The sequence below is a fragment of the [Flexibacter] sp. ATCC 35208 genome (assembly GCF_001975825.1).
Taxonomy (GTDB): Bacteria; Bacteroidota; Bacteroidia; order Chitinophagales; family Chitinophagaceae; genus Chitinophaga.
In genome coordinates this window covers 1-46132 of the sequence record NZ_MTKN01000067.1, presented here as the reverse complement: position 1 = coordinate 46132, position 46132 = coordinate 1, and the positions used below count along the sequence as shown (strand labels likewise).

The following is a 46132-nucleotide window of genomic DNA, read 5'->3' as shown; positions in this document are numbered from 1 at the left end:
CATGCTGTCTCATTTTTTAAATTTTTTCAACAGTACCTATGAAAAAACAGCCTTTATCATCACTACCAATAATAACCCCGCAGAATGGGCTACTATGCTCAATGATGAGGTACTGGCAACCGCCTTACTGGACAGATTATTATTCCAGTGTGAAGTAATAAATCTAACAGGAAAAAGCTTCAGACTGGAAAATAGGAAAACAATTTTTGAGCTTACAAACAAATAAATAATACATTTACCTCACTCTGCAGTATTGCTGCCGTTTTTTAGGTATCATTGCTGCCGAAAATAATGTACCATTGTTGCCGAAAACTCTGCATTGTTATCTGCCGATTACAAGGTTGTGGTTTCGCACTTTCGGCCTGATAATAAATCAGTCCGGTCCTGGGATTACCAACTGTATAGGTAAACTTGTAGAGGCCATTGCGTGATTCGAGTACCATTCCATTAACTACAGGTGCATCAAGGAAGCTATTAGATCCTTTTCTAAAGGTTCCTTTATAGTTGTTTCCAAGGATACCAATTTCTACTACATTAACCTGAAAATTCATTTCTGCAACATAAGAATCAATTTGTTTTCTAGCTTGTACATAATTACTATATTCACTCCAATGTCGTTTAGTTAAGCAAATTTCATCGAAAAGTAGTTAAAAATGGCTACAAGATCAGTAAATTTGTTTTACTGAAAAAGCGAACAAGGATTATAGGACAAAAGTAGTTAAACATATAGTAAAACTGATTGATGATGCTCAATACAAGAACCGTAACAAAGACGGGGAAAAAGGATTTACCCGGAACCTTAAACTCCCATTCAAAGAACTCATAGTACTTATAAGCCGAGGTATGATGCGATCAATTCAGCGTGAGCTTAACGATTTTTTTGGAAAGATTCTGGATCTGGATTATAGTATGATGATATACTTCTTAAAACATGTGAAAGTATTAGAACTGGTAGAAAGTTTCCTAGGAACCATAAAGTCAAGAAGCCTGCAATGGAATACAAATAACAAAAGCCGTCTCTGAATAATAAGAGACGGCTTTTACCGTAATTAAGGAAATGAAATTAAAATTGAATATTCGCCTCTTTTAAAGGGTTGTCCTGTTTATCTGAATAGAAATTCACAGATAACAAATTTTGACCGATTACTAAATATCTGACAAATACAAGGTCATTTGGCCTTTTTTCATCATAATAGAACACATGTGAAAGAGCTGCGGGATGTGTTTCTATATAATACACCCCTTTAAATTTATACCCACAAATCTCTTTCGGAATTTTAGCTAATTCTTCAAGGTGACTCTTGGTTTCATTAATGAATCTGGAAGGTGGATCGCTTTTGTTAAATGTTGCAATCAAGTCTCCATTCTCATTCTCATAGCATTTAAAGTCTCCTGCGGGCGTTTCTCGGATTGGACGCCAAAATGCTTTTCCCGAGGTATCTCTTAAGAATAATGAAATGTACTTTGCCGTTACATTCAATTTCTCTTTGTTTTGGCAAGAGCCAATAAATGGCAACGTAATTACAAATATTGTCCAGATTTTTTTCATCGGAAGTACATGATTAATTTATGGCTCCACGAGCAATAGCTGTTGCATTCCAACTTACATTTGGATTTAATGGATCATTATTGGGCCAGAAATTAGCCGTGTAATCCAAATTCCATCCATAATTTGTAATTGCATTTGAAGTACTCTCAACTTTAACACCATTGGCTATTTCTGCTCCGACTTCTACGCCAGCAGCATTTATTCCACCTTTAACAATTACGTTGCCGTCAGAAGTGTATATCATAGTTCTTTTTTCAACTAAATCTCCAGATGCATTTCCAAAGAATTTATAAGAACCAGTTAGCACATTTAGAATGGGTGCTTTTTGCACCTCAAGAGCTCCAATATTCTTACCTACAAGTAGTTGTGTAACTGGTTCTGCCTGAGTAGCGTTAGGCTGTGACGTTACATGGGCATTATATCTAAAAGGAAGTGTTAAATACAGTTCGACCGGGCGGGATTTAAAAGCAAGTCTGACTTTTATATCATATCTAAGATTCTCTGTTAATCCGCCAACTGTACCAGACATTGTGCCCAATCCAGCTTCAAAATAATCTTCACCCCAGTTCGGCGAGTTTTCTGGTAGGCTTGCATTACCAGTAGTTGTGGCAGCTAATGTATTAGCTGCTGATGTCCCTGTTAATTTGCAGAATTGTTTTTTAGCACGGTGAAAAAGCTATCCCTACGATTATCGTTTTCGAATACACTATTCAAAAAATCATACTGTTCTTTTGTGAGATGGTAAGAAATAGTCTCTTTCTCATTAGAAGTTTCTTTAATCAAAGGATCCAGGTTATTTTCATTTTTGGCACAGGAAAATAACAGCAATGAACATAGGCTAACAGCAGCTAGCTTACAGAATATTTGTTTCATGAGTTAAACAATTGGTTTTTGTTCGGGTTAAAAATGTTCGCAAACTTAAATAATTTTACACGATAACTTAAAATTTATTTTTAATGATAGAGGTCACAGCAAGAAAGTAAATAAATAAAATTAATTAGAATTACCCATTTACGGGTCGTTACGCAAATATGCGGCGTAGTGCTATCATAGCTTTATAAAAAAACTATGTTTAGGGGCATCACAATTGAAAGTTTTCAAAGACATTTTCCAGATGAAGAATCGTGTTTACAATACCTTGCAGAGTTGAAGTGGCAGCAAGGGTTTCGTTGTAAGAAGTGTGGTGGAGAAATGTGGTGGAAAGGTAAAAGGTGGCTTGATAGACGTTGTCAGGCTTGCAATTATAATGAGTCTCCCACTGCAGGGACATTGTTTCATAAAGTAAAATTCAGTTTGCTGACAGCTTTTCAGATTTGTTTCCGTTTGAGTGTAAGTAAAAAGGGGATGTCAAGTTGCGAAATAAGCAGGGAATATGGCATCCGTCAAACAAGTGCCTGGTATTTTAAGCACAAAGTGCAGGAGGGCATGCAAAGTAGTGAACAGTTTCCATTACAAGGTCGTGTAGAGGTAGATGAATTTGTGATTGGTGGCAAGGAAGAAGGGAATCAAGGTCGGGCTAAAGGAGATCGAAAAATTATCCTGATAGCAGTTGAAAAAGTATGCCGAAATAGAAAGACTGGCAGAGCGTATGCCCAATGCATAGAGGATTACAGCTCTACATCGTTTCAGCCATTTATGGAAAAACACATCGATAAAAAATCACGGGTAGTGACAGATGGCTGGGCAGCTTATGCTCCTCTAAAGAATATATTTCCACGATTGGAGCAGGTAGAATCCGGTAATGGCAAAAATTTTCCTCATTTACATACTCATATCATGAATTTTAAAGGTTGGTTAAGAGGCATTCATCATCGTGTTTCTGAGAATCATATGCAGGCATACTTAAATGAATTTCATTTCCGATTTAACAGAAGAAATCATTTGGGCAGTATAATGCACAAACTTTTATCCAGGATGGTTGCTGCTGCTCCTTTATTTTTAACTTTACGAGAGCTAAATGGGTAATTCTATAAATAAAATTAATTTTATGAAATATTTTGGTGTTGACGTCTATGATGCAACGTTTATTTCTCCATTTGTTTTAGATGAAAATCAATCTCTCGAATCTCAGGATTTTCTGTTAGATAGTGAGATAGGAGGTTTGGATTTTCTTTTTAGACAATATGAGTTTTTCCTCACTATTGCTTGGTATGGAGACAAAGATGATCTGTTTAATGAGAATAATGTGTTTGTAATTAGGATCTATGAGCCAGTTAATTTTGAAGGGCGTAAAACTTTTTTTAAAAAGATAGCCAGAACTGATTTTGGAGAACTTAAAAAACTACTACATGAAGCTGTTGAATTTATGGAGAAAATGAAGACAATGAGTGATAAAGATATCCAGGAATTTCCAGATTTGAATTATTGGAGTATACGGTGAATGTTTTAAGAGTGTAGTATCATACCAATAAGAAGAGGTTGCGTCTCAAGATATGATGCAACCTCTTCTTATTGATTCTGATTAACCCAATTGAGGTGTTTTTAAGATATAGTGGCAGAAATCAAAGCACCAAAGTTCAGTTTTGCACAAAAGTTCAATCAAATAACTTCAGTTTAACTTTGTACTATAGTTGAATCGTAGCCGTTCATTCGCTTATCGTCAACACTATATTAGTGATTGCGTTTTTTATTTTGTCTGTTGAAATTTTATTGCCCATTCATTCATTTGTTCAAGCAGGGGTTTCATTGTTAAGCCGCCTGTTGTCAAACTATATTCAACTGTTATTGGAACAGTATTAAATGTTTGTCGGTTTACAATTCCTGCGGCTTCTAAATCTTTCAATTCTTTGATGAGCATTTTGGCTGAAATACCTTCTATTTCCCGTTCCAATTCCTTAAACCGTTTTTTACCAAAATACAGTATGGAAAGAATGTGCAATTTCCATTTTCCACCCAAAACCTGCAAGATGAATTGTAATGATTCAAAATTGTTTACACATTTTTCCATGTTTATTTTCGTTTTATTTATCTGATTTCTAATAATAGTAACTTTTTGGTTATTAGTATACTTTGTTGTAACTACTTGCAAAAGTATACCATTGGGTTTACATTTACAATTCAAAACGAAAAATTATGTTGAAAGGAAGAACAATTTTAATTACTGGCGGTGGGTCGGGAATTGGTGAAACACTTACAAACAAGTTGTCAAACGACAACAAAATTATCATTTGCGGAAGGAATGAAGATAAACTGAAAAAGGTTGCCGCTGCAAATACGAATGTGTCATATTATGTTGCTGATGTTTCTGTCGCCAACGAAATTGACGAACTTTTTAAAAGAATAAAAACAGACGGAATTGTTTTAGATGTTTTGTTCAATAACGCAGGTGTCGTTGAGCAATGGGACATTACAAAATCGGCCTTGTCATCTGCTCAGATTTTTGAAAAGATAAATACAAACTTGTCCGGTGCTATCGCTATTACACAACAATTTGTAGGTCAGGCAAACAAGTCAGTAAACAACGTAATTGTAAATATTACTTCTACTATTGCAATTTTTCCTTTTCCTGTTTTAGGTTTGTATTCTACGTCTAAATCAGGGTTAAGTATATTTACAAAAATGATAAGACAACAACTGAAAGGTACAAATTTCAATGTTGTTGAAATTCTTCCGTCTCAGGTTGAAACTGAAATGCCTAAAAAATTAGGATTTACGTCAAGAGGTATGAATGTGCAGGATTTTGCAAACAAAACGATTAACGCAATCAACAAAGGTAAAACAGAATACTCAGCTGACCCGAATGTTCCTATGCTTAAATTATTCAATAGACTTTTACCGAAAAGTAGCGTGTTGAATATGGCTGATAAAATCAGTAAAAAAATATTAAAAAGTGAGTAGTTTTTGTAGGCTGTCAATGACTTGAAAGAGAAAAAGCAGAGGGTGGTCCCAAAAGCAGCAAAAAACTCAGGAATCGAAAGATTTATTACCTACATTGTGAACAACATAAAATATTGAAATTAAATTTATCCCTCGTATCAATTGGGAGGTTAGTAATAAGTTGATGAGATGAAATCAGAATTGTTAAATAGCATTTTATCTAATTACTCAAAGGTTAGGATAGATGATTTTGAGTTAGATATCTCTGCAATAAAACAGGGAATAATATTTTTGTATGCTTCGTGGAGTCAGAGTCGCGTCCAATTGAATAGCCTATTAGCTTCATTAAGCGATTGTCACAATATTGAGTTGTTTGTTTTTGATATAGATCATCGAGAATCTATTCTCTTTCTTGAGAAGAATGGATTGCAGTCTGATGGTTGAGGAGAAACCTTTTGGGTGAAAGGGGGAACCATCATTGATTCTTTGAAAAAATATGATATGAATAATATTGGAGAATTGGTAAAGAAAAATATTTGTTTACCAGGATAATAAGCTTAGGCGCCTATTTAAAAGGCTGAGGATATTATTGATTTTTAATACTTTCCCAAAAAGAATAAACTTTTACTTTGCCCCGTAGGAAAATAATGTATGACGAAGTAGTCAGATTTTTAGTTGGGCGGCTCTCCACACTGTACTTCCCATTGCAGTAAATTACCGTTATTTCAATCATTATTAACCTTTCGAAAAAAGCCTATGTTTAACCCATTAGTCATTCCATACTTGGTGACGACCGATTGCATATGCAGCCGTGGCCGAGTATACCGAAGACCCGAAGATGCAATCGCCTCGTATTGTTAGTAATCCATTTATTAACGATGTATCGCATCTTCCATGAACACTCACTTTAATTTATACATACAACTTCCTGCCTTCTGGAAACTTAGAATGGCAGACAAAAACATCAAACCTCATCATGTTATATTGTACCTCAACCTCTTGTTGAAATGGCATGAACAGCATGACAACCCCGTTCTCCACATCAAGTCATATGAAATGATGGATGAAACTAATCTTGGTTCCCGGAGAACGTATTTCCGTTATATGAGAGAACTCCTTGAATGGGGTTACATCAATGGATACCGCAAAGGAACCAACGGAGCGATAGTAGAGATGAAATTCCTACACCTGCCTGCTGACGAACAGATTGTATCCTAACCCCGTACAAAGAGTTAGTAGCAGGAGATGAGGATGTAGAAGTGTATGATAACGTCTAAAGTCCAAGGTTGCTTCCAGGTGGTACTGGAAGCAACCTTTTATTAAATTGGGCATAGTATATTATAAGCTGAGAGGGAGGATAATTAAATAAAATTTACTATTTTGTTATGTAATGTTCGATTATGAAAAACTTGTCTCAACGTCTCTTATCTATCGATGCCTTCCGTGCCATCACCATGCTGGCTATGATCTTCGTCAACGATGTCAGTGGGGTATCTAACATCCCTGCCTGGATAGAACATACCAAAGCTGCAGATGATGGAATGGGGTTTGCTGATACGGTATTCCCTGCCTTTTTATTTATTGTCGGGTTGTCGATCCCATTTGCCATTGGCAAGCGGATCGCGAAGCAGGAGTCATTTATCAAAACAGAAACACATATTTTAACCCGTTCACTGGCCCTGATCGTGATGGGCTTTTTTCATGTGAACCTGGAAAGTTATAATAGCGAAGCGGCCATCCTGCCGTATGCAATATGGGAGATATTGATCACTGTAGGATTCTTTCTGATCTGGCTGGATTATAAGAAGAAACAATACCTGTTGCAGGGATTAGGAATTGCATTACTCATAGCCATGGCTGCCTTGTACAAAGGGGAAGGCGGTCAATGGATGCGGCCATCCTGGTGGGGAATATTAGGTATTATAGGCTGGGCTTACCTGGTGAGTGCGACTGTCTTTTTATTGGTGAAGGGGAAATTTCCTGCATTAATAGTATTGCTGGCCGTTTTTTTAGGGATCAATTTTGCAAAGCATAGTGGGGTATTATTAGTGGATATACCTGTAATAGGAGACGCGTCTTCCATTACATTGATCATGGCCGGCGTAGTCATTTCCAGTATCCCTAAAAAATCAATTCCCCTGTTAATTGGAATAGGTGTAGCGGCTATAGTGATTGGTTTGATCGTACGACCTTATACAGAAGGGATTTCAAAGATCAGGTCTACACCTTCATGGGTATTGATATGTGCGGGTATCAGCACGGTTGTATTTGCAATTATGATCTGGTTAGTAGATCTGAAAGGTAAGATGCACTGGTTTTCGTTTATCAAACCTGCTGGGACCAGTACATTGACCTGTTATCTCATTCCATACCTGTTATATTCACTGATGTTATTAGTGCATTTTCATTTTCCAGCATACTTAAATAATGGGGTAGGTGGGATCTTAAGAAGTATTGCAATAGCCTTTATGGTGATCTGGATTGTGGGCAGAATGGAAAAGATCCATCTCCGGCTCAAGATATAAACTGTTCCCCTGAGCGATACTTAAAATATAACCATCGGTAAAGTGAATCCATAATTCTTATTTTTCTGGGGCCGGTGACAATTGGTGCACTCATTTGTAAACGTCGCGTTCCTGCCATAGGCCTTTAAACCGGCACCTTTCCATCTGGCCCATCCCCAGCCTAATGTAAAAAAGAAACCCCTGATCCGGACAAATCAGGGGTTGGTATAGACATTAATGATGAAGTGGATTCGGGAAAACTGCAATTGAAGTCATCATGCAATATTTTATTCCGCCTTTAAACTATGCACCGGGTTGGCCAGCGCCGCCTTTATCACCCTGAAACTAATCGTCAGCAAAGTAATACCAATTGCCACCAGCGCGGCAATCACAAACACCATCCAGCCAATATTTGTACGGTATGAGAAGTCCTGCAACCAGCGGTTCATCAGCACATAAGAAAGCGGTGTTGCAATCAGTATCGCCACAATCACCAGCCTTAAAAACTCTTTTGACAACAGCGTCACAATACCTGAAATACTAGCTCCCAATACCTTGCGGATACCAATTTCCTTGGCCCGTTGTTCCGCCGCATAAGTCACTAAACCAAATACACCCATGGCGGCAATTATGATCGCCAGTACTGCAAAGATGGTGAATACCTGGCCGGTACGCTCTTCCGCTTTATACATGTGATCAAAGTCATCATCCATAAAGGTATATCTGAAAGGTTGCCCTGACATATCCTGCTGGTTCTGGTATTTATCTTTGATCTGTGCCAGCACCCCGGTAAGGTCATTGCTCTTAATACGAACTGCCATATATTGACGATACTCACCCAATCTGAAAATCAATGGTGGAATCTTGCTCTTCATCGTCCCTGCATTGAAATCCTTTACTATGCCGATCACATGGAACTGACCTTCATTATACAAATACCTGTCTTTGAGATCTTCATATCCTAATACCTTTGCGGCCGTTTCATTCAGCAACACCGCATTGGTATCACTCGGCATCTGTGGAGAGAAATTTCTTCCACCTACAACCTGCATATCCATGGTCGGAATATAATCGGCATCCACCATCCACTCCACCAGCGCCATTAACTTGCCATCTCCCGCCATCGGCGTTTTTGAATAAGAATTGGTATTTCTGTACTCAGACGTAGGTAGCGAGCTGGTAATGGTGGCATTCACGACCCCCGGAATCTGTTTGACCTCCTGCTGAAAACTCTTTGCATGGTTCCACAGTGCGCCGATATTCTGTAATACCAATACCTGCTCCCTGTTATAACCGGTATTACTGTTGCGGATAAACTGCAATTGTTTGAAAATAACCAGTGTACCTACCAGCATTAATATCGTAGCGGTAAACTGAAATACCACCAGGCCATTGCGCAGCCAGCTACCTTTCATCCCTTTGGAGTACTTGCCTTTCAACACTTGCACAGGCTCAAAAGAAGAGAGGAAGAAAGCAGGATAGCTCCCCGCCAGTAACCCCACTACCAAACAGGTGACAATAAGCCCCGGCATTATCCAGGTGAGATGGGTCCAGTGTAGGCTGATGGATTTATCAGAAAGGTTATTGAGATAAGGTAATAAAGCAGCGGCGATGATCACAGCTATCAACAAAGCAAAAAATGCTGTTAAGACAGACTCGCTGATAAACTGGAAAACCAGGTGACGTTTCTCAGAACCTAATACCTTGCGGACCCCAACTTCACGGGCCCTGCCTGCAGAACGGGCCGTACTCAGGTTCATAAAGTTCACACAGGCGATGAGTAAGATCAATACACCCGTAATGATAAAGATGTACACGTAGGTGATGTTCCCGCCAGGTTCCGCTTCGTCATTATTCGTAGAGCGGAGGTGAATATCTTTCAACGCAATGGCATTGTAGCGGAAGTAACCACCATGTTTTTCCAGCTGGGCGAAATTCTCTCCCAGGTAACTCATAAGACCTGGTTCCATATATCGCCTGGTACCTTCATTGATGATCTGTTGTATCCGGGAGGCAGACACACCCGGTTTTGCCAGTATATAGGTCGTATAACTATTGCTGAGCCATCTGTCCATCATATCATCTGTGCGGTGACCCATAGAACGGATCATATCAAAATGAAGATGAGACTGGGAAGGGGTATTCCGGATCACCCCGGTGATAGTATAAAAGGTCGTATTATCCATTTTCAGGGTCTTTCCCAGTACATCGGTACTTTGGAAGTACTTCCGTGCCATCCGCTCGGAGATAACGAGCGTATTGGGCTGTGAGAGTGCTGTAGCCGGATCGCCCACGATGAATGGTAATGAAAAGATCTTAAAAACGCCAGGATCTGCAAAGCTGGTATTTTCCTCAATGAGGGTTTCTTCTCCCTCTGCTTTTTTAACCAGTGCCTTACCCTGGTTGTCAAACCGCACAAATTCCTCTATCTGTGGGAAATCCCTTTTCAGGGAAGGCCCAAATGCTGCAGGCGTATTCCTTTCATGAAAGATAGTGCCATTGATCAGGAAGTCCGCATCCAGGCGATAGATCCTGTCTGCATTTGCATTGAATTTATCATAACTCAGTTCATCCGTCACGAAGAGAGTGATGAGCAGGCAGGTAGCAAGTCCGATAGCCAGGCCAAAAATGGTGATGGCAGAAAAGCCTTTATGCTTCCATAGGTTCCGGAGGGCGATCTTTAAATAATTCTTCAGCATGCAGATCTTTATTTGTTCAGGTGGCGTACTAAGAAAATGCCAAAATTAATGTACGCTGTAAATCAATACATTGTGATGAGTGTTCGGGCGTAAGTGTCCGCTTTTGGTACGAATGATGTACGGTTTTGATTATCTTCCACCCGAAATTTAAATTATGATACTGGATACACTGGCACAATACTCAAGGTATGCGTTTTTAGGGCCAAAGTTCGCCCGTGCGTTTGAATATTTACTCTCTACTGATTTCAGTAGGGTGGAGAAAGGGAAGTACGAGATAGATGGGAAAGACATTTTTGCTATAGTAAATGAATATGACACGGTGGATGCAGCGGGAGAACAGATGGAATCGCATAGGAAGTATATCGATATTCAATACATGGTAAAAGGGGAGGAGCTGGTAGGCCATGATTTCATGCTGCGTCATCAGCCCTCAAAGGCGTATGATCCGGAGGCGGATTATATGTTGTTTGCAGAAAAACCGATGTTCTTTTCTGTATTGAAAGAGGGAATGTTTGCTATATTTTTTCCCACCGACCTGCATATGCCGAATATAAAGATTGACCAGCCGGTAGCGGTGAGGAAAGTAGTGATTAAGATTAGTGTGGATGCCCATTCTTCGTAAAGATCGTATGTTAACTGAGTAGAGTAGGTCTTAGCCCCCATCCTTTTGTACACATCAAAACCACCTGCACGATCCCCGTGATGATGGGAGGCAATCACCATTCATACAGGCAGATGATGTCTGCGCTGAATGCTGTCGCTGAGCGGCCTTATCTGGGTCGTATCCCAGGGGGTATCAATGATGACGGCACCTTTGGCCGTTAGCAGGTACATACCGGTAGCGGGGTACTGTGCACCGTCATTTTCATGCCAGGTAACGTAGGTATACACGTGTCTGCTGAGGTGTTGGATCTGAAGCCTTTTTTGTGCGAACACGCAACACGGAAAAATGCAGTAGAGTAGTAGGTGGAATGATCTTTTCATGTACTGTAAATGTAGTTTTATTTGCGTGTTAACTTCTCATTAACTCGTTCGTGAGAATAGATAGTCTACTTTTAACACCTGTAGTATCAATAATTCATTTGTCATGGATAAACAAGCTATCTCAGAACTTGCTGCCGGTGCTGTTAATGCCCTTAGTGCTAATCTGAAAGTAGGTGGCGCAATAGAAACTCCTTTGTCAAGATGGATTAGTAGCAGACTTTCTGCAACAATTATAGCCGCGCTTCGAAAATCTCCGACTGACCAGACCATACAGGAAGGTGCAGAACAGGAACTGGTAGCCTTGTTAACAGCGCAGCCTGCATTAATTCAACAACTCTCCGGCCTGATGCGGATGGCGCACAATGGAATTGTGATGCCGCAGGATGGCAAAAACTAATTTTCTTATCTAACAGCACAAGATGTCGATACCTTCTTTAATAACCACTGCCCCTACTGAAGATTTATTCGAAGGAAGGAGGACTGACCTGGATGCGATCAATACTTTCGCGGGTATTTCGAACCGGGTGGTCTGTATTAGTGGTTTGGCGGGTATTGGGAAAACGGCTTTACTGAAGCAGTTTTTTAATGCGGCGATCCGGCGGCTCAATTTGATGGGGCAGCCGTATTATCAGCATGCACTGTGGCTGGAAAATGATTTCAAAGTACTCATGGATACCTGGCAGCTGACCAGTGTACATGATGTGTTGCTGAAACTGGTGAATATGGGGGGCGATAAGTTGTTGTGTATGGACAATGCACCTGCTGATCCCGCACTACTGGCTTACCTGACGGAGCATAAATGGACGGTGATCGTTACCTCGCGGGAGCGGATAAAGGAAACCATTCCGTATGAGCTGCAGGAAGTGAATATTGATGATGCTATCCGGATATTTGCTTTGTATAATGGGCTGGATCCGGATTCATTAAATATTTATGAGACGGAGATGATCAGTGATATTGTATGCCGGTTATTGCAACACACGCTGGCGTTGGAGATTACGGGTAAGTGTTCGGGAGAGAAGGGGTGGAGCTTGCATGAAATTAACCAGGTATTAAAAGAGAATGGTTTGAACATACCCAGACTGGCGGATATTAGTCGCCAGTTGACAGATACCAAAGTGAAGGCCATGTTTGCGCAACTGGCTGTAGTTTTCCCCGTGGGAGCAGAAATGGCTTTTTGAACTGGATAAAGTTGTTTGAGTAACCGGCTATAAATTCTCACATCAAATAATACAGGACTGATACGCTTTTGGAGTAATACCTTCCAACTGTTTGAACACCCTTACGAAATAATTTACATCACTGAATCCACATTGTTTACTGACAGTATTTAAATTTTGCGAGGGCTGCGACAGTAGCTGTTTTGCCAGTTTCACTCTTTCCCTGGTTATATATTCCAACGGAGTAATACCGAATTGTTCCCGGAACCATTTAAAAAAGAGATTTCTGCTCAGGTAAGCTTTACGACACAGGGCATCTACGGCGATTTTTTCTGTAAGGTGTTCCTGTATATAATGGAGCACATATTGCATCCTGTTCTGATTATTCGAGCTGTGAAGCGATGAATTCGATTGTTCCAGGTGCTGACTTTGAATCAACCGGATCAGCAATTCTTTCAGGTGCAGGTCTGCGTAAATATTTTTGGCCTTGTCACCACTACTGCATACGCTAATGAGCTTATTGATCAGCGCTGTGATTTGATCATCGTTTTCGAAGTGGTATTTATTAAAGGTGAGTTGCCAGTTGGTTTTATCGTCTCCTATATTGTAATAAGAGTGAAGGTATTCAATGGTGTCCCTGAGGTACGCGTCGTCTACGGCGAGTGCAATGCATTGTGTAGGATTGTCAAGACTCGCTTCGGGAAAGTCGATGATCATAGTTTCGTTGGGAGGTACGATCACAGTTTCGCCTGGAAGGTAGTGAAACGAGGGACGGTCCATCAGGTGCATCACTTTGTGACCGCGCACCATAGAGGTGATAACGAGGTCGTGGAAGGTGAGGGGCACGTGTTGAGCCTGCTCATAGCTTTCGAAGATGTTCAGCTCACAATTTTTGAGATTAAAGATCCTTCTGTTTTCTACCAAAGTATGGAGCTCGCGCGACGAGGAAAGTGCAACGTGGTTTAAATGATTTTTAACCTGCATGATAAAATCATTTTTGTTAGTACTATAAGTAAGATAAGCTATTTTTTCTGGAAGAATATGTTAAAGCTTTTGCCGGATTGGTTTACTCCGATAGGTAGCCTTTTTAATATCCTTTTTAATAAAGTACAATCGTGCTATAAATAAGTACAAAAATCTCCCCCTGTCAATCCCATATGCCTGATATTAGCAATATTAATTCACGAAATAAATTCCACCGTATGAGCAACACAGTCGCCGTGGCTCCCACACCAAACGTGGCGGAACGCCCTGCTTTTAAATCGAAATACGATCATTTTATCAATGGAGAATGGGTAGCACCCTCGAGCGGAGAATACTTTGATAATATCTCTCCGATAGATGGCAAACCCTTTACACAGGCGGCCCGTGGCAATGCCCAGGATATTGACAAAGCTATCGACGCCGCACATAAAGCATTTGAAACCTGGGGCAGAACAGCCGCAGCGTATCGCAGTAATTTATTACTTAAGATCGCCCAGATCGTTGAAGACAATCTCGACTACCTAGCTACCGTAGAAACCATTGACAATGGTAAACCTATTCGCGAAACCAAGGCAGCTGACCTGCCACTGGTGGTAGACCACTTCAGGTACTTTGCAGGTGTGATCAGGAGTGAAGAAGGCTCGCTCAGTGAACATGATGAGACTACGGTAAGTATCAACCTGCACGAACCAATCGGTGTAGTCGGACAAATTATCCCCTGGAATTTCCCGCTGCTGATGGCTGCCTGGAAAATAGCCCCCGCATTAGCTGCAGGTTGTTGTGTAGTGGTAAAACCAGCGGAACAGACACCTACCGGTATCATGGTCCTGATGGAATTAGTCGGACATGTACTGCCAAAAGGAGTGTTGAATGTGGTAACCGGTTTTGGGGTAGAAGCAGGTAAACCACTGGCATCCTCTCCAAAGATTAACAAGGTGGCCTTTACAGGAGAAACGACCACGGGACGTCTGATCATGCAGTATGCATCAGAAAACCTGATTCCGGTAACGATGGAACTGGGGGGCAAGAGTCCGAATATCTTCTTTGAAAGCGTGATGGATGCAGATGATGATTTCCTGGACAAAGCGGTGGAAGGTGCGGTCATGTTTGCACTGAACCAGGGCGAAGTCTGTACCTGCCCCAGCCGTATCCTGGTGCATGAACATATTTACGATGCCTTTATTAAGAAAGTAGTAGAACGTACCAAGGCGATTAAGATGGGAAACCCGCTGGATCCGACCGTGATGATGGGGGCCCAGGCCAGTGAAGACCAGTATCAGAAGATCCTGAGCTATCTGGATATCGGCAAACAGGAAGGAGCGGAAGTGCTGGCAGGTGGAGACGCATATAAACAGAACGGTGGTCTGGAAAACGGCTATTACATTCAGCCTACTTTGCTGAAAGGAAATAATAAGATGCGCGTATTCCAGGAAGAGATTTTTGGCCCGGTAAGCTGCATCACTACTTTCAAAACAACGGAGGAAGCGATTGCGATCGCCAATGATTCATTATACGGATTAGGTGCCGGTGTATGGACCCGCGACGCGCATGAGCTGTACCAGGTGCCAAGAGCAATACAGGCAGGCCGTGTTTGGGTGAACTGTTACCATGCTTACCCGGCGCATGCACCATTCGGTGGATACAAGAAGTCTGGTTTTGGTCGTGAAACACATAAGATGATGCTGAATCACTATCGTCAGACCAAAAATATGCTCATTTCTTATAGCAAGCAAAAACTAGGATTTTTTTAAATAGGGATCATGTGGACAAGAGGGCTGCTGCCCGGATGGGAGCAGCCCTTAATCTATTATCTGATTTTATAATGATAGCAAGAATTCTGGCCACACCGGTCGCAATAGAACTGATTGAGAAGCTTAGGCAACAGCATGGGCCGCTGATGTTTCATCAGAGTGGTGGGTGTTGTGACGGGTCTCAGCCTATGTGCTTTCCGGAGGGAGAGTTTAAGGTGGGACAGTCAGATGTATTATTGGGGAACGTTGCCGGCTGTAATTTTTATATGGGTGGTGATCAGTTTGAATATTGGAAACATACGCAGCTCACACTGGATGTAATTGCTGGCAGGGGAAGTAGTTTTTCGCTGGAGATACCTTTGGGCGTAAGGTTTCATATACGGTCAAGGGTGTTTACAGAGGATGAAATAAAGGCATTGGCTAATTGATCTCATTTTGCATTGTTCGTTTTATACAACAATACGCCGGTGGCCGCCAGCAGGGTGAACCCGGCATTGAATGCGATGTGAGCCGGGTAAGACATTTTGCCTAATATCCCTCCACAGGAGCAGGGGATATTTGTATAAAAGAAATACAGCGTACTCAGGTACAACGTGAACAATAACATGGTAAAGAAAGAGAGAAATAACCCAGATTTGCGCGTAGCAGCAAAACTCAGTAAGGCTACAATTAAAAACTCAATTCCTAAAACTCCCGGACCTAATAATTGTTTGTCATATTTTACTAAGAGGGGAGACTTACTCATATCGGCTAGAAAGAGGCCGTAGTCCATTGCTTTTACAACAGCAGCGTACATAAATAGTAAACCTAGTAAACTTACGATGGTGATGACAGCGTATTCTTTTTTCATTGATCAGACAGTTTGAATCGTAAAATGGGTCTATTATAAGCAGCGATGAGGGGGCGCTGTATTTTAGTAATAGTAATTATTTCTTTTTCATTGATCAGACAGTTTAAATCGTAAGATGGTTCTCTCATAAGCAGCGATGAGGGTATCACCGCATTTAGCCATCTGCAACACAGGTTTATTCTGGAATCCCGGCAGGCGGAAGCTGCCTGTATACTTACCGTCAGCAATATTGTAAACATCTACCGCAGGCCCCCTGTAATCACTTTTGATGGCATCCTGAGAGAGCACATAAGAGAGAACATACAAATGTGCTGCATCGGCAGTAGCCGTAGAATTGATAATGATCGCTTTTGGGGAGCGGGAATAAATATTGCCGGTTGGCACCGCGATATTGATAGGTGGTGATTGATCGATGGTTTGGAAAGATTGTGAAACACCTTTTGAAACATCATACTTTATAATATCACTATTATAAAATGAAACATAAAACTGGTACCGGGCATCATTCACAAAGAAGCCATCGGCAGATAAACCACCATCTTCAAAGTGCGTGAATTCCCGGATGGTGCTATCCTTAAAATGTAGCTGAGTACCTTTTCGTGTCAGGAAAGCAGCTATGCCTGTACTGTCGATCTGTTTGTTTGCCGGTTGATAGAGGGTAATATGTTCCTGTGTTTCATCAAACAAATAAAACATCTTCCCATCCTCCGAAATTTCTATTCTCGTAACAATAGATAATGGCTTTACACCATCGTTAAAAAAAGTATCCAGCTGCTGACTTACTGTATTATATCTGAAGACGGCTTTCTGGCTATATACATACCCGTAGATGTCATTGCCGTTAGCCCGCATAATACTCACCCTGCCAGGAAACGCAATGGTATCAATCGTTTCCAGCTGATAATGATTGTACATCCGGCTGACACCTGCAACAATTCTATCCGGTTCGGCACCACGTACGAGTATATACATAATGATAAATGCACTGCAAAAGAGTGCGGATAGGATCCAAAGATTTCTTTTCATAAAATAGAATAGATAGTAAGAGGGTGTTGCTCACACCCTCTTAACAAACAGCATAAATGAGTGTGAAACGTAGATCAGGGGCAGATCTGAGTTTTGATACCCCACGCACCGCTGGAATTACAGGTCAGGTCTGGTTCACAATGGCAGTATGCTGCTCTTTTGGACTGGCCCGCCTTTACGGCAACAGCAATAGTGGTGCCTGCAGCAAGCACTAACAGAAGAAACGCTAACTTTTTCATCGTTTTCGATTTGTGTTTTTGATTATTAGTATGAGAAATGAAAAATTACAGGGTTTATGTGGTTGACATTTGATAAAAGGGTTTAGAATGAAAATTACAGGGTTTTAGTAATTGACATTTGATAAAAGGGTTTAGAATGAAAATTACAGGGTTTATGTGGTTGACATTTGATAAAAGGGTTTAGAATGAAAATTACAGGGTTTTAGTAATTGACATTTGATAAAAGGTTTAGAATAAAAATTACAGGGTTTTAATAATTGACATTTGATAAAAGGTTTAGAATAAAAAGTAAAGGGTTTTATGACTGACAATTTATTTTGAAAATGTTAAAACTACACGAATAGCTTCCATTCCAGGTAGTCGTTTCTGATGATAGAAATTTAGATATTAATAATAATTACAGGGCTTCTCTGCTATCTGGGCTCACAATATGTTTTTTATAGTATACTCAATCTAGGAAAGTTTTTTGAGAGTAACAATAATTTTGTGAGTATTATTTTTATTCAAAACAAAAATGATTTTCCCTGAAACGCGTTATATTTAATAGACGAAATTAGCTATTCGATAGACAGAACGGGCGGATGAGCCGTAAACCCGTTCCATTATTTACACAGAATTTCCCAAATCTGGAATTATTGAGCAGACAGAGCACTAGATAAATCACTGAAAATTAATGGTTTGCCTTAATTGGCATGTGCTATGCATTTACTATAGTACATTGCTTTTTTCATAAGCTTACTAGGAGATCATACGCAGCATTTGGACTATCAGCCTTCAGCTTGCCAGCAGGCTGTAACCCTTATGATGCAATTGTGGTCTCCTATTTTTTTTTCCTTAAATTGTGAGCGTCCTTTCCCCTGATACTTAAAATTTTTTAAGTTATGAACAGTTATGGTGTATTGATACTGGGAGCAGGAAATTCTTCCCGCCTGGGACAGCCAAAGCAACTATTGCGCTACCAGGGCAGGACCCTGATCCGGCAAATGGGTGAAGAGGCCATTGCAGCGGTAGATGCGCCTGTGATGGTGGTGACCGGGGCCAATGCGGATCTTGTGGAAGAGGCACTGCGTGAGCTTCCCATTGAGGTGGTGGAAAATGATCATTGGGAAGAAGGGATGAGTAGTTCTATTGGTATTGGTGTGAAAGAATTGCAATTGTTGCATCCGGAGCTTTCCAATATTATCATTATGGTTTGTGATCAGCCGTTTGTAAATGCCGGTTTGCTCAGGCAGCTAATTCAGCACCAGATAGTAACTGGGAAGGGGATTGTAGGAGCTACCTATGAAAATACTATTGGTACCCCGGTGTTATTTGGGAGCGATTATTTTCCTGCTTTAAAGGAACTGAATGGTCAGGATGGGATACGGCAGATTTTGCGTCAGTCAACGGGGGATATTGCGATTGTATCTTTTCCTTTGGGAGCATTGGATATTGATACTGCGGAAGATTATCAGCAATTACTAAAACGGTAGATAAAGTTTCTTTTGCTATAGAAGTCTGAAAATTGATAGCGCTGCCAGCAACCAGCAATTGCTAAAACGGTAGATAAAGTTTCTTTTGCTATAGAAGTCTGAATATTGATAGCGCTGCCAGTAACCAGCAATTACTAAAACGGTAGATAAATATGAGAACCATTTGCTTCCTCTTTGCATTTTTTTTCCTCCAACAATTAAAAGCACAAACCATCCAGGTCACTGGTGAAGTCACCAAAAAACTAAACCTGACAAAAGATGATCTTGCAAAGATGAACAGGACCACCGTTACTGCCAAAGACAAAGACGGCAAGGACCATACCTACAAAGGCGTGGCTGTAGCCGAGATCTTAACCCAGGCTGGTGTAACTACCGGCGCCCAGCTACGGGGCGCAAACCTTTCTAAATATTTATTGGTGACATGCGCAGACGGATATGCTGTGGTGTTTTCTCTTGCTGAACTGGATGCAGCCTTCACTGATAAGGTCGTAATTCTGGCGGATGAAAGCGATGGTCAACCGCTGCCTGTAGACAAAGGGCCATGGCGCATTGTTGTACCCGGCGAAAAGAAACCGGCGAGATGTTGCTACAGGGTAACAACATTAAATGTAGGCTTTGCAAAATAGTTGCTACCCACCCCAACCCCCATTTTTCCAAAATAATTACTGGATTTCCAATCACTTATTACCCCAAAATCCCAATTTCCCCCGCCCACCCCAAATAGATAGGTCGTTTAGATACTATTATTCCCTTCGCTGATACTATCCTCTCATATATGCTAAATCGAATAACTAAAAAACTGTTAATATTTGTTAATTTCTAATATAAGTGGTTGCTAATGCAAATAATATAATATATTGAAAAGTAACTATTTGCATTAAAATTTAATGGATATGAACCTTGTTAACAATCATTTTGATGATAAGAAGTAGTATTATTTTGCTTGTTTTGAATAGAAGAGGTTGTAACTTTGCGTCGCTTTTCCGATCGAACGAAATGTGAAGACTGATGGAAAAGTAACAGGAGGCGATCTACCCCTGTTTATATATAATAATCAAACACGTTTACTGATTAACTAACGATAGCCTCGTTAAAAGGGGCAGGGCAATTTATTGCCTGAAAAGTTAAATGTTAATTTAAACAGATAAAAACTCATGAAGATGAAAGTTTTATTCCTGATGGGCCTTCTTGGTGCTGCGTTTTTGCAGGTAAATGCGCAGTCTCTGTTGAACAATCCGATTGGCGAAAAATTGAGCAGTGGTGTACTGGAAGAAACCTATTTATCAAAAAAGATTTCCGCTTTTAACAAGGTACGTGCTGACTATCCAAATAGTGATACCGGTTTGAATACGGCGTTGTATGACCAGGCCAGGTATTCTATCGCTATCAGCATGGCAGAAGCACAGCAACCAGTGAAAGTAAAGGAGATGATTAAATCTATGACCTCCAAAGGCTACAAAAACGCTGCCACTACCGGCGCTGCTATAAAGCTGGCTGATGCAGGTCTGTTCGACGATGCACTGGCATTGTTAAAGCCTAACATGGACACCATGGAATTCATCCAGAAACAAGGTGATTCACAGGCATTTAACCCTGATTTTATTGCTAACTATACCAATTATACAATTGCGAAAGCTAAAGTGCTGAACAAAAAAGGTGCGTACAGGGAAGCCCTCGAGCTTGTAAAACCACTGTATGAGCAGCACGATCCTAGTTCCTTCACCCGTGTACAGGAACCATACATCATGGCACTGTCCGGTATGGGTAAGAAAGCAGAAGCTTTTGAACTCATCAAGCATGCAATGTTGAAATCTTCCAGCACAGTTGCACTGAGAGACGTGGCGAAGGAAATCTACCTGGACATGTATGGTGACGAAGGTGAATATGCTATGTTCGTAGATTCTACCAGCGGTGTGGCTAAACGTCGTATGAAGGAGTCTATCGCTTCTAAACTGATGGAAAGACCAGCTCCTGACTTCGTACTCACCGACGTTAAAGGCCGTGAAGTTACGCTGAATAGCTTCAAAGGTAAAGTAGTGATGCTGGACTTCTGGTCTACCTGGTGTACACCTTGTAAGAAATCTTTCCCTGTAATGCAGAAAGTATTTAACAAGTTCAGACACGACACCAGCGTTGTATTCCTGTTCGTTCATAGCTTCGAAACAGAAAGAGATCCTAAAAAGGCAACTTCTGAAGCAGCTAAGTACATGATGGAAAACAACTATCCTTTCAGAGCCCTGATGGACCTGAGAAGTACTACCGACAGCCGCGTGGCTAAATTGTTTGAAGTGAACGGTCTGCCTTCTAAATTTATCATCGACGGTAAGGGTAACATCCGCTTCTCACTGAGCGACCTGGATGAAGATGATGATGTGGAAGCAGAAGAAATCGTACAGATGATTGGTATGGCTGAAAAGGGAATGCAAAGCGTACTATAAGATTTGAATAAGTAGTTTGATTGTAAAGGGGGACCGTCTCAGTTTTGAGATGGTCTTTTTATTTTTTGTTAATATTGATAAATGGTGAACGTTATATCGGTGCATTTGTACATCTTACAATTTTTACCCCCGTGGGCATGGTAATTGTGCGATTTGGACAATTATAAATGAGCTACACCATGTTAACTATTTCCAAATATCTGGGCGATGATGCCGCCTCCTTACTGGAACACATTTGCGGAAAGATCACCGCACAGGATATTGTCCACCCCGGCAACTGGCAGCAGATCTTCATTGAAAGTAACCGGCCTGCCCCGGTGCTAAATAGCCTGGCGCGTATTTATGGGCATGGGCGATTGGCCAATACCGGGTATGTGAGTATCCTGCCGGTAGATCAGGGCATCGAGCATACTGCCGCTTATTCATTTTATAAGAACCCAATTTACTTTGATCCGGAGAATATTGTAAGACTCGCGATTGAAGCGGAGTGTAATGCTGTCGCTTCTACCATCGGGGCACTGGCCCTGCATGCACGCAAGTATGCCCACAAGATCCCTTATATCGTAAAGCTGAATCATAATGAGCTGTTGACCTACCCTACCAAGTATGATCAGGTGCTTTTTGGCAGCGTGCGCGAAGCGTGGAATATGGGGGCAGCTGCCGTAGGCGCCACCATTTACTTTGGATCCGAACAGAGCGACCGGCAGATTGAGGAAATCGCAGCTGCTTTTGAGGAGGCTCATGCATTGGGGATGGCTACTATTCTTTGGTGTTATACCCGGAATGCTGCCTTTAAAACCCCGGAAAGAGATTATCATACCGCTGCGGATCTCACAGGTCAGGCGAACCATATTGGGGTGACCATACAGGCGGATATTATTAAACAGAAATTGCCGGACACTAATTTTGGGTTCAGGGATTTGAAGTTTGGTGTATTCAATGATGCGATGTATGAGGCGCTGACAACCGCGCATCCGATAGATCTGTGTCGTTTCCAGGTGGCTAACTGTTATATGGGTAAGATTGGGCTCATTAACTCTGGTGGTGGATCTGCAGGTGAGTCGGATATCGCAGAAGCAATTAAGACAGCAGTTATCAATAAACGGGCTGGAGGTACTGGCCTTATTATGGGTCGGAAAGCTTTTCAGCGACCTTTTGCTGAAGGGGTGGAACTGATTCAAAATGTACAGGACGTGTACCTGGATAAGAGTATTACGATTGCCTGAATGCAGAATGTTGTGCACAATGCCAGCGCAATTAACTGATTTCAACGTACAATACACGTATTAAAGATCTTTATTACAAAACGGAGACCATGCGCACGATTTATGACCGTTCACAACTGAACGACCTGGCTTTTTCCAACAGCAAAGAATTTCTCGCAGTAGCCGCAAAAGGAAACTATGCGGCTGGTACAATCGCAGGTTGTAACACCCGCAAGTACCACGGCCTGGTGGTAGCCCTGCAACCCCAAATTGACGAAGACCATCATGTGCTGCTCGCCAGTCTGGACGAAACTCTAATTGATGGCGATCACACCTACGACCTTAGCATTCATAAATACCCAAACATCTATGCGCCGGATGGGCCACAGTATATGGCTTCGTTTACAGCCCAGCCCATACCTTCCTGGACATTTGAATGTGGAGAGAATACTATAAGTAAGGAATTGCAAATAGATGATGAAGGCAGTTTAACGATCCGTTATACACTTACGAAAGCCAACGGCCCTCTTGTTTTGCGCTTACACCCTTTATTAGCTTTCAGAAATATGCACTGGGTACGCAGGGCTGATGAACACGCAGATAAGACCGTGCACTATATAAACGACGGCATCAGTATGCAGCTATACCCTCAGTATTCATCCCTCTTTTTACAAATGACCGGAGATGCAGTATTCAAAGAAGCCGGTTACTGGTACTACAATGTAGAATATCCCATAGAACAGGAAAGAGGATATGAATACCAGGAAGACCTATACAGTCCCGGGTATTTTGAAGTCACCTTACACCCCGGTCTTGCTGTGATTTTTTCAGGTGCGATCACGGAGCGCCAACAACTGGTATGCAGAGCGCCGAAGCCCGTACCCCAAACTACAAAAGAATATCTGCTAAAAGCTGCCTCCCAGTTTGTCATTCATACTTCAGGTGGTTTAAGTATCAAAGCTGGTTACTACTGGTTTGGCAGCTGGGGAAGAGATACCTGTATTTCGCTGCCAGGACTGACTTTTTTAGCCGGAAATCCAGGCGCCTTCTCAAGTATCATGTCATTGCTTCGCGTGCTCTTAAAAGACGGATTATTGCCCAATACGGGCAATCTGAGAGATGAAAGCAAGTATGCCACTGTAGATGCCTCCATGTGGTTCGTATGGGCCTTGCAGCAATACGCCATTCACGAGGTAGGCGCCGCTGCTGTCTGGAACATATATGGCGATCTGCTGAAAGATATCTTGTATCATTACCGGTATGGTACCGCATTCAATATTCACATGGAGCCTGATGGTATGATCAGTGCGGCTTATCCCGGCAAAGCACTGACATGGATGGATGCCGTGATCCTTGATACCCCCATTACACAAAGACCCGGAAAACCTGTAGAGGTAAATGCACTCTGGTACAATGCCGTTTGCTTTTGTGTCAATGCTGCCCGCGATGCGGGAGATAATGTTTTTGTACAGGAATGGAGTGAATTCCCTGCTCTGATCGCCACCGGTTTTGTAAAATGCTTCTGGGATGACAACCACCAGTATTTAGCAGATGTGGTGCATGAAAATATACCTGACTGGTCCATACGACCCAATCAGATCTTTGCCGTTGCATTGCCTTATTCACCTTTAAATGAGGTACAACAAAAGGCAGTTGTAGCTATTGTTAAAAGAGAACTGTTAACCCCAAGAGGATTACGTACCTTATCTCCACAAGATCCTAATTACATCGGGCATTATGGCGGTAGTCAGCTGGAACGTGACCATGCTTATCACCAGGGAACTGTGTGGCCATGGTTACTGGCGCACTATGCCGCCGCCGTATTAAAGACAGCTGGAGATGCCGGTAAGGAGGAATTGAAGGAATTATTTAGCCATGTAGAGAGTGCGCTGGAAGAATGTTGCCTGTACTCTATTCCCGAAGTGTATAATGGAGATGCCCCCCATGCAGCGGGAGGTACGGTGGCACAGGCATGGAGCGTGGCAGAATTTATCCGTTTTGAAAGGCTTATTTCGGGCGCCTGACAACTATCATTTTCCCCTTTGACCATACTCATTGCCCACCGGCGTTTATATGCGAACCTTTGTGTATAAACCCTCCTTGCTATGTACACCGATGTTTATCAGCCTTCGCCACCAAATAATGTCGCTATTGCGGATATCTTCCACCACATAGCTGCCTGTTACAGGTATATGGGTAAAGACCATTATGATCAGGTCCAGGCCTATGACCGCGCTGCCACCTGCCTGCGCCGCCTGCCTGTAGACATTGAAGTGTTCAGATCCCGCCTCCGGGAATTAACCGCCCTGACAGACGTGATCCGAAACGAAATCACGGAATTCCTCGACGCTGGCTGTATCCAACACTATCAACGCTTTAAAAATAAAGTCCCCTTCGAACTGCTGGACCTGCTGGAAATAAAGGGTTTTGGCCCATCAACTGTAAAATTACTGCATGAAACCTGCGGGATCCAGAACAGGGATCAACTCATCACCGCCCTGCAATATGGCAGACTGGACGATGTAGGCGAAATCAGCCCTGTCAAACTCGATCTGCTCAAACGCAGTTTCAAATTACATAAATCTTCCGCCAACCGTTTACTGCTTTGGGATGCCATGCTGCAAGGCAATGAGATCCTGCGTGTTCTCCGCCTCGTCAAAGGCGTTGCACATGCGGAAATAGCCGGTAGCCTGCGCCGTGGCTGCGAAACCATCGGCGACCTGGACATGGTATTGCAGGTGGAAGAACCTGACCGCGAACAGGTCACTACACAGATCGTGCAGTTGCCACACGTGGAAAACGTCGTGCTCCATGGCAGAAACAGGATCTGTGTAGTACTCTACAATAATACACAACTAGACATCAGGATGGCCGGTGCTACCGCTTTTGGGGCAAGCTGGCTGTATTACACAGGTAGTCGTGAGCACCTGCTCCACCTGAGCGATCTGGCCGAACAAAAAGGCTTTATCCTTTCTCCGGAAGGCCTGTTTGACACCATGTGCAACTATGTAGCCGGTGCCAGCGAAGAAAGTATTTACCATGCCCTCAATATTGCCTTTATTCCTGCTGAACTGCGGGAAAGTGGCAAAGAGATCCGTCGCGCAGCACGACATATGTTGCCACAGCTGCTGGCACACCACCAGATCAAAGGCGACCTGCGCATGCATGTGGATGAACACCTGCATGACAGTATTGCCACGACGGCTCATTACGTCATGAATGCCTTTCCTCATTATGAATACATTGTAGCAGCTGCACACGGCGATACTCAGGACAAGAAAGGATTAGCTGCATGGATCAGCAATATAGACCGCATTAACGAACAGATAGGATTCTCTTTCCTGAAAAAAGGGCTCACCGTAGAAATCTTACAGGATGGCACACCTGCGCTGCCCGGTTCTCTGCTACAACAATTTGACTGGGTAACCGGTATCGTGCTGAATGATACCGAAAAGGAAATCACCCAGCGCCTGCTCACCGCCTGTGAAAATCCATATATCCACTGCATCGGCAATCCTTCCAACAGGATCATTGGCAAGAAGAAACCTTCTATTGTAAACTGGGAACTGCTGTTTGAAAAAGCTGCTGCTACCAACACCGCACTGGAAATAAATGCACAACCATGCAGGATGGACCTGCGCGATGAATGGGTGAGGAGAGCAGTGGAGAAAAAAGTATACCTGGCTATAGGTAGTTGTGCCGCTATTATGCGACAAGTTGACTATATGCAGCTGGGTGTTACACTAGCCAGGAGAGGCTGGTGCAAATGCGAAAATATTCTGAATACCATGCATTGGGAGGCAATCGAAGAATTTAAGATTGCCCGGGAAAATGCATTATCGCTCACAAATATAAAACACGTGTGATATGAAAACGATTTTATTGGTGCTGAACGGCCCTAACATGGCAAACACCATTGCTTTTGGCTGCTATCTGTCAGGTATTACCAGAGCCAGACTGGTGGGGGTATTCCTGTGTGATAAGATAAGTGAAACGACTTCTGCCCTGAAGCAGATGTACGGTTTTAGCTATGTAGAATCCATACTGGCTGAAGACCTGCCGGAACGCACCCATGACAGAATGGAACAACAGATTGGCCTGTTCAAGGAAACCTGCCGCAAGAAAGGGATCAACGCCACCATGTATTCTAATCAACGGGTTACTTTAAAAGAAGTATTGTCAGAAAGCCGCTTTGTAGACCTGATCCTGACGGACAGTGTGTTCAGCACCGATCAGTCCAGAGAAGGCCTGCCAGACAATATGCTGAAGATACTGCTGGCCGGCGCAGAATGTCCTGTGCTGATCACACCTTACAAACCTACACCGATCGAAGAAATCGTGTTCTGCTACGATGGCAGCGAAGCGTCCTTCTTTGCCATGAAACAACTGGTGTACCTGCTGCCTGAGCTGGACGAAGTGAAAGCCACAGTGCTGGAAGTAAACACCGGTCAGGCTATTGAAGAGAATGAACAAATACAGGTATCCGACTGGTTGAGCAGACATTATAGCTATACTGAGTTTGTCATCGTAAATGGCAAACCGGCGGAAGAATTATTCCATTACCTGGCGCCTAAAAAGAACACCTTGGTTGTGATGGGCGCTTATGGCCGGAGTATCCTTTCCCGCTTCTTTCAGGAAAGTAAGGCGGATAAGCTGATTCAACGGCTGGCGTTCCCGTTATTTATTACCCACCATTAAGAAAATACAGAAAGCATTATTATTTTAGTGAAATGAATAATAATGTGAACCGTTTTTCCCGCAGGGTTTTTCTCAAATCTGGCAGTGGCGTGATGGCCGGGTTAATGATACCGGCAACTGTGAAGGGTCTTTTTGCCAAAGAGAAAGCCAGTATAAGCGTGGATGTGAATGAGGTCAGGGGCATCGTTTGCCCGGAAATATACGGACAGTTTATAGAGCACCTGGGCAGGGCTATTTATGGAGGTATCTTTGATGAAGAGACGAATAGTTTTCGCAAAGATGTACTTGAAAAAGTGAAGCCACTCAAAGCCCCCCTGATGCGCTATCCCGGTGGTACGGTGACAAAGACCTATCACTGGAAAGATGGAATTGGTCCTGTAGATAAGCGGCCCGTAAGACGGAACCTGATCTGGGGTGGGGAAGACAGTAATCATTTTGGTACGGACGAATTCATGAAATATAGCGCTGAGATAGGCGCAGCGCCATTCCTCACGGTGAATATGAATACCGGTACAGCAGAGGAGGCGTCAGACTGGGTGGAGTATTGTAATGCCAATGGCAACAGTTACTTTGCCACACTACGTAAAACGAATGGACATGCAGCACCCTATAAGGTTAAATATTGGGGGCTTGGAAATGAAGAAGCGGCCAAAGAGGATGCGGGGTTGTTACAAAGCCCTGACGACTATATTAAAAAGGCCTGGTATTTTGCAAAGTTGATGAAATTGCAGGACCCGGAAATCAGTCTGGTGCTGGTGGGGGATAATGATGAGTGGAACAGAAAGGTCCTGCAGGAAATGCATCCCATATGTGATTATATCTCCCTGCACCTGTATGCAGGTTCACAGCCGGGGAGACCGGCTACCTTGTTCTCTTCGATTGCTTCGATGGAAAAGAGGATTGAGGAAACGGCGCAGCTTATAAAGGAGATTGCCCCTGGAAAAGTGGAAAACTTTAATAAGTGGTATCGTTTTCCCAGCAGGCAGAAGCCGGTGAAGATTGCGCTGGATGAGTGGGGGATATGGGAGAATGGTGGCACAGGTAATTATGGGTTGGAGGTGAAGTACAATTGGAACCATGCACTGGGAGTCGCTACATTTTTTAATATTTTTCACAGGCATGCGGATGTGATTGGAATGGCTACGTGGGCACAAACGGTGAATGTGCTGGCGCCGGTTATGACGGATCAGACAAGGGTATTTGTGCAGACGGTGTATTATCCAATGGTGATGTATAGGCAATTGTGTGGAGGAAAGAGTGTGGGTGTAAAGGTGGATGGACCGGTGAATGATGGGATTCCGGCACTCGATGTTGCTGCCACTGTTAATGAGGATATATTAACGATTACAGTAGTGAATAGAGATCCTAAACAGGATATTGATATCGCATTAAATAAGAACGGGAACTGGAAGGTGTATGTGTTGAATGCACCGGGGATAGAATTGGAGAATACATTTGATAAGGATGTGGTTTCTCATAAAGAAACCACGCTGAAAGGGAGCAATTATTCAGCCCCGGCACACAGTATTTCTTTCTTACAAATAAAGATATAAGGTGGCCGGAGAACTATGCCAAACCCTTCGCAGAAAATTACGTTTTCCTTTGGGGAAGTAATTTTCAGCGAAGGGTTTGATGTTTTATTCAATTCAAATCAATTTTTGTCTCGTCCGGCTATAGGTTTACACCTTGGTGAGATAATCCTGATTTTAGTTTACACCAGGTTTTATCAATCCAGATCGGGATCCGTATCCAGCATCTGTACTCTCCCCACCTGCCCATCTTCCAGCCTCACCTTTATCCCCCTGGAATGAAACGCCGCTGATGTCAGCAAATCCTGCACGATCCCATAAGTTATTTTCCCACTCCGCTGGTCTTTCTTGAGAATGATCCCCACTTCCAACCCCGGATAAATGTCTTTTCTATATTGTCCTTCTGATTTCATGAAATAAAATTAAATCCTTTGTCCGGATTTTCCATTTCTCTGTGTCATTAAGGAAATAAAACCCACACAATATGGAAAATCGTATCGTATCGCATGCTGAATGGGTCGAAGCCCGCAAAGCCTTTCTGGTCAAAGAAAAAGAATACACCCACCTCCGCGACCAGCTGGCAAAAGAGCGGCAGTCGCTGCCCTGGAAAAAAGTAGATACAAACTATGTATTTGACGGCCCCAACGGTAAAGTGACCCTGTCAGACCTGTTTGAAGGTCGTAGCCAGCTCCTGGTGCAGCATTTTATGATGGGACCGGAGTGGAAAGAAGGGTGTATCGGCTGTTCCTTTATGGCGGACCATGTACCGGGTACCCTTCCACACCTGAACAACCACGATGTCTCTTTTGCCGCTATTTCAAGAGCGCCCATAGACGCTATTGAAGCTTTCAGAAAGCGGATGGGGTGGAACTTTCCCTGGGTTTCCTCCGGGCAGAACAACTTCAATTTTGATTATCATGTATCATTTAAAAAGGAGGATACTGTATATTACAATTACGAGAATAGTAAATTTGGTGGTGAGGAATTGCCGGGTATCAGTGTATTTTACAAGGATGAAAGCGGGCAGATCTTTCATACCTATTCCTCTTATGCCAGAGGCAATGAGGAATTGCTGGGGACTTATGTGATACTGGACCTTATGCCTAAGGGGCGGAATGAGGAGAATGGGTTGCAGGATTGGGTGCGCCATCACGATAAATATGAAGTGGTGAGCGAACATAAATGTTGTCACTCATGAGGGGGAATTGCGAGGCCAGTGGTGGGGAGTCGTACGTGAAGAATTGTGATTCCGGTAGTGTGCCGTCATACGTGAAGAATTGCGATTCTGGTAGTGTGTCGTCAATCATGAAGAATTGCGATTCTGGCGTGCTATCACGAATGAAGTGTAACTGCCGCCCCATTCGTATGCTCCTGCCAGGTATCCTTCTCATATTAATACCCAAGTGCCCCCTTTGCCTGGCCGCCTGGATCGCCCTTGGTACCGGTATCGGTATTTCGTTTACAGTGGCCACCTGGCTTCGCTGGGGCCTGATTGCAATGTGTATTGTTTCCCTTTGTTATCTTATATTTAAAAGTACTGTTCACTTATGGAAAAATTCATGCTCCTCATCAGGGAAGACCTGCAAAAGTTAAAAGAATACACAGACAAAGACAGGGATTATGGCATCAAAGAAATGACAGCATGGGTGGAAGGCCTCGCTGCCACTGGCAATTTTGTAGGAGGTGAGCCTTTATGGACCGAAGGCCGGTACGTTACTAAAGATGCCATTATATCCGACGGCCCATTCATTGAAGCCAAAGAAGGTGTAAGTGGTTACATCCTGATCAATGCAGAAAATCTGGAACAGGCAGCTGCGCTGGCGCAAACCTGTCCAATCGTACAGCGGGGAGAGCTGGAAATAGAAGTAAGACCTATCATGGTGACAGATTTCCCGAATGGTTGATCCATATAATTCAAAAAATGGTTACGCCATGTAATTCCGGAAAGGTTGATCTAAATAATTTCCCGAATGGTTGATCCATACAATTCAAAGAATGGTTAAACCATATAATCCCGGGAAGGTTGATCTATATAATTTCCCGAATGGTTGATCCATATAATTCAAAAAATGGTTAAGCCATGTAATCCCGGGAAGGTTGATCTATATAATTTCCCGAATGGTTGATCCATATAATTCAAAAAATGGTTAAATCATATAATTCCGGAAAGGTTGATCTAAATAATTTCCCGAATGGTTGATCCATACAATTCAAAGAATGGTTAAATCATATAATCCCGGAAAGGTTGATCTAAATAATTTCCCGAATGGTTGATCCATACAATTCAAAGAATGGTTAAATCATATAATCCCGGGAAGGTTGATCCATATAATTCCCCCAATGGCTGAACCACTTAAAAACGTGCAAAAGGAAATAGACCATTTATACAAACAACACTTTGGCAAAATGGTCGCTTCCCTGTTGCGCTTCTCAAAAGACATAGACCTGGAAACAGCAGAAGACCTTGTTCAGGATGCCTTTGCAGCTGCATTATCCCTCTGGGAAAAGCAGCTGCCGGATAATCCCGCCGGCTGGATTTTCACCGTATGCAGAAATAAAGCATTAAACAAACTGAAAGCGGATAAAAAATTCCTTCGCCTTCACCAGGCGCCGGAACCTGCTCCGGAGTTGGTATCCCCAGCCATCACCTTTTCTGCTGAATTTCCGGACGATGAACAGCTTCGTTTACTATTTGCCTGCGCTCATCCCGACCTGGCGCCTAAAGTACAGGTCGTGATCACCCTGAAGTATGTGATCAACTTCAAAGTAGCCACTATTGCCAGTCTGCTGGGAATGACCATCGATGGGATAGATAAATTGCTACTGAGGGCCAGACAAAAGATCAGAGAAGAAAAGCTCCTCCTTATTCCCCCCGCACCTGAAGCCATGCAGCAGCGGTTACCCATCGTACACAAAATCATTTACCTCATTTTTAACGAAGGCCACACTTCTGCAGAAGGAAAGGAGCTTTTAAGAGAAGACCTTTGTGAAGAAGCCCTGATCCTTAATAAAGCGATTTTAGATAGCCAAATGGGCAATATCGACACCCTTGCCTTATATGCGCTTATGTTGTTAAATGCCGCCCGTTTTAAGGCCCGTTTTGATGAAAATGGAGAGTTGCTAGACCTGGAACAACAGGATCGTTCATTGTGGAACCAGGACCTGATAAAATTGGGAGACTATTACTTTCATCAATCGAAAGGATCACTGCTTTCTTCATATCATATTGAAGCATACATTGCCTGGCTGCACAGCACGGCCACATCATTTGCAACGACTGACTGGCAAACGATCGCGCAATTGTATAAACAGTTATTACCAAATCCATTTGTAGAATTAAACTATGCGATTGCATTGTATTATGCCGGCGAGGTGAACAATGCATTTACCCTGTTACACAACTTGCAACGCTCCCCATTTATGAACAGTTATTACCTGCTGAATGCCACACTTGGCAAACTCTATATGCAAGAAAATAATCATGCTCAGGCCGCCGTATATTTTTCTAAAACCCTTGACCAGACAAGATCTTCAGCAGAAGCAAATTATATCAGGAAGATGTTGTCAAAGTTAAATTTGTAGACATTATCTTTAGGCATATTTAAATCTATGGAAGCAATCATGGCAGCCGGTTACGTGAACAATGTAGCATTGGAAACGATTATAAAAGATGAAGACTGGAAAGGAACTCCGGTTGATGCACGTGGACGTTATGTAAATCTGCAACATCCATACTCCCCGTCATTCATGGAAGTACTCCGCTGGAAGATGAAAGAAAACCCTTTCAAAGCGGAGAAGGAAAAACTGCGCTGGAAGCCCGAAGTATTGACAGATGCAGCCTGGCGGAATGGAGATGATGATGTGATTGCATGGCTGGGCCATTGTACGTTCTTTATTCGCATAGGCGGTGTTCGCCTGCTGACCGATCCTGTATTTGGCGATATCCTCGCAGTGAAAAGAGTGTCTCCGTTTCCAGTGAACCCGATTCTATTAACCAAACTGGATTACATCCTGCTCTCTCATGATCATCGTGATCATTGTGATAAACCTACATTGCAACGGTTAGCAAGGAACAACCCGAAAGCGACTTATCTTACGGGATTAGGCATGGAACCTTTATTAAAGGAGTTTACCGGTTCAGAACTGATCCAGGAAGCCGGTTGGTACCAGCAATACCTGACAGAAGATGTGAAGATCACGTATGTGCCTGCACGCCACTGGGGCAAGCGGGGCGCTTTTGATACCAACCGCCGCTTATGGGGTGGGTTTGTAATAGAGTCTGCGCAACGTCGTATTTATTTTGGTGGCGACAGTGGGTATGATACCCATTACCAGCAATTGAAAGAAGTGTTTGGTGGATTTGATTATGCTTTGCTGGGTATTGGTGCGTTTGAGCCGGAGTGGTTCATGCATCCGGTACATCAGTCCCCGGCACTCGCTATTAAGGCCATGGAAGAACTTAATGCAGGGCATGCCATTCCTATGCACTTTGGAACTTTTGATTTGTCTGATGAGCCACTTGATATGCCGCTAAAAGTGTTTAAACAGGTTGCTACAGCGCACGGATTGGAAAAGCGGATCAAGCCGCTCCGGATTGGCGAAGCTTTGCATCTGGCCTGATGCCTGATAAGAGGTGTTTTAATTCATTCAGCAACTAAGGAATTAATATGCTGCACTTAAGCATGAAGAACTATAGTACCTGTGTAATAAGGCTGCTGTAAGAATGAATAAGGTTCATATTTAAGCGGATTGGCGAAGCTTTGCATCTGGCCTGATGCCTGATAAGAGGTCTTAATTCATTCAGCAACTAAGGAACTAATATGCTGCACTTAAGCATGAAGAACTGTGTAGTACCTGTGTAATAAGGCTACTATTAGAATGAATAAGGTTCATATTTAAGTAATCAGGGTTATAATACTGCTATTCCCCCACGGGAAAATGGCGTATCATTGAGTGGTACAGGTCACAGGAGCATTTTGTTCATCCATAAACCTTTCCACTCTATGAAAATCATAACTGTAGTACTGCTAGCTTTAAGCATCCCTTTTTTAACTTCCTGTGGTAAGCAATGGCAGGAGAAAGTCCCTGCCGCCGTCAGCGCGAAAACCATCGCTGCTGCCGAAGCTGCCGAAACATGGGAAACGGTATTAGATGGCAATTCATTTGCCGATTACACAGCTTTTGAAGCTGCATGGAACTACCTTTATCCATGGGGCTCCGATCATAACGGTACTGCACGTATGTATGGCAGCAGTACAGATCACAACCACATTTACCTGAACAACGGTGTGCTCACTATCAAAGCGGCAAAGATCACCTGGGACGAGGGCACCAGCTCATCCAGTCCTTATCTGGCCATTCATTATCATTCAGGTGCAGTCAATACAAAAGAACATGTGCTGGTCAATGACCAGTTTCCCAACTGGGAAGTAAAATGCGATTTTCAGGTACCTACTGTTACCGGCTCCTGGCCAGCTTTCTGGCTCACCGGTGTGAACAGCTGGCCTCCTGAAAGCGATATCATGGAGTTCAAAGGAAGCGCTACCAACTGGCAGAACACTTTCAGAACATCCTCCGATGTATCCAGTACTTTGACCACAGTGTCTTCACCAGGTAGCTGGCATACTTACCGGGCATGGATCACGAAGGTAAGTGATACCAATGTAGACATTCACTACTATATAGACGGTGTATGGAAAGCGGTACACAATGCCAATTTTGTAGGCAAACCACTGTATGTGATCATTAACATGCAAATGGAAGGATCCAGTGGAACACCCGGGCCTACGGCAGATACGTACCTGTATGCGAAGAATATTTATATAGGCCGAACACGTACTTATTAATTTACGCTACCTGTGACCTGTACATCTTACCTTTCAGGTGATTAAATCATGCTTCCTGTAATCGATGCCTACGCCCATCAGGTTTAAGTTTCAACCATTTTACCAGCAACGGCAGTGTAAGCCCCTGCATAACTAGAGAAATAACGACGACCATTACTGCAATGAAAATAATGGTATCCCTTTGTGGGAATGGCGCTCCGCTATCCAGTTTCTCCGGTAGCGCCAGTGCGGTGGCCAGCGATACAATTCCACGCATGCCGGACCAACCTACAATGAGACATGTCTTCCAGTCCAGCAATGCTTTTTTATGCCTGTCCGTACCGGTTTTACGAAAAGTAAGGTAGTGCCTGTGACTCTCTAAAAAGATGCGTACCACGCGAATGGCAATGGTCACGAATACTATCAGGAAACTATACCCTATCAGTGGCAGGATCTGTATACTCTTTACATTATGAATTACGTAAGGAAATTCCAGACCGATGAGGATGAATACAAGTCCGTTCAGGATGAAAACGATAATATCCCAGAACGCTTTGGATTGCGCTTTTGTAGCAGCAGGAAAATACATACTGGTAAGTCTGGTCGTAAATACACCTAATACGACTACCGCGATCACGCCTGATACATGCAGGTCTTCCGCCAGTGAATACGTTACAAAAGGAAATAGCAATGTAAAGCTGATGGCTACAATACCATTCTGCCTGGTATGATGTAAAATGAATTGTAACAATTTTCCCGCAACAGCTCCTAGCAGCACCCCACCAGCAAGGAGCAATATAAATTGTCCGCCTGCTTTGTACCAGATAAATGAACTACCCGCTACTGCCGCTACTGCAAAACGGTAAGCGATCAGACCGGAGGCATCATTGATGAGACTTTCTCCTTCGAGGATGGTGAGTGTTTTGTGAGTGAGGCCCAGTCCCTTCGTGATACTCGTAGCAGCCACCGCATCTGTAGCGGATAAAACGGCTCCCAGCACGAAGGCTAACGGCCATGGCATCCCCATGAGAAAATGTGCCAATAGCGCAATACCCCCGGTAGTGATGAACACTACCGTAAAGGCCAGCGTATTGATGGTCTTACCATTATTTCTAAATTCCTGTACGTTGATATTACATGCCGCATCATACAGCATGGGAGGGAGGAATATCAGGAATACGATTTCCGGACTGATCGTGATCTGTGGCATACCAGGTACGAAACCCAGTGCAATACCCGCAGTAACGAGCAATACAGGATACGGTTTCTTGAGTTTATCTGCAAATGCCGAGAGTGCCATCATGACACCCAGTATAAGCATGATGATGCTGTAATTTTCCATGTGGCGCTAAAGCGCGCAAAATAACAAATTATTTTAATAAGCTATGTAATAATAACTTAGCCTGTAATGCTTCGGCTTCGGCCAGCAGACTTTTATCTTTTACATACGTCGCCACATCCCATACCTCACTCAGTAGTTTTTCTTTGTAAACTTTTGCAAAGTCGTGATAGTTTAAATCCAGCTGCCATTCCTTTGTGAGGTGATCAAAGATCTCCTGATTAGTAGCCGATAAACGCGTCTGATCTACCACGAGGTAAGTTCCTTCGGGTTGTAATAGTAGATGTTGATGTATCTCTTTATTATACAGGATCCATGTTTTAAGATAAGCTTCACTGTACGCCTGCAAAAGTTTCTTTTTGCGGAGATCTCTTTTGAAATATTTCCAGATAAATTGCCGGATGCCACCCTTTGCCGCATATTTCAGATCTGTCTTTTTATGATGGCGGCTCACAAGAGAACTGACTACGCTGCGATAGTCTCTTAATATAACCAGGTATTTTGCATTCGGGAGAAATTCCCTGTAAGTGCGTAAAAACAGGCAGGTACGGGGATCTTTCCAGCCCCATTGCCTCTGTGCCTGTTGTTTTTTCTGTACCAGTGTATGTAATGATTGTTGCTGCGCTGCGCTGATGTCGCAAATCGGTGTATCGATAGTGCCATCACCAGAATCAAAAAGCGCTAACAGAATTTGCTGGTGTGCTGTTACAAAATCAAGGTCCTCAAAATGTCCGTCTGTATTGCCGATGCCGGCACCTAAGAATTGTTCGCCCAGGTGCAGGCCGCACTTATGCAGCCATTGAGTGATCAATGAGGTGCCAGACCGGTGCATACCGGTAATCACTAAAACGTTATTATTCATCTTTGTTTATGCAGTTACTGCCTGTTAAAGCCTGGTTTGTGTTTGAATAGATGTCTGTATGAAATTGAACAACTCACTGGTGCCGGCCGCACTTATGCAGCCATTGAGTGATCAATGAGGTGCCGGACCGGTGCATACCGGTAATCACTAAAACATTATTATTCATCTTTGTTTATGCAGTTACTGCCTGGTAAAGCCTGGTTTGTGTTTGAATAGATGTCTGTATGAAATTGAACAACTCACTGGTGCAGGCGGTTATTGTTTTTTCATTGGTTTTTAAGTGCAGGTCTGGCAATAACGGTACTTCGAAAGGATCGTTCACCCCGGTCAGGTTGCGCAGTTTGTCAGGATGGTTATCCGGCAACATCGCTCTTTTGTAGAGACCTTTGGTATCCCGCTGTACAAGTTCTTCAACAGGACAATCTACGAATACTGTTTTCACCTGATCGTAAGCATTAGTCAGCTCTTCGCGCATGGCGTGGTAGGGATTGATCGCACTGATAATGCATATGATACCATGCCCGGAGAGGCGGCTGGCCACAAACCCCAGTCTGCGTATATTTTCGCAACGGTCTGCTTTGGAAAATCCCAGGTCTTTGCATAAGAATTCCCGGTAGTTGTCTCCGTCAATAATTTCGATCGGCGTGCCATAGGCCATCGCCTTTCTTTTTACACTAGTGGCAATAGTGGTTTTTCCTGCGCCGGAAAGTCCGCATAGTTGAATGATCATCGCATATTGAGTTTACAGGTTGACAATAAGCCGCAGATAATGGAATAAAAGGTTACATGGTGGGTGGATCGTAGATATTGGGGCAGATAGATGATAGTTCGCAATCAATATCCTTTAGCAAATTGGATATGGTTCTGTAAATTAGTAAAATCCTGTATAAATCCTTCCTGAATACGATAAATTTTTAAAAAGTATCGACAAATGGTAATTTGAAATGGTTGATGGTATAGTGTCAGTGATACATTTTTTATACATTTATGCCCGATTTACCACCACCACCTCCGGTAATTTTTACTTAGATGTATAAGTTAGTTGTATTGTTATGCCTATGTTCCACGGTTTTTGAGCAAAGAAACATGGAGTACCTGGACAGGGGAATAGTGGTAGTATGTCATCAGCGGGATAGCGTATTCCTCAGCTGGTGCCTGTTAGCGACAGACCCCGAACCGTTGGCCTTCAACATTTATCGTGATCATCAGTTACTGAACAGACAGCCTTTACACAAGGCGACCTGCCTTACAGCGCCTTTGGCAGATACTGCTACAGATAGTAAATGTACCGTTGTGCCTGTGATCAATGGTCGTGAGTATCCGGGAAACGATAAATTTTTGTTAAAAGCACATATGCCTGTGCAGCAGTATCTCAATATACCTTTACAGCGCCCTGCTGGAAAGTATGCTTACATCGTCAGACCGAATATTATAATAAATGGAAAAAGGTAATCTTTCCCGGAGGGAATTTATGAAGCAATCGATGATTATAAGTGCAGGTTTTCCCGTAGCAGCGTCCTTACAATCGTGGATGCCGGGCAGTGTGCAGGATAATATAACCTTGCACTGGCTGGGAGATAAAGTGCCTCAGCTGAGTATAGGGGCTACCTGGGGTGTACCCTGGCCACAGGGCGCTGTAAGAAAAGAACATGGATTTGTATTGGAAAGCAAGGGGGCGGGTGTGAACCTGCAATCATGGCCACTGGCTTACTGGCCGGATGGGTCATTGAAGTGGACAGGGCATGCAATAGGAGCGAATAAAGGATTGACGGAACAGTTAGTATTGAAAAGAGTGGCAAAAGCTGCTGCTGCTGGTTCCGGTTCTGTGAAAGTGAAAGAAGCCTCCGATAATTTCGTTGTTGACAATGGTATATTACAATGTACCATTCAAAAAAATGGAGCCCCTTTAATCAGTACTATTTCTAAAAACGGGAAAGTGCTGGCGACAAAAGGAATATTAGTATTACAGGTGCAAAACGCTCCTGAAGCAGCAACGATCCATGATCATTATGAAAGCAATATTCAGGAGGCTCTTGTAGAACAATCCGGTCCGGTAAGAGCCGTAATCAAAATCACAGGGCATCATGTAAATACCACGCAGCGCTATTTATTGCCTTTTATTGTCCGTCTGTATTTTTATGAAGGTAGTGAAGCGATCCGCATCTTACACACGATCATTTATGATGGCGATGAACAGAATGATTTCATCAGTGGATTAGGAATTCGTTTCAATGTCCCGCTCGAAGGCGAAACTTACAACAGGCACATTCGCTTTACAGGTGAAAAAGAAGGCGTATTTGCCGAGGCCGTCAAAGGACTGACTGGTTTGCGCCGTGATCCCGGAGAGGCTACCAGGAAGGCTCAAATAGCCGGGAAAACAGTAGAAGATGTATCTGCTATCAAAGACAATCTGAAATACATACCAGACTTTGGCGATTATACCTTATTTCAGCCCACCCCCGATGCATTTGAAATTCAGAAACGAACCAAAGAAGGTTACGGCTGGATTCAATCTGCCTATGGCCGTCGTGCATCCGGCACTGGCTATGTAGGTACACCTACGGGCGGTCTTGCATTCGGCATCCGCAACTTCTGGCAAAGCCATCCGGCACAGTTAGATATTCGAAACGCACATACTACTGAGGCAAGTGTGACCATGTGGTTATGGGCGCCCAAAGCAAATCCCATGGACCTGCGTTTTTACCATGATGGTATGGGACAGGATACTTTCGAAAAACAACGGGAAGGGTTAGATATCACTTACGAAGATTATGAACCCGGTTTTGGTACACCGATGGGGGTAGCCCGCACCAGCGAAGCACAGATATGGGTATTGTCCGCTACACCTGACAATGCTTATTTAAGCCAGATAGCCGGTTATATCCAGGACCCGGATACCATCGCCTGCGCTACCAATCAATGGCAGTTGGCCGGGGTATTTGGAGGTAACTGGAACCAGGCTGTTTCACCTTCTCCTACCAAAGAGCAAATGCTGAAACAACTGGATTTTTATTTCGACTATTATCGCCAGCAGGTAGAAGACCGTCATTGGTACGGCTTCTGGAACTATGGCGATGTGATGCATACCTATGATAGCGACAGGCATGTATGGCGCTACGATGTAGGCGGCTTTGCCTGGGATAACTCAGAACTGTCTACAGACCTCTGGCTCTGGTATTACTACCTGCATACCGGCCGTAAAGACGCCTTCCGCATGGCAGAAGCTATGACCCGGCATACCGGCGAAGTAGACGTACATCACATTGGCAGATTTGCCCCCTTAGGCTCCCGTCATAATGTACAACACTGGGGATGTAGTGCAAAACAGTTACGTATTGCTACCGTTGCCAACCGTCGTTTCTATTACTACCTCACCGCTGATGAAAGGGTAGGAGACCTCATGCAGGCAGAAGTGGATGCTGCTTTTACACTCCGCACGATTGTTCCCGGTCGTAAAATAGGCCAGCCGGTAGGTGATCCGGATGGTAAATATGCCGGTGTTGGATTTGGTACGGACTGGGGCTCACTGGCGGCAGCCTGGCTCACCGAATGGGAACGACATGGTACGCCATTGGCAAAGGATAGATTACTCAACAGTATGCAGACCATCGCTGCTCAGCCACATGGTTTCTTTACCGGGTCTGCAGATATGGAACTGGCTACAGGCAAATTCCTGCCTGCACCTGCTGATAAGATCTCCGTTTCTCACCTGAGTGCTGTATTCGGGTTGCCGGAGATCTGTATGGAACTGGTGGCATTGATCCCTATGCCGGCATTTGAAAAAGCATGGTTACAATATTGTACTTTATACAATGCGACCCCTGAAGAACAAACTGCTGTATTAGGGAAATCGCTGGGCAAACTAAACCTCAGACAAGGGCATGCACGCCTCACTGCATTTGCATCCCGTGTAAAACAGGATAAAAAACTGGCAGTCCGTGCATGGGAAGAATTCCTGGGTGGAGAAGCCGGTATTAAGAAGATGTCTGCCAGACTGGATGCCGTGAATGGCCCCGCTGTATTACACCCTATTGAAGAAGCCCCCGGTGTATCTACAAATGCGGTGGCGCAATGGGGATTAACGGCAATGGCTATGTTAGACCTGGCAGGTAATGCTTACAATGAATAATACAATGAAACAACTACTGATATTATTACTCTTTTCTCAAATGGCCATGGGGCAAAAGATCCGCTTTACATCCCCGTTGGATACTACTTTGTGGAAAGCGGAAATAGCCCCTAAACCAGGCTCCCGTGTATATACAGCAAAGGGTAAACTGGTATTGGATACCAAAGGCGGGGTCACCGTATGGCTGAATAAAGAACTGAGTGGCAACTTCACCATTGAATACAAAAGAACCGTTGTAGTAGACAGTGGTCCGAATGATCGCCTCTCTGATCTGAACATGTTCTGGATGGCACAGCATCCCGGTTTTCAACGCCATGGTATACTGGAAGAATACGACTCCCTGCAATTGTATTATGTAGGCATGGGCGGCAATACCAACAGTACTACCCGGTTTAGGAAATATGAAGGCACCGGCGAAAGAAGATTGATACAGGAATATGCAGACAGCGCACATTTGCTGAAACCCAATCATACTTATACAATCAGGATCGTTGTAAAAGACGGTACGACCAGTGTGTCCGTAGATGGGGTCAAATATTTTGAATACGCTGATCCTCAGCCATTACATAAAGGTTATTTCGGGTTCAGGTCTACCTGGTCCAGACAAGTAATTAGTGATTTTAAAATTTATCAATAATGTACAAACTGTTGTTAACTGTTATCACCGCTGTTTTTTTAATGAGCGCCGCGCCGCAAAAGCCCACCTTGTACCTGATAGGAGATAGTACCGTTAAAAACGGGAAAGACAAGGGAGACGGAGAGCTGTGGGGATGGGGGCATTTTATCGGCGACTATTTTGATACCACAAAAATTATGGTGGTCAATCGAGCCCTGGGAGGTACCAGTAGCCGTACTTACAGAACTAAAGGTCTTTGGGATTCTGTATTGGCAAAAGTACAACCCGGTGATTATGTCATCATGCAATTTGGTCATAACGATGGTGCGCCTTTGGACGATACAGCCCGTGCCAGGGGAACGATCAAAGGTATTGGTGATGAACAAAAGGAGATCTATAATCCTATCACACAGCAACAGGAAGTGGTGCATAGCTATGGGTGGTACCTGACGCAGATGATCAAAGAAGCGAAGGCAAAGGGTGTTATTCCTGTAGTATGCTCACCCATCCCACGCAATGTATGGAAGGATGGAAAAGTAGCGCGCAATAATGATGATTATGGCTTATGGGCAAAGCAGGTGGCAGAGAAAGAAGGGGTGACTTTTATTGATTTGAATACTTTGATTGCAGATGTATATGACAAGGAAGGTGAGACAAAAGTAGCGGGTACCTATTTTGGGACCAAAGATCATACGCATACCATTGAAGCGGGAGCAAAGCTGAATGCAGCAGAAGTGGTAGCCGGAATAAAAGGAGTAAAAAAGTTGAGCCTGAACAAATTCCTAAAGTAATCCTCCTGCCTTTTTCTAAAATAATCTTCCTGCCCTGCCGGGAAATTTTCCGGCGGGGCTAACTTTTATATTAAGAATACAATTGTACTTTCTCTATCATTTCCACGATATTCGACACCTGTAGCTTCTCACAGATCCGCTTTTTATAGGTACTGACTGTAGATACCTGCAGACTCAGTTTATCCGCAATATCTGCTACACTTAACCCTTTGATGAGCAGTTGCATAATATTGCTTTCCCGGTTAGAGAGGCGGTCCAGCGGATTGATGTTATTTTTCTTCCTGGTGATATTATTAAGCAGGGTCTGCTTCAGTGCGGGGCTTAGGTATTTCTCATCTCTGAGCAGGCTCTTTGTGGCATTTTTGATTTCTTCTATGCCCATTTTTTTGGAGAGGAAACCATCCGCACCAGCTTCGAGGTAGCGCCAGCCGAAAATCTGTTCGTCATAACTGCTAAAGATGAGGATCTTAATATCAGGATGCCTTAAGCGGATAACATCCAGCATCTGGTGATTATTACCACCAGGCATGTCGATGTCCAGAATAACAAGGTCAAAAGGTTTTGAGGACAAGATTTTCAACGTATCTTCAAAACTCCCCGCTTCACTTACATGAACATCTTCTATGGATTTTTGCAAAATGAGGGTTGTTCCATAACGTACAACCTCCTGATCGTCTACTACTAAAATGTTAGGCATATAGAGATATTAGGTAAATATACGGGGTAACGCGTAAAGATCAAAACCCGGAGGCCTTTTTTTGTAGTAAAAATTCTACAAGAGATTACAACTCTTACTAACAATTTGCTATATGAAGATATATAATTTTGTTTCATGTGATTCGGTACAGTTTGTGAATGCAAATTTTTTAACAGCTATAACCAGGGGCAATCCTTTCATTTACAAAATCATCAATTCATAAGGTACTAAGAGAAGTGAACAAACCACGCAAGAGGTGGGCTTTCTTTTTTCCAATCAACAATTTTATTTTAAACAGTGGACAATAAGTGATTGAGCAGCTTAAGTTGCTTAAAATGAATATTACCTATCCTATATCCCTATCCTACGTACGAACAAGGGGGCTTTTCTGTCTGGCCTCGGACTGCAAAAGCCCCTTTACCATTTCTCCTTTTGGCCAATTTTTTGTACATTCATTTTTCAGTGCTTCAGAAATAAGCACTACCATGGATACTATTCTTATGCCACGTTAAAAAACTAAAACATCATCATGAGCTCTCGGAGAATTTTTATGCAACAAGCCGGCCTGATCGCCGCCGGACTTATGTTGAACCCGTCGGATATCTTCAGCAGAAGTCGTGCAAATACTGTAACTAAGATCGGTATTCAGTTGTACACGCTGCGTGATCAGCTGACCAAAGACGTAAAATATACTATCCGGCAAGTGGCTAAAACCGGCTACAACCATGTGGAAACCTATTATGGCTATGGTGGGCCAAAAGAACCGGCAAAGTTCTGGGGGCTGGATCCTAAAGCGCTGAAAGCGTTGCTCACAGAGAACAAACTCACTACTCACAGCGGACACTACCAGTTGAATGATTACCTCACCAGGGGCAATGGCAACGACGACGCCCTGAAGGCCCAGCTAGAAATCGCCGCTACCCTTGGTCAGCAGTACCTGGTAGTACCCGTACCGCCCATGAACCTGATCGCCAGCCTGACAGGAGCAGATTTTCAGTTCATGGCTTCCCAGCTGAACAAAGCAGGTGAACTGGCTAAAAAATCCGGTCTCAAAGTCGGCTACCATAACCACTTCTGGGAATTCAAACAACTCCCCGACGTAAAAGGAACAGGTTACGATATCCTGCTCAAAGAAACCGATCCGGCACTGGTGGTACTGGAACTGGACATCTTCTGGGCTGAGAAATCCGGCATAGACCCAGTAGCCCTTTTTAAGGCGCATCCGGGCCGTTTCGCCATGTGGCATGTAAAAGATATCGACAAGTCAGCCGCGGGCAAAATAACCGGTCCTGGTGAAGACGGGAAGGGGTTGAAAGACCTGATGAGTGAAATCAAATTTGCAGAAGTTGGAACGGGCACGGTAGATTTCAAAAAGATCTTTGCCAATGCCAGTGAAGCAGGGGTAAAATATGCATTTGTAGAACAGGATCAGATCACTATCGATCCTTTTGTAAGTATTAAAAAGAGCTACGACTATGTAAAGTCCAACCTTTTAGTACGATAATAATATGATTAAAGGGGAGGCCCGGCCTTCCCTTTAATAACACAAAGGTGTTATCTGATAATAGTTTCTTAATATACTCCCTCAAAAATAATTTAAACCTTTGTCTGTAGAATAATCAATTAACCTGACAGATGAAAGTAGCCATGATTGCCTTAATGCTGGGCCTTACAGCATTCGTATTTCCCGGGGAGGATAATTTACCGCTGAACAAAGTCCAAAGTATCGGATCCCACAACAGTTATAAGATCGCTATCGATCCAAAAGTAATGGAAGTCATCCGCCAGCATGCCGGCGAGGGTGCCAAAGGACTGGAATATACCCACATTTCACTGGAACAGCAGCTGGACCTCGGTCTGAGAGGCCTTGAGCTGGACGTATACGCGGATAGCGCTGGTGGAAAATACCTGCATCCCTTTGTATTGGAACAATTAGGTTTGAAACCTGTATATAACACTGATGTGATGAAGGAGCCAGGTTTCAAAGTGTTTCATATGCAGGATGTGGATGTGAACAGCAATTGTCCAACCTTTAAAATAGCGCTGGAACAATTGAAGAACTGGTCCAATGCGCATCCGGATCATTCTCCTGTATTTATTACTATGAATGCGAAAGATGAGATCTCCAAACGTCCGGAATTCACCAAACCAGAGCCGTTTACCCCCGCAGTATATGAGCGCCTCGATAAAGAAATTATCGATTATTTAGGAAAAGATAAGCTGATCACACCTGATGATATCCATGGCAAGGATAAAACACTGGAAGCTGCTGTCCTGAAAGGACATTGGCCTACTGTAGGACAGGCAAAAGGGAAGTTTATTTTTATCCTCGATGAGAAGGATCCCAAAATGTCCGATTATATGCAGGGACATCCTTCACTGAAAGGACGGGTGCTATTTGTAAACGCACCTGCCGGAAAACCGGAAGCGGCGATTATGATCATCAATGATGTAATCAAAGACCAGGAATTAATTAAACAGATGGTCGCTAAAGGATATATCGTTCGCACAAGAGCAGATGCCGATACAAAAGAGGCAAGAACAAATGATTATACAAGATACAAAGCCGCCTGTGAGTCAGGTGCCCAGATTATTACAACTGATTACTACCAAAAGAGTACCTTATTCCCATCCGACTATATCGTGAATTTTGGCAACAACGAGTATAGCCGGAAAGATATCAGATAATCTTATTGGCAGCTTATCCGGCTGGCGTAGCCGCTTTTATCAGCAGTTTATCAGCAGTTTATCGGCGGGGGGAGGGGCGCCCGCAAAAACACCCCCCCCCGGGGGGGGGGCCCCAAAAAAAAAAAGAGTTTTTTGTTTACCCCCAATTTTTTTTTTTTGTTTTTTTTTTTTTTTTTTTCAAAAAAAACAAAAAAGGGTTTAAAAGAGAAAAAAACCATTTTTTTTTTGGTTTTTTTTTTTTTTTTGCTCTTTTTGTGTTTTTTTTTTTAGAGTTTTTTGTG

Annotated in this window: 46 protein-coding genes; 31 read left to right on the top strand and 15 right to left on the bottom strand. The window is 43.2% G+C overall.

Annotation, left to right across the window (positions count from 1 at the left end; translation table 11 throughout):
• Positions 1 to 226 (top strand): ATP-binding protein (locus tag BW716_RS29210; RefSeq protein ID WP_083729604.1); only part of this gene is annotated, 226 nt, incomplete at its 5' end.
• Between the two features lie 837 nt (positions 227 to 1063).
• Here BW716_RS29210 and BW716_RS29200 read toward each other — a convergent pair.
• The 3 genes from BW716_RS29200 to BW716_RS37115 form a co-directional block, all read right to left on the bottom strand.
• Positions 1064 to 1549 (bottom strand): hypothetical protein, encoded by a 486-nt coding sequence (locus tag BW716_RS29200; RefSeq protein ID WP_083729602.1) that lies wholly within the window; start codon positions 1547 to 1549, stop codon positions 1064 to 1066.
• 13 nt (positions 1550 to 1562) lie between these two features.
• Positions 1563 to 2078, bottom strand: a complete 516-nt coding sequence (locus BW716_RS29195; protein ID WP_083729601.1) for a hypothetical protein — start codon at positions 2076 to 2078, stop codon at positions 1563 to 1565.
• A gap of 110 nt (positions 2079 to 2188) precedes the next feature.
• Positions 2189 to 2422 carry a hypothetical protein gene (locus BW716_RS37115; protein ID WP_083729600.1) on the bottom strand — a complete coding sequence of 78 codons (234 nt, stop codon included), beginning with the start codon at positions 2420 to 2422 and terminating at the stop codon, positions 2189 to 2191.
• Positions 2423 to 2617: 195 nt separating this feature from the next.
• On the opposite strand from BW716_RS37115, the gene BW716_RS29185 reads away from it, so the two are divergent.
• Both BW716_RS29185 and BW716_RS29180 read left to right on the top strand, forming a co-directional pair.
• Entirely contained in the window at positions 2618 to 3514 is an 897-nt protein-coding gene (locus tag BW716_RS29185) for an IS1595 family transposase (RefSeq protein WP_083729599.1), read from the top strand.
• A 22-nt stretch (positions 3515 to 3536) separates the two neighbouring features.
• A complete protein-coding gene (locus BW716_RS29180; RefSeq protein ID WP_143709100.1) occupies positions 3537 to 3929 on the top strand; it encodes a hypothetical protein in 393 nt (130 codons plus the stop codon).
• A 246-nt stretch (positions 3930 to 4175) separates the two neighbouring features.
• Here BW716_RS29180 and BW716_RS29175 read toward each other — a convergent pair whose 3' ends face one another.
• Complete coding sequence (locus tag BW716_RS29175; protein ID WP_083729609.1) at positions 4176 to 4496, bottom strand: helix-turn-helix domain-containing protein; 321 nt, start codon at positions 4494 to 4496, stop codon at positions 4176 to 4178.
• Between the two features lie 125 nt (positions 4497 to 4621).
• On the opposite strand from BW716_RS29175, the gene BW716_RS29170 reads away from it, so the two are divergent.
• The 3 genes from BW716_RS29170 (at position 4622) to BW716_RS29155 (ending at position 7890) form a co-directional block, all read left to right on the top strand.
• On the top strand, positions 4622 to 5386 hold the full coding sequence (locus BW716_RS29170) for an SDR family NAD(P)-dependent oxidoreductase (protein ID WP_083729597.1): 765 nt from the start codon (positions 4622 to 4624) through the stop codon (positions 5384 to 5386).
• A 927-nt stretch (positions 5387 to 6313) separates the two neighbouring features.
• Entirely contained in the window at positions 6314 to 6583 is a 270-nt protein-coding gene (locus BW716_RS29160) for a hypothetical protein (RefSeq protein WP_083729595.1), read from the top strand.
• A 182-nt stretch (positions 6584 to 6765) separates the two neighbouring features.
• Entirely contained in the window at positions 6766 to 7890 is a 1125-nt protein-coding gene (locus tag BW716_RS29155; protein ID WP_083729594.1) for a DUF5009 domain-containing protein, read from the top strand.
• 20 nt (positions 7891 to 7910) lie between these two features.
• On the opposite strand, the gene BW716_RS39220 is transcribed toward BW716_RS29155, so the two are convergent.
• Positions 7911 to 8075 (bottom strand): cytochrome P460 family protein, encoded by a 165-nt coding sequence (locus BW716_RS39220; protein ID WP_083729608.1) that lies wholly within the window; start codon positions 8073 to 8075, stop codon positions 7911 to 7913.
• An 81-nt stretch (positions 8076 to 8156) separates the two neighbouring features.
• Positions 8157 to 10568: an ABC transporter permease gene (locus tag BW716_RS29145; RefSeq protein WP_083729593.1), complete on the bottom strand. Its 2412-nt coding sequence runs from the start codon at positions 10566 to 10568 to the stop codon at positions 8157 to 8159.
• A gap of 154 nt (positions 10569 to 10722) precedes the next feature.
• Here BW716_RS29145 and BW716_RS29140 point away from each other — a divergent pair, with 154 nt between their 5' ends.
• The gene (locus BW716_RS29140; RefSeq protein ID WP_083729592.1) at positions 10723 to 11190 is read left to right on the top strand and encodes a YhcH/YjgK/YiaL family protein; all 468 of its coding nucleotides are present in this window, start codon (positions 10723 to 10725) and stop codon (positions 11188 to 11190) included.
• A gap of 101 nt (positions 11191 to 11291) precedes the next feature.
• On the opposite strand, the gene BW716_RS29135 is transcribed toward BW716_RS29140, so the two are convergent.
• Complete coding sequence (locus tag BW716_RS29135; RefSeq protein WP_143709099.1) at positions 11292 to 11552, bottom strand: hypothetical protein; 261 nt, start codon at positions 11550 to 11552, stop codon at positions 11292 to 11294.
• A 103-nt stretch (positions 11553 to 11655) separates the two neighbouring features.
• Here BW716_RS29135 and BW716_RS29130 point away from each other — a divergent pair, with 103 nt between their 5' ends.
• Both BW716_RS29130 and BW716_RS29125 read left to right on the top strand, forming a co-directional pair.
• A complete protein-coding gene (locus tag BW716_RS29130) occupies positions 11656 to 11949 on the top strand; it encodes a hypothetical protein (protein ID WP_083729590.1) in 294 nt (97 codons plus the stop codon).
• A 22-nt stretch (positions 11950 to 11971) separates the two neighbouring features.
• The gene (locus BW716_RS29125) at positions 11972 to 12733 is read left to right on the top strand and encodes an ATP-binding protein (protein ID WP_083729589.1); all 762 of its coding nucleotides are present in this window, start codon (positions 11972 to 11974) and stop codon (positions 12731 to 12733) included.
• Between the two features lie 42 nt (positions 12734 to 12775).
• Here BW716_RS29125 and BW716_RS29120 read toward each other — a convergent pair whose 3' ends face one another.
• The gene (locus BW716_RS29120) at positions 12776 to 13696 is read right to left on the bottom strand and encodes an AraC family transcriptional regulator (RefSeq protein WP_083729588.1); all 921 of its coding nucleotides are present in this window, start codon (positions 13694 to 13696) and stop codon (positions 12776 to 12778) included.
• 218 nt (positions 13697 to 13914) lie between these two features.
• Between BW716_RS29120 and BW716_RS29115 the strand changes: the two genes are divergently transcribed.
• The gene (locus BW716_RS29115; RefSeq protein ID WP_083729587.1) at positions 13915 to 15447 is read left to right on the top strand and encodes an aldehyde dehydrogenase family protein; all 1533 of its coding nucleotides are present in this window, start codon (positions 13915 to 13917) and stop codon (positions 15445 to 15447) included.
• A 71-nt stretch (positions 15448 to 15518) separates the two neighbouring features.
• Positions 15519 to 15875, top strand: coding sequence for a DUF779 domain-containing protein (locus BW716_RS29110; protein WP_083729607.1), 357 nt, complete (start codon positions 15519 to 15521; stop codon positions 15873 to 15875).
• Between the two features lie 2 nt (positions 15876 to 15877).
• Here BW716_RS29110 and BW716_RS29105 read toward each other — a convergent pair whose 3' ends face one another.
• Both BW716_RS29105 and BW716_RS29100 read right to left on the bottom strand, forming a co-directional pair.
• The gene (locus BW716_RS29105; protein ID WP_083729586.1) at positions 15878 to 16297 is read right to left on the bottom strand and encodes a MauE/DoxX family redox-associated membrane protein; all 420 of its coding nucleotides are present in this window, start codon (positions 16295 to 16297) and stop codon (positions 15878 to 15880) included.
• 87 nt (positions 16298 to 16384) lie between these two features.
• A complete protein-coding gene (locus BW716_RS29100; RefSeq protein ID WP_143709098.1) occupies positions 16385 to 17323 on the bottom strand; it encodes a hypothetical protein in 939 nt (312 codons plus the stop codon).
• Positions 17324 to 17379: 56 nt separating this feature from the next.
• Between BW716_RS29100 and BW716_RS37110 the strand changes: the two genes are divergently transcribed.
• From BW716_RS37110 to BW716_RS29060, 9 genes are all read left to right on the top strand, one after another.
• Positions 17380 to 17538 carry a hypothetical protein gene (locus BW716_RS37110; protein WP_179091321.1) on the top strand — a complete coding sequence of 53 codons (159 nt, stop codon included), beginning with the start codon at positions 17380 to 17382 and terminating at the stop codon, positions 17536 to 17538.
• Positions 17539 to 18443: 905 nt separating this feature from the next.
• Complete coding sequence (locus tag BW716_RS29095) at positions 18444 to 19034, top strand: NTP transferase domain-containing protein (RefSeq protein WP_083729584.1); 591 nt, start codon at positions 18444 to 18446, stop codon at positions 19032 to 19034.
• Positions 19035 to 19186: 152 nt separating this feature from the next.
• A complete protein-coding gene (locus BW716_RS29090; RefSeq protein WP_083729583.1) occupies positions 19187 to 19660 on the top strand; it encodes a molybdopterin-dependent oxidoreductase in 474 nt (157 codons plus the stop codon).
• Between the two features lie 534 nt (positions 19661 to 20194).
• On the top strand, positions 20195 to 21472 hold the full coding sequence (locus BW716_RS29085) for a TlpA disulfide reductase family protein (protein WP_179091320.1): 1278 nt from the start codon (positions 20195 to 20197) through the stop codon (positions 21470 to 21472).
• Positions 21473 to 21651: 179 nt separating this feature from the next.
• Positions 21652 to 22698 carry a class I fructose-bisphosphate aldolase gene (locus BW716_RS29080; RefSeq protein ID WP_083729606.1) on the top strand — a complete coding sequence of 349 codons (1047 nt, stop codon included), beginning with the start codon at positions 21652 to 21654 and terminating at the stop codon, positions 22696 to 22698.
• 89 nt (positions 22699 to 22787) lie between these two features.
• Positions 22788 to 24701, top strand: coding sequence for an amylo-alpha-1,6-glucosidase (locus BW716_RS29075; protein WP_083729581.1), 1914 nt, complete (start codon positions 22788 to 22790; stop codon positions 24699 to 24701).
• Positions 24702 to 24782: 81 nt separating this feature from the next.
• Positions 24783 to 26543, top strand: coding sequence for a hypothetical protein (locus BW716_RS29070; RefSeq protein WP_083729580.1), 1761 nt, complete (start codon positions 24783 to 24785; stop codon positions 26541 to 26543).
• Between the two features lies 1 nt (position 26544).
• Positions 26545 to 27375, top strand: coding sequence for a universal stress protein (locus BW716_RS29065; protein ID WP_083729579.1), 831 nt, complete (start codon positions 26545 to 26547; stop codon positions 27373 to 27375).
• 32 nt (positions 27376 to 27407) lie between these two features.
• The gene (locus BW716_RS29060) at positions 27408 to 28928 is read left to right on the top strand and encodes an alpha-N-arabinofuranosidase (RefSeq protein ID WP_083729578.1); all 1521 of its coding nucleotides are present in this window, start codon (positions 27408 to 27410) and stop codon (positions 28926 to 28928) included.
• 173 nt (positions 28929 to 29101) lie between these two features.
• On the opposite strand, the gene BW716_RS29055 is transcribed toward BW716_RS29060, so the two are convergent.
• Positions 29102 to 29317 carry a YwbE family protein gene (locus BW716_RS29055; RefSeq protein ID WP_083729577.1) on the bottom strand — a complete coding sequence of 72 codons (216 nt, stop codon included), beginning with the start codon at positions 29315 to 29317 and terminating at the stop codon, positions 29102 to 29104.
• 71 nt (positions 29318 to 29388) lie between these two features.
• On the opposite strand from BW716_RS29055, the gene BW716_RS29050 reads away from it, so the two are divergent.
• From BW716_RS29050 to BW716_RS29030, 5 genes are all read left to right on the top strand, one after another.
• Entirely contained in the window at positions 29389 to 30102 is a 714-nt protein-coding gene (locus tag BW716_RS29050) for a thioredoxin family protein (RefSeq protein WP_083729576.1), read from the top strand.
• A gap of 349 nt (positions 30103 to 30451) precedes the next feature.
• On the top strand, positions 30452 to 30808 hold the full coding sequence (locus BW716_RS29045; protein WP_083729575.1) for a YciI family protein: 357 nt from the start codon (positions 30452 to 30454) through the stop codon (positions 30806 to 30808).
• 436 nt (positions 30809 to 31244) lie between these two features.
• Positions 31245 to 32486: an RNA polymerase sigma factor gene (locus BW716_RS29040; protein WP_083729574.1), complete on the top strand. Its 1242-nt coding sequence runs from the start codon at positions 31245 to 31247 to the stop codon at positions 32484 to 32486.
• Between the two features lie 27 nt (positions 32487 to 32513).
• A complete protein-coding gene (locus BW716_RS29035) occupies positions 32514 to 33524 on the top strand; it encodes an MBL fold metallo-hydrolase (protein WP_235643972.1) in 1011 nt (336 codons plus the stop codon).
• Positions 33525 to 33907: 383 nt separating this feature from the next.
• Positions 33908 to 34750 (top strand): glycoside hydrolase, encoded by an 843-nt coding sequence (locus BW716_RS29030; protein WP_083729573.1) that lies wholly within the window; start codon positions 33908 to 33910, stop codon positions 34748 to 34750.
• A gap of 46 nt (positions 34751 to 34796) precedes the next feature.
• Here the strand turns inward: BW716_RS29030 and BW716_RS29025 are convergent, their stop codons facing one another.
• The 3 genes from BW716_RS29025 to cysC all read right to left on the bottom strand — a co-directional run bounded on the left by BW716_RS29025 (position 34797) and on the right by cysC (position 37660).
• Positions 34797 to 36050: a Na+/H+ antiporter gene (locus BW716_RS29025; RefSeq protein ID WP_255373912.1), complete on the bottom strand. Its 1254-nt coding sequence runs from the start codon at positions 36048 to 36050 to the stop codon at positions 34797 to 34799.
• 49 nt (positions 36051 to 36099) lie between these two features.
• Positions 36100 to 36930, bottom strand: coding sequence for a sulfotransferase (locus tag BW716_RS29020; protein WP_083729571.1), 831 nt, complete (start codon positions 36928 to 36930; stop codon positions 36100 to 36102).
• A gap of 172 nt (positions 36931 to 37102) precedes the next feature.
• Positions 37103 to 37660 carry an adenylyl-sulfate kinase gene (cysC, locus tag BW716_RS29015; RefSeq protein WP_083729570.1) on the bottom strand — a complete coding sequence of 186 codons (558 nt, stop codon included), beginning with the start codon at positions 37658 to 37660 and terminating at the stop codon, positions 37103 to 37105.
• Between the two features lie 299 nt (positions 37661 to 37959).
• Between cysC and BW716_RS29010 the strand changes: the two genes are divergently transcribed.
• From BW716_RS29010 to BW716_RS28995, 4 genes are read left to right on the top strand one after another with little or no spacing between them, the layout of a single operon-like run.
• Positions 37960 to 38382, top strand: a complete 423-nt coding sequence (locus BW716_RS29010; RefSeq protein ID WP_143709097.1) for a hypothetical protein — start codon at positions 37960 to 37962, stop codon at positions 38380 to 38382.
• 19 nt (positions 38383 to 38401) lie between these two features.
• On the top strand, positions 38402 to 41059 hold the full coding sequence (locus BW716_RS29005) for a hypothetical protein (RefSeq protein WP_220388860.1): 2658 nt from the start codon (positions 38402 to 38404) through the stop codon (positions 41057 to 41059).
• A gap of 4 nt (positions 41060 to 41063) precedes the next feature.
• The gene (locus tag BW716_RS29000) at positions 41064 to 41696 is read left to right on the top strand and encodes a DUF6250 domain-containing protein (protein ID WP_220388859.1); all 633 of its coding nucleotides are present in this window, start codon (positions 41064 to 41066) and stop codon (positions 41694 to 41696) included.
• Positions 41696 to 42466: a rhamnogalacturonan acetylesterase gene (locus tag BW716_RS28995; protein WP_083729566.1), complete on the top strand. Its 771-nt coding sequence runs from the start codon at positions 41696 to 41698 to the stop codon at positions 42464 to 42466. Before BW716_RS29000 ends, BW716_RS28995 begins: the two co-directional genes overlap by 1 nt.
• Before the next feature lie 70 nt (positions 42467 to 42536).
• Here the strand turns inward: BW716_RS28995 and BW716_RS28990 are convergent, their stop codons facing one another.
• Positions 42537 to 43163, bottom strand: a complete 627-nt coding sequence (locus BW716_RS28990) for a response regulator transcription factor (RefSeq protein ID WP_083729565.1) — start codon at positions 43161 to 43163, stop codon at positions 42537 to 42539.
• A 529-nt stretch (positions 43164 to 43692) separates the two neighbouring features.
• Between BW716_RS28990 and BW716_RS28985 the strand changes: the two genes are divergently transcribed.
• Both BW716_RS28985 and BW716_RS28980 read left to right on the top strand, forming a co-directional pair.
• Positions 43693 to 44667 carry a sugar phosphate isomerase/epimerase gene (locus BW716_RS28985; RefSeq protein ID WP_083729564.1) on the top strand — a complete coding sequence of 325 codons (975 nt, stop codon included), beginning with the start codon at positions 43693 to 43695 and terminating at the stop codon, positions 44665 to 44667.
• A 131-nt stretch (positions 44668 to 44798) separates the two neighbouring features.
• Complete coding sequence (locus tag BW716_RS28980) at positions 44799 to 45851, top strand: phosphatidylinositol-specific phospholipase C1-like protein (protein WP_083729563.1); 1053 nt, start codon at positions 44799 to 44801, stop codon at positions 45849 to 45851.
• Positions 45852 to 46132: the final 281 nt, after the last annotated feature.

What these genes read in the sequence shown, in the direction of transcription:
- BW716_RS29100 (WP_143709098.1), bottom strand. Translation starts at nt 17,323, where the DNA reads ATGAAAAGAAATCTTTGGATCCTATCCGCACTCTTTTGCAGTGCATTT.
- BW716_RS29120 (WP_083729588.1), bottom strand. Translation starts at nt 13,696, where the DNA reads ATGCAGGTTAAAAATCATTTAAACCACGTTGCACTTTCCTCGTCGCGC.
- BW716_RS28985 (WP_083729564.1), top strand. Translation starts at nt 43,693, where the DNA reads ATGAGCTCTCGGAGAATTTTTATGCAACAAGCCGGCCTGATCGCCGCC.
- BW716_RS29090 (WP_083729583.1), top strand. Translation starts at nt 19,187, where the DNA reads ATGAGAACCATTTGCTTCCTCTTTGCATTTTTTTTCCTCCAACAATTA.
- BW716_RS29135 (WP_143709099.1), bottom strand. Translation starts at nt 11,552, where the DNA reads ATGAAAAGATCATTCCACCTACTACTCTACTGCATTTTTCCGTGTTGC.
- BW716_RS29110 (WP_083729607.1), top strand. Translation starts at nt 15,519, where the DNA reads ATGATAGCAAGAATTCTGGCCACACCGGTCGCAATAGAACTGATTGAG.
- BW716_RS29130 (WP_083729590.1), top strand. Translation starts at nt 11,656, where the DNA reads ATGGATAAACAAGCTATCTCAGAACTTGCTGCCGGTGCTGTTAATGCC.
- BW716_RS29045 (WP_083729575.1), top strand. Translation starts at nt 30,452, where the DNA reads ATGGAAAAATTCATGCTCCTCATCAGGGAAGACCTGCAAAAGTTAAAA.
- BW716_RS37110 (WP_179091321.1), top strand. Translation starts at nt 17,380, where the DNA reads ATGAGTGTGAAACGTAGATCAGGGGCAGATCTGAGTTTTGATACCCCA.
- BW716_RS28995 (WP_083729566.1), top strand. Translation starts at nt 41,696, where the DNA reads ATGTACAAACTGTTGTTAACTGTTATCACCGCTGTTTTTTTAATGAGC.
- BW716_RS29050 (WP_083729576.1), top strand. Translation starts at nt 29,389, where the DNA reads ATGGAAAATCGTATCGTATCGCATGCTGAATGGGTCGAAGCCCGCAAA.
- BW716_RS29005 (WP_220388860.1), top strand. Translation starts at nt 38,402, where the DNA reads ATGAAGCAATCGATGATTATAAGTGCAGGTTTTCCCGTAGCAGCGTCC.
- BW716_RS29160 (WP_083729595.1), top strand. Translation starts at nt 6,314, where the DNA reads ATGGCAGACAAAAACATCAAACCTCATCATGTTATATTGTACCTCAAC.
- BW716_RS29095 (WP_083729584.1), top strand. Translation starts at nt 18,444, where the DNA reads ATGAACAGTTATGGTGTATTGATACTGGGAGCAGGAAATTCTTCCCGC.
- BW716_RS29035 (WP_235643972.1), top strand. Translation starts at nt 32,514, where the DNA reads ATGGAAGCAATCATGGCAGCCGGTTACGTGAACAATGTAGCATTGGAA.
- BW716_RS29020 (WP_083729571.1), bottom strand. Translation starts at nt 36,930, where the DNA reads ATGAATAATAACGTTTTAGTGATTACCGGTATGCACCGGTCTGGCACC.
- BW716_RS29115 (WP_083729587.1), top strand. Translation starts at nt 13,915, where the DNA reads ATGAGCAACACAGTCGCCGTGGCTCCCACACCAAACGTGGCGGAACGC.
- BW716_RS29065 (WP_083729579.1), top strand. Translation starts at nt 26,545, where the DNA reads ATGAAAACGATTTTATTGGTGCTGAACGGCCCTAACATGGCAAACACC.
- BW716_RS29180 (WP_143709100.1), top strand. Translation starts at nt 3,537, where the DNA reads ATGAAATATTTTGGTGTTGACGTCTATGATGCAACGTTTATTTCTCCA.
- cysC (WP_083729570.1), bottom strand. Translation starts at nt 37,660, where the DNA reads ATGATCATTCAACTATGCGGACTTTCCGGCGCAGGAAAAACCACTATT.
- BW716_RS29105 (WP_083729586.1), bottom strand. Translation starts at nt 16,297, where the DNA reads ATGAAAAAAGAATACGCTGTCATCACCATCGTAAGTTTACTAGGTTTA.
- BW716_RS29075 (WP_083729581.1), top strand. Translation starts at nt 22,788, where the DNA reads ATGCGCACGATTTATGACCGTTCACAACTGAACGACCTGGCTTTTTCC.
- BW716_RS29145 (WP_083729593.1), bottom strand. Translation starts at nt 10,568, where the DNA reads ATGCTGAAGAATTATTTAAAGATCGCCCTCCGGAACCTATGGAAGCAT.
- BW716_RS28980 (WP_083729563.1), top strand. Translation starts at nt 44,799, where the DNA reads ATGAAAGTAGCCATGATTGCCTTAATGCTGGGCCTTACAGCATTCGTA.
- BW716_RS29030 (WP_083729573.1), top strand. Translation starts at nt 33,908, where the DNA reads ATGAAAATCATAACTGTAGTACTGCTAGCTTTAAGCATCCCTTTTTTA.
- BW716_RS29140 (WP_083729592.1), top strand. Translation starts at nt 10,723, where the DNA reads ATGATACTGGATACACTGGCACAATACTCAAGGTATGCGTTTTTAGGG.
- BW716_RS29125 (WP_083729589.1), top strand. Translation starts at nt 11,972, where the DNA reads ATGTCGATACCTTCTTTAATAACCACTGCCCCTACTGAAGATTTATTC.
- BW716_RS29055 (WP_083729577.1), bottom strand. Translation starts at nt 29,317, where the DNA reads ATGAAATCAGAAGGACAATATAGAAAAGACATTTATCCGGGGTTGGAA.
- BW716_RS29070 (WP_083729580.1), top strand. Translation starts at nt 24,783, where the DNA reads ATGTACACCGATGTTTATCAGCCTTCGCCACCAAATAATGTCGCTATT.
- BW716_RS28990 (WP_083729565.1), bottom strand. Translation starts at nt 43,163, where the DNA reads ATGCCTAACATTTTAGTAGTAGACGATCAGGAGGTTGTACGTTATGGA.
- BW716_RS29175 (WP_083729609.1), bottom strand. Translation starts at nt 4,496, where the DNA reads ATGGAAAAATGTGTAAACAATTTTGAATCATTACAATTCATCTTGCAG.
- BW716_RS29195 (WP_083729601.1), bottom strand. Translation starts at nt 2,078, where the DNA reads ATGTCTGGTACAGTTGGCGGATTAACAGAGAATCTTAGATATGATATA.
- BW716_RS29185 (WP_083729599.1), top strand. Translation starts at nt 2,618, where the DNA reads ATGTTTAGGGGCATCACAATTGAAAGTTTTCAAAGACATTTTCCAGAT.
- BW716_RS29040 (WP_083729574.1), top strand. Translation starts at nt 31,245, where the DNA reads ATGGCTGAACCACTTAAAAACGTGCAAAAGGAAATAGACCATTTATAC.
- BW716_RS29200 (WP_083729602.1), bottom strand. Translation starts at nt 1,549, where the DNA reads ATGAAAAAAATCTGGACAATATTTGTAATTACGTTGCCATTTATTGGC.
- BW716_RS29155 (WP_083729594.1), top strand. Translation starts at nt 6,766, where the DNA reads ATGAAAAACTTGTCTCAACGTCTCTTATCTATCGATGCCTTCCGTGCC.
- BW716_RS29000 (WP_220388859.1), top strand. Translation starts at nt 41,064, where the DNA reads ATGAAACAACTACTGATATTATTACTCTTTTCTCAAATGGCCATGGGG.
- BW716_RS29080 (WP_083729606.1), top strand. Translation starts at nt 21,652, where the DNA reads ATGTTAACTATTTCCAAATATCTGGGCGATGATGCCGCCTCCTTACTG.
- BW716_RS29085 (WP_179091320.1), top strand. Translation starts at nt 20,195, where the DNA reads ATGAAAGTTTTATTCCTGATGGGCCTTCTTGGTGCTGCGTTTTTGCAG.
- BW716_RS29170 (WP_083729597.1), top strand. Translation starts at nt 4,622, where the DNA reads ATGTTGAAAGGAAGAACAATTTTAATTACTGGCGGTGGGTCGGGAATT.
- BW716_RS29025 (WP_255373912.1), bottom strand. Translation starts at nt 36,050, where the DNA reads ATGCTTATACTGGGTGTCATGATGGCACTCTCGGCATTTGCAGATAAA.
- BW716_RS29060 (WP_083729578.1), top strand. Translation starts at nt 27,408, where the DNA reads ATGAATAATAATGTGAACCGTTTTTCCCGCAGGGTTTTTCTCAAATCT.
- BW716_RS37115 (WP_083729600.1), bottom strand. Translation starts at nt 2,422, where the DNA reads ATGAAACAAATATTCTGTAAGCTAGCTGCTGTTAGCCTATGTTCATTG.
- BW716_RS29010 (WP_143709097.1), top strand. Translation starts at nt 37,960, where the DNA reads ATGTATAAGTTAGTTGTATTGTTATGCCTATGTTCCACGGTTTTTGAG.